The 57,021-nt window shown below is 68.5% G+C and carries 45 protein-coding genes and 2 riboswitches (1 of these 47 only partly in view); of the genes, 21 read left to right on the top strand and 24 right to left on the bottom strand.

What is annotated here, in order from left to right; genetic code table 11:
* Positions 1-302 (top strand): cytochrome c5 family protein (locus JMF86_RS00710; RefSeq protein WP_201316675.1); only part of this gene is annotated, 302 nt, incomplete at its 5' end.
* Between the two features lie 111 nt (positions 303-413).
* Here JMF86_RS00710 and JMF86_RS00705 read toward each other — a convergent pair.
* Positions 414-2,501, bottom strand: a complete 2,088-nt coding sequence (locus JMF86_RS00705; RefSeq protein WP_012327640.1) for a UvrD-helicase domain-containing protein — start codon at positions 2,499-2,501, stop codon at positions 414-416.
* Positions 2,502-2,812: 311 nt separating this feature from the next.
* On the opposite strand from JMF86_RS00705, the gene JMF86_RS00700 reads away from it, so the two are divergent.
* The 8 genes from JMF86_RS00700 (at position 2,813) to JMF86_RS00665 (ending at position 13,277) form a co-directional block, all read left to right on the top strand.
* Complete coding sequence (locus tag JMF86_RS00700; RefSeq protein WP_054928237.1) at positions 2,813-3,520, top strand: SGNH/GDSL hydrolase family protein; 708 nt, start codon at positions 2,813-2,815, stop codon at positions 3,518-3,520.
* A gap of 327 nt (positions 3,521-3,847) precedes the next feature.
* On the top strand, positions 3,848-4,900 hold the full coding sequence (locus JMF86_RS00695; RefSeq protein ID WP_054928236.1) for an oxidoreductase: 1,053 nt from the start codon (positions 3,848-3,850) through the stop codon (positions 4,898-4,900).
* 213 nt (positions 4,901-5,113) lie between these two features.
* A complete protein-coding gene (locus JMF86_RS00690) occupies positions 5,114-5,479 on the top strand; it encodes a hypothetical protein (protein ID WP_012327637.1) in 366 nt (121 codons plus the stop codon).
* 114 nt (positions 5,480-5,593) lie between these two features.
* Positions 5,594-5,697, top strand: a riboswitch (glycine riboswitch).
* Between the two features lie 35 nt (positions 5,698-5,732).
* A riboswitch (glycine riboswitch) is annotated at positions 5,733-5,866 on the top strand.
* Positions 5,867-5,949: 83 nt separating this feature from the next.
* On the top strand, positions 5,950-7,068 hold the full coding sequence (gcvT, locus tag JMF86_RS00685; protein ID WP_054928235.1) for a glycine cleavage system aminomethyltransferase GcvT: 1,119 nt from the start codon (positions 5,950-5,952) through the stop codon (positions 7,066-7,068).
* 126 nt (positions 7,069-7,194) lie between these two features.
* A complete protein-coding gene (gene gcvH, locus JMF86_RS00680) occupies positions 7,195-7,575 on the top strand; it encodes a glycine cleavage system protein GcvH (protein WP_054928234.1) in 381 nt (126 codons plus the stop codon).
* Positions 7,576-7,633: 58 nt separating this feature from the next.
* Positions 7,634-10,561, top strand: coding sequence for an aminomethyl-transferring glycine dehydrogenase (gcvP, locus tag JMF86_RS00675; RefSeq protein ID WP_054928233.1), 2,928 nt, complete (start codon positions 7,634-7,636; stop codon positions 10,559-10,561).
* 154 nt (positions 10,562-10,715) lie between these two features.
* Positions 10,716-11,858 (top strand): alginate lyase family protein, encoded by a 1,143-nt coding sequence (locus JMF86_RS00670; RefSeq protein WP_054928238.1) that lies wholly within the window; start codon positions 10,716-10,718, stop codon positions 11,856-11,858.
* Between the two features lie 30 nt (positions 11,859-11,888).
* Positions 11,889-13,277, top strand: a complete 1,389-nt coding sequence (locus tag JMF86_RS00665; protein WP_011546766.1) for an L-serine ammonia-lyase — start codon at positions 11,889-11,891, stop codon at positions 13,275-13,277.
* A 59-nt stretch (positions 13,278-13,336) separates the two neighbouring features.
* On the opposite strand, the gene JMF86_RS00660 is transcribed toward JMF86_RS00665, so the two are convergent.
* The 3 genes from JMF86_RS00660 to JMF86_RS00650 all read right to left on the bottom strand — a co-directional run bounded on the left by JMF86_RS00660 (position 13,337) and on the right by JMF86_RS00650 (position 14,499).
* Positions 13,337-13,573, bottom strand: coding sequence for an antitoxin (locus tag JMF86_RS00660; protein ID WP_011546767.1), 237 nt, complete (start codon positions 13,571-13,573; stop codon positions 13,337-13,339).
* Positions 13,574-13,756: 183 nt separating this feature from the next.
* Entirely contained in the window at positions 13,757-14,041 is a 285-nt protein-coding gene (locus JMF86_RS00655) for a type II toxin-antitoxin system mRNA interferase toxin, RelE/StbE family (RefSeq protein WP_054928232.1), read from the bottom strand.
* Positions 14,038-14,499, bottom strand: coding sequence for a hypothetical protein (locus JMF86_RS00650; protein ID WP_054928231.1), 462 nt, complete (start codon positions 14,497-14,499; stop codon positions 14,038-14,040). The genes JMF86_RS00655 and JMF86_RS00650 overlap by 4 nt, the downstream gene beginning before the upstream one ends.
* A gap of 275 nt (positions 14,500-14,774) precedes the next feature.
* Between JMF86_RS00650 and JMF86_RS00645 the strand changes: the two genes are divergently transcribed.
* The gene (locus JMF86_RS00645; protein ID WP_054928230.1) at positions 14,775-16,478 is read left to right on the top strand and encodes a thiamine pyrophosphate-binding protein; all 1,704 of its coding nucleotides are present in this window, start codon (positions 14,775-14,777) and stop codon (positions 16,476-16,478) included.
* On the top strand, positions 16,475-17,566 hold the full coding sequence (locus JMF86_RS00640) for a hypothetical protein (protein WP_054928229.1): 1,092 nt from the start codon (positions 16,475-16,477) through the stop codon (positions 17,564-17,566). The genes JMF86_RS00645 and JMF86_RS00640 overlap by 4 nt, the downstream gene beginning before the upstream one ends.
* A gap of 351 nt (positions 17,567-17,917) precedes the next feature.
* On the opposite strand, the gene JMF86_RS00635 is transcribed toward JMF86_RS00640, so the two are convergent.
* The 3 genes from JMF86_RS00635 to JMF86_RS00625 form a co-directional block, all read right to left on the bottom strand.
* Complete coding sequence (locus JMF86_RS00635; protein WP_027807895.1) at positions 17,918-18,934, bottom strand: helix-turn-helix domain-containing protein; 1,017 nt, start codon at positions 18,932-18,934, stop codon at positions 17,918-17,920.
* Positions 18,935-19,150: 216 nt separating this feature from the next.
* Positions 19,151-19,699 (bottom strand): hypothetical protein, encoded by a 549-nt coding sequence (locus JMF86_RS00630; protein WP_054928228.1) that lies wholly within the window; start codon positions 19,697-19,699, stop codon positions 19,151-19,153.
* A gap of 182 nt (positions 19,700-19,881) precedes the next feature.
* Entirely contained in the window at positions 19,882-21,408 is a 1,527-nt protein-coding gene (locus tag JMF86_RS00625; RefSeq protein WP_011694006.1) for an aldehyde dehydrogenase family protein, read from the bottom strand.
* Between the two features lie 331 nt (positions 21,409-21,739).
* Here JMF86_RS00625 and JMF86_RS00620 point away from each other — a divergent pair, with 331 nt between their 5' ends.
* Complete coding sequence (locus tag JMF86_RS00620) at positions 21,740-22,168, top strand: pyridoxamine 5'-phosphate oxidase family protein (protein ID WP_053524477.1); 429 nt, start codon at positions 21,740-21,742, stop codon at positions 22,166-22,168.
* 254 nt (positions 22,169-22,422) lie between these two features.
* On the opposite strand, the gene JMF86_RS00615 is transcribed toward JMF86_RS00620, so the two are convergent.
* Entirely contained in the window at positions 22,423-24,048 is a 1,626-nt protein-coding gene (locus JMF86_RS00615) for an MFS transporter (protein ID WP_054928227.1), read from the bottom strand.
* A 164-nt stretch (positions 24,049-24,212) separates the two neighbouring features.
* Here JMF86_RS00615 and JMF86_RS00610 point away from each other — a divergent pair, with 164 nt between their 5' ends.
* Complete coding sequence (locus tag JMF86_RS00610) at positions 24,213-25,097, top strand: LysR family transcriptional regulator (protein WP_054928220.1); 885 nt, start codon at positions 24,213-24,215, stop codon at positions 25,095-25,097.
* A gap of 221 nt (positions 25,098-25,318) precedes the next feature.
* Here JMF86_RS00610 and JMF86_RS00605 read toward each other — a convergent pair whose 3' ends face one another.
* The 5 genes from JMF86_RS00605 to JMF86_RS00585 all read right to left on the bottom strand — a co-directional run bounded on the left by JMF86_RS00605 (position 25,319) and on the right by JMF86_RS00585 (position 31,166).
* Positions 25,319-25,654: a hypothetical protein gene (locus JMF86_RS00605; protein WP_124624086.1), complete on the bottom strand. Its 336-nt coding sequence runs from the start codon at positions 25,652-25,654 to the stop codon at positions 25,319-25,321.
* A 115-nt stretch (positions 25,655-25,769) separates the two neighbouring features.
* Positions 25,770-26,564 carry an ethanolamine ammonia-lyase subunit EutC gene (eutC, locus tag JMF86_RS00600; protein ID WP_054928219.1) on the bottom strand — a complete coding sequence of 265 codons (795 nt, stop codon included), beginning with the start codon at positions 26,562-26,564 and terminating at the stop codon, positions 25,770-25,772.
* Positions 26,561-27,958 (bottom strand): ethanolamine ammonia-lyase subunit EutB, encoded by a 1,398-nt coding sequence (locus JMF86_RS00595; RefSeq protein WP_201316674.1) that lies wholly within the window; start codon positions 27,956-27,958, stop codon positions 26,561-26,563. The genes eutC and JMF86_RS00595 overlap by 4 nt, the downstream gene beginning before the upstream one ends.
* 100 nt (positions 27,959-28,058) lie before the next feature.
* Positions 28,059-29,471: an ethanolamine permease gene (eat, locus tag JMF86_RS00590; protein ID WP_027812788.1), complete on the bottom strand. Its 1,413-nt coding sequence runs from the start codon at positions 29,469-29,471 to the stop codon at positions 28,059-28,061.
* Positions 29,472-29,702: 231 nt separating this feature from the next.
* The gene (locus tag JMF86_RS00585) at positions 29,703-31,166 is read right to left on the bottom strand and encodes a mechanosensitive ion channel (protein ID WP_011546781.1); all 1,464 of its coding nucleotides are present in this window, start codon (positions 31,164-31,166) and stop codon (positions 29,703-29,705) included.
* A gap of 275 nt (positions 31,167-31,441) precedes the next feature.
* Between JMF86_RS00585 and JMF86_RS00580 the strand changes: the two genes are divergently transcribed.
* Entirely contained in the window at positions 31,442-32,323 is an 882-nt protein-coding gene (locus tag JMF86_RS00580) for a GyrI-like domain-containing protein (protein ID WP_011546782.1), read from the top strand.
* Positions 32,324-32,481: 158 nt separating this feature from the next.
* On the opposite strand, the gene JMF86_RS00575 is transcribed toward JMF86_RS00580, so the two are convergent.
* Both JMF86_RS00575 and JMF86_RS00570 read right to left on the bottom strand, forming a co-directional pair.
* Positions 32,482-32,865 (bottom strand): zinc ribbon domain-containing protein, encoded by a 384-nt coding sequence (locus JMF86_RS00575; protein WP_054928217.1) that lies wholly within the window; start codon positions 32,863-32,865, stop codon positions 32,482-32,484.
* Between the two features lie 10 nt (positions 32,866-32,875).
* Positions 32,876-35,410 (bottom strand): heavy metal translocating P-type ATPase, encoded by a 2,535-nt coding sequence (locus JMF86_RS00570; protein WP_201316673.1) that lies wholly within the window; start codon positions 35,408-35,410, stop codon positions 32,876-32,878.
* A gap of 81 nt (positions 35,411-35,491) precedes the next feature.
* Between JMF86_RS00570 and cadR the strand changes: the two genes are divergently transcribed.
* Both cadR and JMF86_RS00560 read left to right on the top strand, forming a co-directional pair.
* Positions 35,492-35,923, top strand: a complete 432-nt coding sequence (gene cadR, locus JMF86_RS00565; RefSeq protein WP_201316672.1) for a Cd(II)/Pb(II)-responsive transcriptional regulator — start codon at positions 35,492-35,494, stop codon at positions 35,921-35,923.
* A 68-nt stretch (positions 35,924-35,991) separates the two neighbouring features.
* Positions 35,992-36,564 carry a PadR family transcriptional regulator gene (locus JMF86_RS00560; protein ID WP_201316671.1) on the top strand — a complete coding sequence of 191 codons (573 nt, stop codon included), beginning with the start codon at positions 35,992-35,994 and terminating at the stop codon, positions 36,562-36,564.
* A 45-nt stretch (positions 36,565-36,609) separates the two neighbouring features.
* Here JMF86_RS00560 and JMF86_RS00555 read toward each other — a convergent pair whose 3' ends face one another.
* The 4 genes from JMF86_RS00555 to JMF86_RS00540 all read right to left on the bottom strand — a co-directional run bounded on the left by JMF86_RS00555 (position 36,610) and on the right by JMF86_RS00540 (position 40,919).
* On the bottom strand, positions 36,610-38,037 hold the full coding sequence (locus tag JMF86_RS00555; RefSeq protein WP_201316670.1) for an FAD-binding oxidoreductase: 1,428 nt from the start codon (positions 38,035-38,037) through the stop codon (positions 36,610-36,612).
* A 15-nt stretch (positions 38,038-38,052) separates the two neighbouring features.
* The gene (locus tag JMF86_RS00550; RefSeq protein WP_006488477.1) at positions 38,053-38,841 is read right to left on the bottom strand and encodes an ABC transporter substrate-binding protein; all 789 of its coding nucleotides are present in this window, start codon (positions 38,839-38,841) and stop codon (positions 38,053-38,055) included.
* A gap of 48 nt (positions 38,842-38,889) precedes the next feature.
* Positions 38,890-40,044, bottom strand: a complete 1,155-nt coding sequence (locus JMF86_RS00545) for a pyridoxal phosphate-dependent aminotransferase (RefSeq protein ID WP_201316669.1) — start codon at positions 40,042-40,044, stop codon at positions 38,890-38,892.
* 206 nt (positions 40,045-40,250) lie between these two features.
* Positions 40,251-40,919, bottom strand: coding sequence for a TetR/AcrR family transcriptional regulator (locus tag JMF86_RS00540; RefSeq protein ID WP_011546789.1), 669 nt, complete (start codon positions 40,917-40,919; stop codon positions 40,251-40,253).
* A 131-nt stretch (positions 40,920-41,050) separates the two neighbouring features.
* Between JMF86_RS00540 and JMF86_RS00535 the strand changes: the two genes are divergently transcribed.
* From JMF86_RS00535 to JMF86_RS00525, 3 genes are all read left to right on the top strand, one after another.
* Positions 41,051-42,703, top strand: coding sequence for an acyl-CoA dehydrogenase family protein (locus JMF86_RS00535; protein WP_054928214.1), 1,653 nt, complete (start codon positions 41,051-41,053; stop codon positions 42,701-42,703).
* Positions 42,704-42,752: 49 nt separating this feature from the next.
* Positions 42,753-44,261, top strand: coding sequence for a class I adenylate-forming enzyme family protein (locus JMF86_RS00530; RefSeq protein ID WP_054928213.1), 1,509 nt, complete (start codon positions 42,753-42,755; stop codon positions 44,259-44,261).
* Between the two features lie 156 nt (positions 44,262-44,417).
* Complete coding sequence (locus JMF86_RS00525) at positions 44,418-44,891, top strand: hypothetical protein (RefSeq protein WP_226292261.1); 474 nt, start codon at positions 44,418-44,420, stop codon at positions 44,889-44,891.
* A gap of 206 nt (positions 44,892-45,097) precedes the next feature.
* Here the strand turns inward: JMF86_RS00525 and JMF86_RS00520 are convergent, their stop codons facing one another.
* The 4 genes from JMF86_RS00520 to hemE all read right to left on the bottom strand — a co-directional run bounded on the left by JMF86_RS00520 (position 45,098) and on the right by hemE (position 54,488).
* On the bottom strand, positions 45,098-46,237 hold the full coding sequence (locus JMF86_RS00520; RefSeq protein WP_011546793.1) for a branched-chain amino acid ABC transporter substrate-binding protein: 1,140 nt from the start codon (positions 46,235-46,237) through the stop codon (positions 45,098-45,100).
* Between the two features lie 84 nt (positions 46,238-46,321).
* Entirely contained in the window at positions 46,322-50,254 is a 3,933-nt protein-coding gene (putA, locus tag JMF86_RS00515; RefSeq protein ID WP_078040521.1) for a trifunctional transcriptional regulator/proline dehydrogenase/L-glutamate gamma-semialdehyde dehydrogenase, read from the bottom strand.
* Positions 50,255-50,680: 426 nt separating this feature from the next.
* The gene (locus JMF86_RS00510; RefSeq protein WP_054928211.1) at positions 50,681-52,942 is read right to left on the bottom strand and encodes a primosomal protein N'; all 2,262 of its coding nucleotides are present in this window, start codon (positions 52,940-52,942) and stop codon (positions 50,681-50,683) included.
* Positions 52,943-53,393: 451 nt separating this feature from the next.
* Positions 53,394-54,488, bottom strand: a complete 1,095-nt coding sequence (gene hemE, locus JMF86_RS00505) for a uroporphyrinogen decarboxylase (RefSeq protein WP_279608536.1) — start codon at positions 54,486-54,488, stop codon at positions 53,394-53,396.
* Positions 54,489-54,637: 149 nt separating this feature from the next.
* Between hemE and JMF86_RS00500 the strand changes: the two genes are divergently transcribed.
* Both JMF86_RS00500 and JMF86_RS00495 read left to right on the top strand, forming a co-directional pair.
* On the top strand, positions 54,638-55,450 hold the full coding sequence (locus JMF86_RS00500; RefSeq protein WP_054928209.1) for a transporter substrate-binding domain-containing protein: 813 nt from the start codon (positions 54,638-54,640) through the stop codon (positions 55,448-55,450).
* 26 nt (positions 55,451-55,476) lie between these two features.
* On the top strand, positions 55,477-55,854 hold the full coding sequence (locus JMF86_RS00495; protein WP_156349317.1) for a hypothetical protein: 378 nt from the start codon (positions 55,477-55,479) through the stop codon (positions 55,852-55,854).
* A gap of 300 nt (positions 55,855-56,154) precedes the next feature.
* Here the strand turns inward: JMF86_RS00495 and JMF86_RS00490 are convergent, their stop codons facing one another.
* Positions 56,155-57,021: the 3' portion of an AMP-binding protein gene (locus JMF86_RS00490; protein WP_078040517.1), read on the bottom strand. It continues 861 nt past the right edge of the window; only the last 867 of its 1,728 coding nucleotides appear in the window; the start codon falls outside the window, past its right edge; it ends in the stop codon at positions 56,155-56,157.

Here is a 57,021-nt window from a genome sequence, read left to right as displayed (position 1 = left end):
CGATCGCCGCGATCCCGAAGGCCGGCGAAAAGCCCGCGGCCGCCCCGGCCGGCGCCGACGCGGCAACGGCCGGCAAGGCGCTGTACGCGTCGACCTGCCAGGCCTGCCACGCGGCCGGCGTGCTGGGCGCGCCGAAGTTCGGCAGCAAGGAAGACTGGGCGCCGCGCCTGAAGGACTCGATGGATACGGTCTACAACTACGCGCTGCACGGCAAGGGCGCGATGCCGCCGAAGGGCGGGTCGAACGCGTCCGATGCCGACGTGAAGGCGGCCGTCGACTACATGGTCAACGCGGCGAAGTAACGACTCACCCTGCCATCCGTAAAAAACCCCCGCGACGCACACGCATCGCGGGGGTTTCGTTTTTGTGTCGCCGGTTGGCCGCGCCAGCGTGCGCGCGGCGGCGGCGCCGCGTCACTTCTGCAGCAATGCCTTCAGGCTCGCGAGCCGGTCCTTCGGCGACATCGGCGCTTCTTCCGGCGTCGGCGGCGGCGCTTCGTCGAGCCCCATCTCCGGGATGAAGCGCGACGGTTCGCACACGACCGTCTCGCGCGCCCGCTTGCGCTTCTTGCACCAGTTCAGGTGCAGGCTGCGCTGCGCGCGCGTGATCGCGACGTACATCAGCCGGCGCTCCTCCTCGATCCGCTCGTTGTCGATCGGGCCGTCGTCCTCGCTGCCGCCGCGGTGCGGCATGATGCCTTCCTCGACGCCGACCAGGAACACGTGCGGATACTCGAGCCCCTTCGACGCATGGACGGTCGACAGCCGCACGGCGTCCGGGTCCTCGTCCTTGCCCTCGAGCATCGACATCAGCGCGACGGTCTGGATCAGGCCGAGCAGGTTCTTGCCCGTATCGGCGAGGCCGTCCGCGTTGTGGAAACCTTCGGCCTCGCCGTCGACGGCGTCCGTCTCGGGCTTCGTGCCCTTGCGCTTCAGCCATTCGAGGAATTCGAGCACGTTCTGCCACTTCGACTGCGCCTGCCGCTCGTCGAACGCGTCGTACAGGTACGCCTCGTAGTGGATCGCCTCCATCATGTCGTCGAGCACGACGGTCGCGGGTTCCTTGTCCGCGCGCTCGGTCAGGCGCTGGATGAAGTCGCAGAACATCCGCAACGGCTCGACCTGGCGCGCCGACAGCCGCGCCTCGATCCCGCCCATGTAGACGGCCTCGAACAGCGACACCTTCGCCTGCCCCGCGAACGAGCCGAGCGCTTCCAGCGTCGTGTTGCCGATGCCGCGGCGCGGCGTCGTGACCGCACGGATGAACGCGGGATCGTCGTCGGCGTTCGCGATCAGCCGCAGGTACGCGCACAGATCCTTGATCTCGGCCTTGTCGAAGAACGACTGGCCGCCCGACAGCACGTACGGAATCCGCTCGCGCCGCAGCACCTGCTCGAAGATGCGCGCCTGGAAGTTGCCGCGATACAGGATCGCGTAGTCGCGGAACTGCGCGCGCCGCTCGAACTTGTGCGCGGACAGCCGGAACACGACCGATTCAGCCTCGTGTTCCTCGTCGTTGCACGCCGTGACGGTGATCGAATCGCCCATCCCGTGCTCGGACCACAGCTTCTTCTCGAACAGCTTCGGGTTGTTCGCGATCACGTTGTTCGCGGCGGTCAGGATTCGTACCGTCGACCGGTAGTTCTGCTCGAGCTTGATCACGTGCAGCTTCGGAAAATCCTTGCCGAGCTGCGCGAGGTTCTCCAGCGTCGCGCCGCGCCAGCCGTAGATCGCCTGGTCGTCGTCGCCGACCGCCGTAAACGCGGCGCGCGGGCCCGCGAGCTGCTTCAGCAGCTCGTACTGGCACGCATTGGTGTCCTGGTACTCGTCGATCAGCAGGTAGCGCAACTTGTTCTGCCAGCGGTCGCGCACCTGCTCGTTCTTCGCGAACAGCTCGGCCGGCAGGCGGATCAGGTCGTCGAAGTCGACCGCCTGGTACGCGTGCAGCGTCGCCACGTAGTTGCGGTAGACCAGCGCGGCCTGGTGCTCGTCCTCGTTGGCGGCGATCGCCATCGCCTCGTCGGGCATGATCAGGCCGTTCTTCCACAGCGAGATAATGCTCTGGATCTTGCGGATCAGCCCTTTGTCGGTGGTGCCGAGCTGCTCCTGGATCATCCCGAAGCAGTCGTCCGAATCCATGATCGAGAACTGCGGCTTCAGGCCGACGTGCTCGGCCTCCTGGCGCAGGATCTGCACGCCCAGCGAGTGGAACGTGCAGACGGTGAGCTGGTTGACGGGCACCTTGCGGCCTTCCTTGCCCGGCGTGGTGAGCGTCTTGCCTTCCAGCAGCTTCGACACGCGCTCGCGCATTTCGGCGGCCGCCTTGTTCGTGAACGTGACGGCGGCGATATGGCGCGGCTCGAAGCCCTTCGCTTCGATCAGGTGCGCGATCTTCTGCGTGATCACGCGTGTCTTGCCGCTGCCCGCGCCGGCGAGCACGAGACAGGGACCGTCGAGATAGCGCACCGCTTCGTTCTGAGCGGGATTGAGGCCTGCGGACATGATGGCGGATGGTGTTGCTGGTTGACGGCGGACGCCGGGAGGATGCCGTGCGCGGCAGGCTGGCGAAGCAGGCGGACACGCGGGGCAGGACGCGCATGTTAACACGTCGGCGGCGCGTATTTCGGGCACGCCGCCGGACGGGGGCGCGCGGGCTTGCCGGGCGGGCGCCCCCTGTCCGTTCGGCGTGGTCGTGGCTGTCCGCTCGGCCAATCTGGCCCTGTTCGCGCTGCGATCGGACACAATATGCACTCCCCGACGCCACCCGCGCCGCCCTCGCTTCAATGCGTTTCAACCACCGCAGGATCGACCTCATGGGATACCCGTTCGCCACCGCTGCCCTCGGCCCGCTGCTGTTCGCACAAGGGCGCTACGTGCGCCGCGTCACGCCGCGGCTGCCCGAGGCGGCCGGCCCGCGCGACGGCGTGGCCGGCGACGGCCCACCGCTGCGCGTGCTGGTGGTCGGCGATTCGGCCGCCGCGGGCGTCGGGGTCGCGACGCAGCACGATGCGCTCGCCGGGCAACTGGCGAACGCGCTGGCGGCCACGCACCGCGTGCGCTGGAAACTGCTCGCACGCACCGGCCTGACCACGCGGGAGCTGGTCGACTGGCTCGCCGCGGAGCCGGCCGAGCCGTTCGACGTGGCCGTGACGTCGCTCGGCGTCAACGACGTGACGGGAGGCGTGTCGCCCGCTCGCTGGCTCGCGCAGCAGGCCGAGCTGGTGCGGCTGCTCGCCGAGCGTTTCCAGGTCGGGCACGCGATCCTGTCGGCGGTGCCGCCGATGGAGCGCTTCCCGGCGCTGCCGCAGCCGCTCGCGTGGTATCTGGGGCGGCGCGCGAAGCGGCTCAACGCGGCGCTCACCGGCTGGGCCGGCGCGCAACCGCACTGCACGTTCCTGCGGGTCGACCTGCCGCTCGAACGCCATTTGATGGCCGCCGACGGCTTCCATCCCGGCGCAGCCGCGTGCGCGGTGTGGGCCGCGCAGGTCGCGGCCGCCGTGAGGCAGCGGCCGGGCGGATGATGGGGCGCGTTCGGGGGCTGACTGCCGCCACGGCTTGCCGGGGGTTGGGAGCCGGGAGCCGCGAGCCGGGAGCCGGGAGCCGGGAGCCGGGAGCCGCGAGCCGCGAGCCGCGAGCCGCGAGCCGCGAGCCGCAAACCAGCCAACCATACCGCGGCACGGCGCACGACCCCGCGCAAAATGCCAGCCTTCCCCGCGCAAGCGCCGCCTCGCTTCGTGCATTTCGCCCGACGCGTCTGTGCAAGCAGCGGCGCCATGCCAAAATAGCCGGTCGTCCTCGCGCCGCTCCGGCGCGCCATCCTTTAGTTTCCTTCGCAGCCAGGAATTGCCATGTCGTCATTGCTCAGGATTGGTTTGATGGGTTTCGGTTTCGCCGGCGCGACGTTCCACGCGCCGGTGATCGCCACGAGCGGCCGCACCGAAGTCGCCGCGATCGCGACGGGTCAGCCCGATCGCGCGCAGGCCGCGTATCCGGGCGCGCGCGTCGTCCCTGATCTCGACACGCTGCTCGGCCTCGATGACATCGAATGCGTGGTGATCGCCACGCCGAACGACACCCATTTCACGCTCGCGCGTCAGGTGCTCGAAGCCGGCCGCCACGTGGTCGTCGACAAGCCCGTCACGCTCACCGCCGACGAGGCGCTCGCCCTCGCGCGGCTCGCGAACGCGCGCAGCCGGCTGTTCGCGCCGTTCCACAACCGCCGCTGGGACGGCGATTTCCTCACCGTGCGCCGGATCGTCGAATCGGGCGAGTTGGGCCGCCTCACCTACTTCGCGTCGCACTTCGACCGCTTCCGGCCGACGCCGCGCACGCGCTGGCGCGAGGAGCCGGCCCGCGGCGGCGGCCTGCTGCTCGACCTCGGCCCGCACCTGATCGACCAGGCGCTCGCGCTGTTCGGCACGCCGGAAACGGTGAGCGCCACCGTCAAGACGCGCCGCGACAACGGCACGGCGCCCGATTTCGTGCACCTGCTGCTCGGCTATCCGGACAAGGACGTCGCGCTGCACGCGAGCGCGCTGTCGGCGATCGAGCCCGCGCGCTTCACGCTGCACGGCACGCGCGGCAGCTACCAGAAGTTCGGGCTCGACACGCAGGAAGACCAGCTCAAGGCCGGCCTCACCGCGGACGACGTCGAATTCGGCGGCGGCAATCCGCCCGGCCTGCTGCGCGTGCTCGACGGCGACGTCGAGCTCGAGCGGCCGGTGCCGACGCTCGACGGCCAGTACGCGGAGTTCTACCGCGCGCTCGCCGCGTCGATCCGTGATGGCGCGCCGTTTCCCGTCACCGCGCAGGACGCGGTCGACGTGATGACGATCATCGAGCTCGCCGCGCAGAGCGAACACGACGGCCGCCGGGTGCCGTTCGTGCGCCGCACGGTCTGACGACCGCCGGCCGGGTCGGTGCCGACCCGGCCACCCTCCGCGCCACGCCGCCAGGCATCGGCACCGGCGGCGCTTGTGTCTACCGCCACGCCGCCCCGCGGCCACGGCCCCGAACATTCCGTTACAAATGGTGCGGGAACGAAAGTCAGCGGTCGTCCGGTCTGACGCGTTTCTCAAAAAGTCGATTCGACACTTATCCGTCAGGAGAATGTGATGCAACGGTTGATTCGCGCAGCGGCATGCTGCGTCCTGGTTTCCTCGCTCGCGGCCTGTATCGTGCAGCCGCAGCGGCCGGCCCGGCAGGCGCCTCCGCCGTCGCGACCGAACCCGCAGGTCGTCGCGAACGACCGCATGCAGGAGGTCCAGGGCCGGATCGACAACCTGCATCGCCGCATCGACGCCCGTGTGAACGGCGGCTACTACCCGCCGCCCTACGGTGCGCAGCTGCACCACCGTCTCGACGTGATCCGCCAGGAAGCGAACGACATGTCGGCCCAGCACAACGGCGGCCTGTCCGGCGACGAGCAGCGTGTGCTGAATCAGGAACTCGACACGGCCGCGCGCGCGATCGGCGAGTAACGCGCCGACGCCCGCCGGTGCGGAGAAAAGCGGCGGCGCCGGCCGCCGCCGCTTGTCGCGAAGCGACATTCTTTTGCTCAAATTGACAAGGCCCACCCGCTCGCGTACAGTCGCCCGCACGCGTCGGGAGAGCGTGTGACCGGGTCGTTCCGACACCGGTTGCGCCGCCGAAGGGGCACACCCGCAAACTCTCAGGCAAAAGGACCGACCGCGTCGGGGAATCGCGTCCGCGCATTGCGCGGACACCTTACTCTCCCCGCACTCTGGAGAGCGGCAGTAGCCCGCAGCGCATTGGCTGTGCGGGCAAGCTGCCCACCGAAGGGGCGCGCGTTCGCCGGGCTTTGCCCGCAGCGCAATCTCTCAGGTATCGAGGACAGAGGGGCATGTACCGGATCGCTCGAGGCTATCAGCCGCGGCGGTCGGCACATGGCCGTTCTGATCCGCGCGCAAGCGCCTTGCCTGAGGCCTCGATGACTGCACTGAATCACACCCCGCTCAACGCCGCGCACCGCGCGCTCAATGCCCGCATGGTCGACTTCGGCGGCTGGGACATGCCCGTCAACTACGGCTCGCAGATCGAAGAACACGCTGCCGTGCGCACCGACGCCGGCATGTTCGACGTGTCGCACATGTGCGTCGTCGATTTCACCGGCAGCCGCGTGCGCGCGTTCTTCGAGCATGCGATCGCGAACCACGTCGGCAAGCTCAAGACGCCCGGCAAGGCGCTCTACTCGTGCCTGCTCAACCCGCAGGGCGGCGTCATCGACGATCTGATCGTCTACTACTTCACCGAAGAATTCTTCCGCGTGGTCGTCAACGCCGGCACCGCCGAGAAAGACATCGCGTGGTTCAACCAGCTGAACGAGCAAGGCGGCTACGGCCTGACCATCGCGCCGCGCCGCGACTTCGCGATCGTCGCCGTCCAGGGCCCGAACGCCCGCGAAAAGGTCTGGGCGACGGTGCCGTCCGCCCGCGCCGCCACCAGCGAGCTCAAGCCGTTCAACGCCGCGCAGGTCGCCGGCACGCCGTTCGGCGATCTCACCATCGCACGCACCGGCTACACCGGCGAAGACGGCTTCGAAGTGATCGTCCCGGCCGTGCACGTCGAAGTGCTGTGGAATGCGCTGCAGCAACACGGCGTGCGTCCGTGCGGGCTCGGCGCGCGCGACACGCTGCGCCTCGAGGCCGGCATGAACCTGTACGGCCAGGACATGGACGACACCGTCTCCCCGCTCGACGCGGGCCTCGCCTGGACGGTCGACCTCACCGCGCCGCGCGACTTCGTCGGCCGCGCCGCACTCGAAGCCAACGGCACGCGCGCCGCATTCGTCGGCCTGATCCTGCAGAAGGAAAACGGCAAGGCGGGCGGCGTGCTGCGCGCGCACCAGAAGGTCGTCACGCCGCACGGCGAAGGCGAGATCACGAGCGGCACGTTCTCGCCGTCGATGCAGGAATCGATCGCGTTCGCGCGCGTGCCGGCGGCCGTCCAGGTCGGCGACATCGTCCAGGTGCAAATTCGAGACAAGAATCTTCCCGCGCGCGTGGTAAAACTGCCGTTCGTGCGCAACGGCAAGGTCCTCGCTGCGTAACGACCGAGAGGCGGCCGCGGGGCCGCCTTCCGGCAAGCCGGGAGATGGCGCCCGGCGCAACCCTATTCGGCGTGCCATGGCGGCGCGCCAGCAGAACGAACACACCCTTTTATCCAGGAGCATCCGATGAGCAACGTCCCGGCCGATCTGAAATACACCGACGAACATGAGTGGATCCGCACCGAGGCGGACGGCACGCTGACGGTCGGCATCACCGATCACGCACAGAGCACGCTCGGCGACATCGTCTTCCTCGAGCTGCCCGAAGTCGGCAAGTCGGTGAACGCGGGCGACGCCGTCGGCGTCGTCGAATCGGTGAAGGCGGCATCCGACATCTACTCGCCGGTGTCCGGCGAGATCGTCGCCGTCAACGAAGCAGCCACTGACTCGCCGGAAGACGTGAACGGCGACGCATACGGCGTGTGGCTCTTCAAGATCAAGCTCGCGGCCGGCGCATCGACCGACAAGCTGATCGACGCCGACGCCTACAGCAAGCTGATCGACTAATTTCCCTACCCGAACCGCGCGGCGCCGGCCTCGGCGCGCGCGGGACCAGAGTCACGCCATGAAGCTCGAACACCCGGACCGCCTGATGAACCGCACGCCCCTCTCGCTCGCCGCGCTCGAAACGCATGACGCGTTCGCCGAACGCCACATCGGCCCCGACGCCGCCAGCCAGCAGGCCATGCTCGACACGCTCGGCTTCGCGTCGCGCGCCGCCCTGATCGACGCCGTGATCCCGGCCTCGATCCGCCGCGCCGAAACGCTGCCGCTCGGCCCGTTCGCGCAGCCGAAGAGCGAGGCCGAAGCCCTCGCCGCGCTGCGTGCGCTCGCGGACAAGAACCAGGTGTTCCGCTCGTATATCGGCCAGGGTTATCACGACACGCATACGCCGGCCGTGATCCTGCGCAACGTGCTCGAAAACCCGGCGTGGTACACGGCCTACACGCCGTACCAGCCCGAAATTTCCCAGGGCCGCCTCGAGGCGCTCCTGAACTTCCAGCAGATGGTGGCCGACCTCACGGGCCTCGCGATCTCGAACGCCTCGCTGCTGGATGAAGCGACGGCCGCGGCCGAAGCGATGACGCTGCTGCAACGCACCGGCAAGCCGAAGTCGAACGTGTTCTACGTGGCCGACGACGTGCTGCCGCAAACGCTCGAAGTGATCCGCACGCGCGCGCTGCCGATCGGCATCGAGGTCAAGACGGGCCCGGCCGCCGACGCGGCGCAGGCGAACGCGTTCGGCGTGCTGCTGCAGTACCCGGGCGTGAACGGCGACGTGCGCGACTACCGCGCGCTCACCGACGCGATCCACGCGGCCGGCGGCCACGTGGTCGTCGCGGCCGACCTGCTCGCGCTCACCGTGCTGACGCCGCCCGGCGAATGGGGCGCGGACGTCGCGATCGGCAACACGCAGCGCTTCGGCGTGCCGATGGGCTTCGGCGGCCCGCACGCCGCCTACCTGGCCGTGCGTGACGAATTCAAGCGCCAGATGCCGGGCCGCCTCGTCGGCGTGACGGTCGACGCGCAGGGCAAGCCCGCGCTGCGCCTCGCGCTGCAGACGCGCGAACAGCACATCCGCCGCGAGAAGGCCACGTCGAACGTGTGTACCGCGCAGGCGCTGCTCGCGATCATGGCCAGCATGTACGCGGTCTACCACGGCCCGCACGGCCTGAAGACGATCGCGCTGCGCGTGAACCGCATCGCGGCGCTGCTCGCGGCCGGCGTGAAACAGCTCGGCTTCGTGACCGTCAACGACACGTTCTTCGACACGCTGACGATCGACACCGGCGCGCGCACCGCGCAGGTCCACCAATTCGCGAAGGCGAAGCGCATCAACCTGCGCCGCGTGAGCGACACGCAAGTCGGCGTATCGGTCGACGAAACGACGACGCGCGACGACCTCGCCGATCTGCTCGACGTGTTCGCGCAAGCCGCGGGCGGCACCGCGCCGGCCGTCGATGCGCTGGACGCGGGTCTCGCCGGCGTCGCCGCGCTGCCGGCCGGCCTCGAGCGCACGAGCGCATACCTGACGCACCACGTGTTCAACCGTCACCATTCCGAAACCGAAATGCTGCGCTACCTGCGCAGCCTGTCGGACAAGGATCTCGCGCTCGACCGCTCGATGATCCCGCTCGGCTCGTGCACGATGAAGCTCAACGCGACGTCGGAAATGCTGCCCGTCACGTGGCCCGAGTTCGGCGGCATCCATCCGTTCGCGCCGGCCGAGCAGACCGTCGGCTACCGCGAGATGATCGATCAGCTCGAGGAAATGCTCGTCGCGGCCACCGGCTACGCGGCCGTGTCGCTGCAGCCGAACGCGGGCTCGCAGGGCGAGTACGCGGGCCTGTTGATCATCCACGCGTACCACGCATCGCGCGGCGAAGGCCATCGCGACGTGTGCCTGATCCCGGCATCCGCGCACGGCACGAACCCGGCATCCGCGCACATGGCCGGCATGAAGGTCGTGGTCGTCGCCTGCGACGCGCAGGGCAACGTCGACATCGCCGACCTGAAGGCGAAGGCCGAGCAGCATTCGGCGAACCTCGCGGCGATCATGATCACGTATCCGTCGACGCACGGCGTGTTCGAGCAGAACGTCCGCGAGATCTGCGAGATCGTCCATGCGCACGGCGGCCAGGTGTACGTCGACGGCGCGAACATGAACGCGATGGTCGGCCTGACCGCGCCGGGCCAGTTCGGCGGCGACGTGTCGCACCTGAACCTGCACAAGACCTTCTGCATCCCGCACGGCGGCGGCGGCCCGGGCGTCGGCCCGGTCGCGGTCGGCGCGCACCTCGCGAAGTTCCTGCCGAACCAGCGCTCGACCGGCTACGCCCGCGCGGAAGACGGCATCGGCGCGGTATCGGCCGCGCCGTACGGCTCCGCGTCGATCCTGCCGATCTCGTGGATGTACATCGCGATGATGGGTGCGAAGAACCTGACCGCCGCGACCGAAACCGCGATCCTCAACGCGAACTACATCGCGAAGCGCCTCGCGCCGCACTACCCGGTGCTGTATTCGGGCCCGGGCGGGCTGGTCGCGCACGAGTGCATTCTCGACCTGCGTCCGATCAAGGAAACGAGCGGCATCAGCGTCGACGACGTCGCGAAGCGCCTGATGGACTACGGCTTCCACGCGCCGACGATGAGCTTCCCGGTGCCGGGCACGCTGATGGTCGAGCCGACCGAATCGGAATCGCAGGAAGAACTCGACCGCTTCATCGCCGCGATGATCGCGATCCGCGAGGAAATCCGCGCGGTCGAGGAAGGCCGCGCCGATCGCGAGGACAACCCGCTGCGTCACGCGCCGCACACGGCGGCCGTCGTCACCGCGAACGAATGGCCGCACGCGTACTCGCGCGAGCAGGCCGCGTACCCGGTCGCGTCGCTCGGCACGAACAAGTACTGGCCGCCGGTCGGCCGTGCGGACAACGCGTACGGCGACCGCAACCTGTTCTGCTCGTGCGTGCCGATGTCGGACTACGCATAACGCCCGTCTCGCACCGGAGCGTCCGACCGTGAACCCACCGCACGCAGCCACCGGTTGCGTGCGGTTTTTACGTTCGCCGCCCGGCCAACCGTTTCACGCTCGCCCGCCAATCCGGCTAACATCACACGCGATCCAGCCAATGAAGGAGTTCCGCATGGTGCGTCCGATGTTTCCGGGCCATGGTGCAACAGCGAGGCGGCCGCGCACCCGCGCGGGCCGCTACGTGCCGATGCTCGTCGCAGCGCTGTCGCTGGCCGCCGCCGGCCTCGGCGTGTCCGGCAGTGCGCGCGCGGCGATGAATTTCTGCGCGGCTCCGGCGCTGCAGGCGAGCGAGACGACGCAGGCCGAGCCGGGCGTGCAGGCGCTGATCCGCAGCGTCGACGCGCGCATCGGTGAGCAGCCGAAGGCGATGGCGCGCGTGCACACCGAGGGCACGCTGCCGCACGAAGGCATCTATGACCAGAGTGCGGCCGCGCTCAAGGACATGGACCTGATGCGCGATGCGGCGCTCGCGTGGCGCGTGACGAACGCGCCGCGCTACCTGCAGCTCGTCGACCGCTTCCTGTCCGCGTGGGTCTCGACCTACCAGCCGAGCTTCAACCCGATCGACGAGACGCGCTTCGAGAGCCTGATCGTCGCGTACGACATGACCGCGAGCGCGCTGCCGGTGAAAACGCGCAACGCGACGGCCGCGTTCATCGCGAAGCTCGGCGCCGGCTATGTCGCGCAGGTCGACGCGCAGAAGCGCCCGCTCACCGGCACCTGGCGCAACAACTGGCAGAGCCACCGGATCAAGCTGATCGCGCTGTCCGCGTTCACGCTCGGCGACCGCAAGATGATGAACGCCGCGCAGCGGCTGTTCGTCGAGCATCTCGCTGACAACATCGGCCCGGACGGCAAGACCTGGGATTTCGAGGAACGCGATGCGCTGCATTACGCGGTCTACGATCTGCAGCCGCTGGTGACGGCCGCGCTCGCCGCGCGCCGCTTCAACCGCAACTGGCTGCGCGAGCGCGGCGCGAACGGCGCGACGCTCGCGGCCGCGCTCGACTGGCTCGTGCCGTATGCGCTCGGCGAGAAGACGCACGAGGAATTCGTGAATTCGCCGGTGCCGTTCGACGCGAAGCGCCGCGAGGCCGGCTTGCCCGGCTACACGGGGCAGTGGGACCCGAAAAACGCCACCGAACTCTTTCATCTGGCCGCGCGGCTCGACGGGCGTTATGCCCGCGTCGCGCAGCAGCTTTCCCTAACGCCGCCCGCATGGCTCGCCGCGTGCCTGCCATTGCAGGCGCGCTAGCATCATTCTTATCGCAAGGCAGGTATCGAAATGGCAGTCAGCGTGTTTGACCTTTTCAAGATCGGCATCGGTCCGTCCAGTTCGCACACGGTCGGACCGATGCGCGCGGCGCTGATGTTCGTCCAGGGCCTCGAGCGCGACGGGTTGCTCGACGCGACGGCCCACGTGAAGGTCGAGCTGTACGGCTCGCTCGGCGCCACCGGCAAGGGCCACGGCACCGACCGCGGCGTGATGCTCGGCCTGCTCGGCGACGCGCCCGACACCGTCGATCCCGACACGATCGACGCGCGGCTGGAGGACATCCGCAAGACGAAGCAGCTCGCGCTGCTCGGCACGCATCCGGTGCCGTTCGTGCTGAAGGAGAACATCGCGTTCTACCGCCAGGCGCTGCCCGAACATCCGAACGGGATGAAGCTGCGCGCGAGCGACGCGAACGGCGCGGTGCTGGTCGAGCGCACTTATCTGTCGGTCGGCGGCGGCTTCGTCGTGACGGCCGGCGCGCCGAACACCAAGGTGCTGAGCGCGGCCGAGCAGATGACGCATCCGTTCCGCACCGGCGCGGAGCTGCTCGCGCTGACCGCGTCGACCGGCAAGTCGATCGCGCAGCTGATGTGGGAAAACGAACGCGCGTGGCACACCGAGGAGGAAACGCGCGACGGGTTGCTGAAGATCTGGGCCGTGATGCAGTCGTGCGTGTCGCGCGGCTGCGGGATCGGCAACCCGGAAGCCGAAGGCAACCTGCCCGGCCCGTTCCAGGTCAAGCGCCGCGCGCCGCAGCTGTACCGCACGCTGACGGGCAGCCCGGAGCGCGCGCTGCAGGACCCGCTGTCGATGATCGACTGGATCAACCTGTACGCGATCGCCGTCAACGAGGAAAACGCGGCCGGCGGCCGCGTCGTCACCGCGCCGACCAACGGCGCGGCAGGCATCATCCCGGCGGTGCTGCATTACTACACGCGCTTCACGCCCGGCGCGAACGAACAGGGCGTGATCGACTTCCTTCTGACGGCCGCCGCGATCGGCATTCTGTACAAGCTCAACGCGTCGATCTCGGGCGCGGAAGTCGGCTGCCAGGGTGAAGTGGGCGTCGCGTGCTCGATGGCGGCCGGCGCGCTCGCGGCCGTGCTCGGCGGCACGCCGCAGCAGGTCGAGAACGCGGCCGAGATCGGAATGGAACACAACCTCGGCCTGACCTGCGACCCGGTGGGCGGGATGGTGCAGATCCCGTGCATCGAGCGCAACGCGATGGCATCGGTGAAGGCCGTCAACGCGGCGCGCATGGCGCTGCGCGGCGACGGCTCGCACTACGTGTCGCTCGACTCCGTGATCAAGACGATGCGCGAGACCGGCGCCGACATGAAGACCAAGTACAAGGAAACGTCGCGCGGCGGGCTGGCGGTGAATATCGTCGAGTGCTGATGCGGGACCCGGCGGTCATGGAGGACGCGCCGCGTCTCGCATGACCGTCGGGTGCACAATCACCCGTCCGTGCGTTCGGCCTGCTCCTGGTCGCCATGCCCTTCGGCCATGAAATTCGGCCCGAATTGAGCGAACTTCTCGAGCACGTGGGTCAAAGGCCGTCGCACCGGCCGAATACGGATCTCGTCGCCGACGCGCTTGATTTCCAGCTCGATATCGCTGCGTTCATAGGCGAGGTCGGCAGGAATTTGCACGACCTGCGCGCTGCCATTCCAAAATACCCTTGTGGTGCGCATGTCGTTCTCCCACGTCTGGATGTACCGGAGATATACGTAAATCATGCAGTCGATGATGCGCGTCCTGGCGCGCGCATGGTCATCCACCCGGCATCAGTTCGAAAACACACGCGGCCCCGGCAGTCTTTTCCGTTCCGGACTTGGCCCGCCACACCCGGTGAATCAGCCGGCGCAAATATCGCATCACGGCCATTGCCGTCGCGCATGCAGCACGCGGAGAATCTCCACGATGTCCTTGGCCGGCCGGAGGCGATACACAAGCACATAGTTCGGCGCGACCACCAGCTCACGCGTGCCGGCCACCCGCCCTTGCCGATACAACTCGGCATGGGCCGGTAGCGCCGCCGCCCTTTCTTCCAGCAGTTCGTCGAGTTCGAGCGCGGCCAGCGGGTCGTCCTCGGCGAGGTATTCCATGATCGCGGCGCGATCCTCGTACGCCTTCGGATTCCAGTGCAACGCGAGGGTCAAGAAGCATCCCCGCGCTTGCCTACAAGCCGCTCACGCAACGCCGCACGGCGCGACGCGAAGTTGGCGCTGACTTCGGCGTCCGGAATCGATGCACGCGGGTCGTCCAGCGCCTGCTGCACCTGCTCGCGAAACCAGCGATCGTGCGCCGCCGCCTCGTGTGCCGCCTTCAACGCCGCCGCGCGATCGGGCCGAGTCGCCCGGCCGGCCGCGTCCGGGTCGAATGCCGACGCATCCACATCGAACCGGTTGATGCCGATGTCGCGCAGAAAGCCGACCAGCGTTTCAAAACGGCGAAACACCCGCACGTCGCCGCGCTTGGCCGACAGGAAGCGCTCGTGCGCGCCGCAACGGGCCGACAGCGCCCAGCCGTTGCCGCAACCGACCACGCGGACCGCACGGACCGCGCCGGCTTCGACCAGCTCCGTCAGCGTCTTTTGATCAATCGTTTCGGTCGTCATGATTCTCGCCCCCTTTCTCCACTCATTCGCTGAAATTTTACTATTAAGTGATATCCCAATTTATTGTTATTTGGGTGCCCGCTTTCGAATCGAGACAAGCGTCAGCCCGCCATCCATAGCGCTCACTTTCCGCCGTCGTGGAAGCGCGCACAAGCTGGCCGGATGGCCAATCGAAGCACGCACGCGCTCGCCGCCCCCTCAGCGTTCCGACACTTTTCAGCGCCCGGCCAACCGGCGTAAGCTGTACGTCCCGCTACCCAGGGAGACGGCAGCCCATGTCGCATTCCAAGGATCTCGAGCCGCACGCCACCACCGGTGCGCGACTGCTCGTCGATGCGTTGCTCGCCAATCACGTCGAACGTGTGTTCTGCGTGCCGGGCGAGAGCTTCCTCGCCGTGCTCGATGCGCTGGCGGACGACACCGCCCGCATCCAGACGGTCGTCTGCCGCCACGAGGCGGCCGCCGCGAACATGGCCGAAGCGGTCGGCAAGCTGACCGGCCGCCCCGGCATCGCGTTCGTCACGCGCGGACCCGGCGCGACCCATGCGTCGATCGGCGTGCACACCGCGTTCCAGGATTCGACGCCGATGATCCTGTTCGTCGGCCAATGCGCACGCGAACACCTCGACCGCGAAGCCTTCCAGGAAATCGACTACCGCCGGATGTTCGGCCAGATGGCCAAATGGGTCGCGCAGATCGACGACCCGCGCCGCATCCCCGAATACCTGAGCCATGCGTTTCACGTCGCGACGTCCGGCCGGCCCGGCCCGGTCGTGCTCGCGCTGCCGGAGGACGTGCTGTCCGACGCGTGCGCGCCGCAGCCGGTCGTGCCGGCCGCGAAACGCATCGCGGCCGCGCCGTCGCCCGCGCAGATCGACGAGCTGCGCGAGCGGCTCGCGCGCGCGGAACGGCCGTTCGCAATCGTCGGCGGCAGCGGCTGGACGCCGGACGCCTGCGCGAACCTGCGCACCTTCGTCGAACGCTGGCAATTGCCGGTCGCGTGCGCGTTCCGCTTCCAGGACACGATCGACAACGCGCACCCGAACTACGCGGGCGACGTCGGGCTCGGGATCAACCCCGCGCTCGCGAAACGCATCCGCGACGCCGACCTGCTGCTCGTGATCGGGCCCCGCCTCGGCGAAGCGACGACCGGCGGCTACACGCTGCTCGATATCCCGAAAACGCGCCAGACGCTGATCCATGTACATCAGGGCGCTGACGAACTCGGCCGCGTGTACGCGGCCGACCTGCCGATCGTGTCGGGCATGCCCGAGATCGCCGCGCCGCTGGCCGCGCTCGAACCGCCCGAGCGGCCTGCGTGGGCCGGCGCGGCCGCCGACGCGCACCGCGCGTACCGCGAATGGCATGCGCCGCTGCCGATGCCCGGCGACGTGCAGCTCGGCGACGTGATGGTGCAGTTGCGCGAGCGCCTGCCGCACGACGCGATCCTGACCAACGGCGCGGGCAACTACGCGATCTGGCTGCATCGCCACTTCGCGTACCGGCACTTCCGTTCGCAGCTTGCGCCGACGAGCGGCGCGATGGGCTACGGGCTGCCGGCCGCGCTCGCCGCGAAGTCGCTGTATCCGCAGCGCGCGGTTGTCGCGCTCGCGGGCGACGGCTGCTTCATGATGGCCGGCAACGAGCTTGCGACCGCGATGCAATACGGGCTGAACATCGTCGCGATCGTCGTCAACAACGGCCATTTCGGCACGATCCGCATGCATCAGGAGCGCAACTACCCGGGCCGCGTGCACGGCACGGGGCTCACGAATCCCGATTTCGCCGCGTATGCACGTGCGTTCGGCGCGCATGGCGAGACGGTCGAGCGCACTGCCGATTTCGCGCCGGCGCTCGAACGCGCGCTGACCTGCGGATTGCCCGCGGTGATCGAGATCCGCATCCCGCAGGACGCCAGCACGCCGGCCGCGACGCTCGAACAGATCCGCGAGCAGGGCCGCCGCGCGCGCGGCGCATGACGGTGGCCAGGCATATCGCGCCGCCCGTCGCCGCGCTGTCGCACGACGACGCGCTGGCGTACCCCGGCACGCTGCTCGCGCCCGACGGCACGCTCGTCGCGCCGTACGACCTCGAGCATGGCGAGCGGGCCGAAGGCCATGCGGCGGCCGCGCCCGCGCTCGGCATGCTGCATGCCGCGCACCGGCCGTTCCGGCTCGATTACAGTGAGGCGCGGCACGTACACGTGATCAACGGGATGGGGGTCACGCTCGGCGATTCGGTGATCGGACTGACGGCCCTCGCCGCGCTGCGAGCGGCCCATGCGGACGTACGCTTCACGCTGTACCGGCCGGCGCGCGCGCCGCGCTATGTCGACGCGCTGTATGCGCTCGCGACCGACGTGGTCGCGCCGTCGCGCGCGCTGCCGTGCCCCGCCGACGCGCTACCCGCCGATGCGCACTGCATCGACGTCGGCAATCACCTGTACTGGCCGGCGTTCGCGCGGCTGCCGATGATCGATTTCTTCCTCGACGCGCTCGGCGTCGATCCGGCCGCCGTGCCGGCCGCCGCGAAGCGCAATCGCTGGCTCGCGCGGCTGCCGCTGCCCGCACTGCCGGCTGAATGGCAGCGGCCGTACGTGCTGTTCTGCCCGAATGCGAGCACCGCGGTGCGCAGCGTGCCGCCCGCGTTGTGCGTCGCGTTCGTGGAACGGCTCGCGCAGCGTTACGGGCTGCCGGTCGTCGGCTTCGGTCCGCTCGCGCATCCGGCTTACGTGGACGTGAGCCGCGACGCGACCGACACCGCACGCTTCATCGCGTGGATCAAGGGCGCGAGCGTGCTGTTCGCACCGGACACGGCGGCCCTGCATCTCGCCGACGGTTTCGACGTGCCGACGCTCGCGTGCTTCACGACGATCGGGCCGGCGCTGCGCGTGCGCGACTATCCGCATTGCGTGCCGGTCGCGCTCGACGTGCCGGCCGAATTGCACGGGCTGCATCGCAGCGAGCGACCGGATGATCTGGCGGCGGTCGAAGCCGCTTACCGCGCCATCGACTGGGACGCGCTGGCGTGGCCCGCACCGCGCGACGTGACTGCACCGGCAATCTGAGCGAAGCCAGCGCCGCAGCGAGCGGAACGATCAAGCCGGCAGCGGCACGCGCACAGCGCCAGCCCCGGCGCGATCGTCGCGTCGGCTTACCTCGGCAAGCTACCGCCAGCCCCTGAGCAATGCCGCCGCAGCGGCGAGCGGAACGACCGAACCGGCAGCCGTACACGCACGGCATGAGCACCGAGCGGAGGCCGCTTCGACGCCCCGACTGACCCCGCCGAGCTCGCCTAGCCACCTGGGCGAAACCGGCGCGACGGCGAGCGGAAGGGTCGAACCGTCAGCCGCGCGCCCCCCGGCGCCGGCACCACCGCAAACGCCGCTCCACCCGCCCGGCTTACCCCGCCAAGCCCCTCACGCGCGATCGCGCAGCGTCTCCGACGGCCGCTTGCCGAACAGACGCCGGTAATCCGTCGCGAACTGGCTCAGATGCCAGAAGCCCCACGCCTCCGCGACGTCCTGCACCGAACCGGCCGCACGCCCGCACAGGTCGCGCCGCGCGCCGTTCAGCCGCAGCGTGCGCAGGTAGGTCGCGGGCGCCATCCCGAGCACGTCCTGGAAACAGTACTGCAGCGTGCGCCGACTCACGTGCAACTGCTCGCACAGCTCGGGCACGCCGACCGGGCGCGTGCGGTGCGCGAGCACGTAGTCGCGCGCCTGGTCGACGATCCAGCGGCGCGTCGACGGCGCGGCGCCGCTGCCGTCGTCGGCCGGTTGCGCGCACGCATCGAACAGCGCGGCCAGCACTTCGGCCTGCAGGTCGTCGCGCTGCGCATCGGGCAACGGGCCGGCCATCGCCACCGCACCGTCGAGCCGGCGCCCGAGCAGCGCGCACAGGCGCGCGAGCCGCGCGTCGCCGACCTGCATCACGCGCTGGGTGAACAGCCGCTCGTCGAGCGCGCGCCGTTCGACTTCCTCCGCATAGCGGCGCAGCACGTCGCCGCGCACGACGACGCCGTAGATCGAGAACTGCGCGGGCGTCACGAGTTCGAACTCGACGTTGCCGGGCCGGAACGCGAGCGCGCCGGGGCCGATGCGGCACGCATCGACACGCGCAGAACCGTCGCACACGAGCGGGATGCCGAACCAGTACGCATCGCCGCGCACCTCGCACGCCTGGCGCAGCAGGTGGCTGGTCGATTCGCGAAACAGCTTCATCGTGTCGAGCGGCAGCTCGGTCAGCGTGCCGACGAAGCGGCCGGCCGCGAGCTGGTCGTAGGTCTGCCGCCAGCCGATCAGGTTGCGCGCCTGCTCGTCCGCATCGTGCGCGACGCTGACGACGGCCTGCCCGGCGAACGCGTCGTCGCCCTGCGCGCTGCGCCGCGTGTCTTCGGCGGTCGGCTCCGCCGTACACGCCACATGTTGATTCATCGTGTCCTCCCTCACCTGCGCGGAACCGTGCGTATCCATCACGCAAGTCCCGTGCCGAACCTCATGGCCCGGCGAGCAGCCCGCCATTGCACGCTGTCCGGCCGATGCGCGCCATGCGGGCGCACCCGAAGGCGGCATGCCGCGCACGCCGCCGGTGCGATCCGCGCGGCGACCGCGCATGCGCGCCGCCGCCCGGGCGCAGTCACCGGCTACCGCCTACCGGGCCGGCTTCAGCCGCACGACCCGCGTCCCGCAATTGCCGTATGCCTGCACGATCGTCAGCTCGACGATCGCGCTGCCCACCGCCCACGGCGCCGCGTCCGCTTCCGGCAGATCGGTGCGCAGCGTGGCGCGACCGTTGATCCGGTAGCGCAGGCCGCGCACGAAATCGACGAACAGCAATCCGACCCCGCTGCCGTCGCAGGCGGCCGCGTCGATCCGGCCGCCGTCGCCGTCATGCGCGGCGGGCAGCGCGAACCGCAGCGTCTTCGTATCGATCACGCGCACCACCGGCAGCAGATCGCCGTTCGCGTCGCGCCGGCTCTGCACGATGTCGCAGGTCATCGAGGCACCGCCGCCGCATGCCGCGCCGACGAACATGAACGGTTGCGATTCGACGAACTGCCGTACGCCGAGGCTCAGCCGCGTCGTCACGGCATCGCTCATCCGCTCGGCTTCGTCGGCGACGCCGAAGCGGTGTTGCGCGTCGAGTTCGCCCGGATGGAAGACCGGGTGGCGGGGAAATGATCGGGGCAGTTCTGCCATGCTGGTTGTCGTCGTCGCACGCATCGGCGCACCGTGCCGCCGCGCATGCGCGACGGCCGGCAGCGTTGCCGGCGCCGGCCGCCCAACGAAGCGCAACCGGCGCCGACTGTCGAAATAAGGAAATCGAACCGCGCGACGTGCCGGCCCCAACCGGCCCCGACACGTCGCGCCGGCTTCGGCAATCAGAAGAACCCGAGCGCCTCGGCCTGGTAGCTGACCAGCAGGCACTTCGTCTGCTGATAGTTCGACAGCGCCATCTTGTGCGTCTCGCGGCCGATCCCCGACTGCTTGTAGCCGCCGAACGCCGCATGCGCGGGGTACAGGTGGTAGCAGTTGGTCCACACGCGGCCGGCCTCGACCTCGCGGCCCATCCGGTACGCACGCGTGCCGTTGCGGGTCCACACGCCGGCGCCGAGCCCGTAGAACGTGTCGTTCGCGAGTTCGATCGCTTCCTGCTCGTCCTTGAACGTCATCACCGACGCGACCGGCCCGAAGATTTCCTCCTGGAACACGCGCATCTTGTTGTTGCCGAGCAGCATCGTCGGCTTCACGTAGTAGCCCGTGCCGAGATCGGCGGCCGGCGCCGCGCGCTCGCCGCCCGTCAGGCATTGCGCGCCTTCGCCGCGGCCGATGTCGATGTACGACAGGATCTTGTCGAGCTGCTGCTGCGACGCCTGCGCGCCGATCATCGTCTGCAGGTCGAGCGGGTGGCCGGACTTGATGCGCTCGACGCGCGCGACGGCCTTCTCGATGAAGCGTTCGTAGATCGATTCCTGGATCAGGATGCGCGACGGGCACGTGCACACTTCGCCCTGGTTCAGCGCGAACATCGCGAGCCCTTCGAGCGCCTTGTCGAGGAACGCGTCGTCCTGGTCGAGCACGTCGGCGAAGAAGATGTTCGGGCTCTTGCCGCCCAGTTCGACCGTCGACGGGATCAAGCTGTCGGCCGCCGCACGCAGGATGTGCTTGCCGACCGGCGTCGAGCCCGTGAACGCGATCTTCGCGATCCGCTTGCTGGTCGCGAGCGCTTCGCCCGCTTCCTTGCCGAAGCCGTTCACGATGTTGATCGTGCCGGCCGGGAACAGGTCGCCGATCAGCTCCATCAGCACGAGCACCGACGCGGGCGTCTGCTCGGCCGGCTTCATCACCACGCAGCAGCCGGCCGCGAGCGCCGGCGCGAGCTTCCACGCGGCCATCAGCAGCGGAAAGTTCCACGGGATGATCTGGCCGACCACACCGAGCGGCTCGTGGAAGTGATACGCGACGGTGTTGTCGTCGATTTCGGAGATGCCGCCTTCCTGTGCACGGATGCAGCCCGCGAAGTAGCGGAAGTGGTCGATCGCGAGCGGCAGGTCGGCCGCCATCGTCTCGCGCAGCGGCTTGCCGTTGTCGATCGTCTCGGCCACGGCCAGCAGCTTCAGGTTCTTTTCCATCCGGTCGGCGGCGGCGAGCAGCAGGTTCGCACGCTCGGCCACGGACGTCTTGCCCCACTGGCGGCGCACGGCATGCGCGGCGTCGAGCGCCAGTTCGATGTCGTCGGCGCCGGAGCGCGGGATGCGGCAGAACGGCTGGCCGTTGATCGGCGACACGTTCTCGAAATACTCGCCCTTCACCGGCGGAACCCACTTGCCGCCGATGTAGTTGTCGTATTGCTGACGGTACGGGTATTCGACGTCGAGGCCCAGTTGTTTCAGGTCAAACGGGTTCATACATGTCTCCTGTTCATCGTGCTTGTGTGAGTACAGCGCCGGTTGGAATGCGCTGGTCCCGTTTACGCAACATGCGTGCCAAACAGGACGAGAGGGAACGAGAGCACGTCGAGCGCGGCCCGCGCACGCTCGCACCGTGCGGTGTTCACGCACGCAACACGGCGGGTGTACCGATTCTGAACACCGCGATTGCGCAGCGACGGGGCCGGTGTTCGGAATTTCCACAGTGCGCGGCGGTGTGCAGCCCGCGGACGCGCGCCGCGCCGCGTGGCATGTCGCTTGCGTGCGGATCACCGATCCACACGCCACGGCGCACGCGCCGACCGACACCATGAACGATCGCGGCCCCCTGACCGACGACGCCATCGCCTTCATCCGCGAGCAGGCTTTCCTGATCGTCGCGACCGCCGACGCGGCCGGCAACGCCGACTGTTCGTACCGCGGCCGTCAGCCGCGCGCCGACGGCTCGTTCACGCCGCTCGTCGATATCCCGGACCGCCGCACGCTGGTGCTGCCCGACTTCGCGGGCAACCACCTGCTCAACACGATCGGCAACCTGCTCGTGAATCCGGCCATCGCGCTGCTGTTCGTCGATTTCGTGCGGCAGACGACCTGGCTCGTGCAGGGTCGCGCGACGCTCGACGAGGATGCGCAAGGGCGCGCGCATCTGTGGCCGGACGCGCTGCGCTATCTGGTGATCGAGGTGGAACGCGCAGAGGCGCGCGCGGATGCGGGGTTGCCGCCGCTCGTGCTGGCGTGACGCGCGGCGGATGAGGCTTTAACGAGCGGACGAGGTGGGCACGGCCGCTGCATTGACCAAAAGACCGAAGCACCCGGGGAACCGGGAACCAAGAACCGAAACATCGAAGCACCGGGCACCGGGCACCGGGCACCGGGCACCGGGCACCGGGCACCGGGCACCGGGCACCGGGCACCGGGCACCGAGCACCGAGCACCGAGCACCGAGCACCGAGCACCGAAACATCGAAACACCCGCGCGCCACGGTGCAACGCTCAACGCCCTTGCGTCTCCACACACGCCGGCTCACCTCGACTGCGCGCCGCCGACGCATCGGCCTGCGCGTGGCCATCCGCCTCGTCGCCCGTTTCGTCGGCCGCCGGCCGCCCGCCGAGAAACCCGAACACCACCACCGCGCACAGCACCGTGACGACGGCCAGCCCGATCAGCAGCCGGTCGAACGCATGCGTGTAGCTCGCGATCAGCGCCGCACGTCCGACGCCCGGCAACGCGGCAGCCGCACCCGCGAGATCGCCGGTCGCGAGCCGCGCGGCCGCACGCAGCGTTGCGTCGGGCGTGGCCGCGGCACCGGCCGCGTGCGCGAGCCCCGCCTGCGCGAGCGCGGCCAGCACCGCACCGACGATCGCCAGCGCAATCCCCTCGCCGGCGACGCGCGTCGTACTGAAAATGCCCGTCGCCATCCCCGCGCGCTCCTTCGGCACGACGCTCACCGACAGCCCGTCCATCAGCCCCCACGGCATGCCGGCACCGACGCCGATCGCGAGCATCGGCGCGATCGCCGCCGGCCCCGCGCCGCCGCGCAGCGCGATGCCGAGCCACACGAGCCCGGCCGCCGCGACGAGCAGCCCGAGCCCGGAAATCACGCCGGCCGACAGCCAGCGCGTGAGCGTCGCCGCGACGAGCGGCACGACCAGCATCGGCGCGGAGATCGCGAGCATCAGCCAGCCGGCGTCGATCTCGCTGAAGCCGTCGATGCCGATGAAGCGCAGCGGCAGCACGACGAGCAGCACGATGTAGCAGCAACAGGTCGACACCGGCAGCACCTGCACGCCGACGAAGCGCGCGATGCGGAACAGCGACAGGTCGAGCATCGGCCGCGCGACGCGTGTCTCGATCGTCACGAATGCGCACGCGCCGAGCGCCGCGCCGGCCAGCAGCGCGATCACGAGCGGGCTCGACCAGCCGCGCGCGGGCGCCTCGATCACGCCGAACGTGAACAGCGACAGCGCGGCCGTGAACGCCGCCGTGCCGGGCCAGTCGAGCCCGGTCGCGTGCGGGTCGCGCGACTCGTGCATGCGCGGCAGCCCGAACGCGAGCGACAGCACGCCGGCCACCGCGCTCGTCACGAAGATCGCGCGCCAGCCGTAATGCCCGATCAGCCCGCCGGCGATCACGGGCCCGAACGCGAGCCCGATGCCGAACGTCGTGCCGAGCAGGCTGAATGCACGCGTGCGCGCCGCGCCGTCGAATTCCTGCGCGAGCGCGGCCGTGCCGCCGGCCAGCGCCGCGGCCGCCGCGAGCCCTTGCGCGGCGCGCAGCAGATCGACGGCGAGCATCGACGGCGCGAACGCGAGCGCGATCGACATCAGCGTGAAGCCGCCGACGCCGATCGCGAACAGGCGCTTGCGGCCGAACTGGTCGGCCAGCGCACCCGACGCCATCAGGAAGCTGCCGAACGCGAGCATGAACGCGTTGGTGATCCAGTTCATCGCGACCGGGCTGCCGTGCAGGTCGCGGCCGATCGCCGGCGTCGCGACCGCGCCGCCCGAAAACGACAGCGGCAGCGCGACGGCGGCCATGCAGACGGCGGCCAGCACCCATGCGCGCCGGCGCGCCGCGTGGGCCACGTGGGCCGGGGCGGCTGAAACAGGGTGATCCATCATCGCTCCTCGAAAAAGCCGGCGCGGATGCGCCATCAGAGCGACAGAAGATAAATCCGATTCAATCCGCGAAAAACCACGCGAAGCTCCGCATATAACGGATTAAAATTCCGCAATACACCTGCCTGCGTGCGTCACCGCGCGTCCTTCGATTCGATGGAAAGATGGAAAACCTCACCGGCATCGTCGCGTTCGTCCGCACCGCCGAAGCGCTGAGCTTCGTCGCGGCCGGCCGCGCGCTCGGCATCTCGGCGTCGGCGGTCGGCAAGACGATCGCGAAACTGGAACAGTCGCTCGGCGTGCGGCTGTTCAACCGCACGACGCGGCGCGTGACGCTCACCGACGAGGGGCGGCATTTCTACGAGCGCTGCCAGCGCATCCTCGAGGATTTCCGCGACGCGGAGGCGACCGTGACGGCGTCCGCGCAGCGCCCGCGCGGCAAGCTGCGCGTGAGCCTGCCGGTGATCGGCTACCGCTTCCTGCTGCCGGTGCTGCCCGAATTCCGGCAGCGCTATCCGGACGTCGAGCTCGATCTCGATTTCAACGACCGGATGGTCGACGTCGTCGAAGGCGGCTTCGACGCGGTGATCCGCAGCGGCCCGCTGTCCGATTCGAGCCTGATGTCGCGGCGGCTCGGCCCGTTCGCGTTCGTGCTGTGCGCGACGCCCGCCTATCTCGCGCAGGCCGGCACGCCGCGCACGCCGCGCGAGCTCGAAGCGCACGACTGCGTACGCTACTGCTTCCCGACCACCGGCAAGCTGCAGGACTGGGCGCTCGCGGCCGACGACGGCACGCCGCTCACGCTGCGCACCGCGATGACCTGCAACAACATGGAAGCGCTGCGCGGCGCCGTGCTCGCGGGGCTCGGCATCGGCTACATGCCCGACTTCCTCGCGCGCGACGCGCTCGAATACGGCACGCTCGTCACCGTGCTCGACGACTACCGGATCGCGCCGGGGCAGTTCTCGATCGTGTGGCCGTCGAGCCGGCAGTTGTCGCCGAAGCTGCGCGTGTTCGTCGATTTCCTATGCGAGCGGCTGTTCAAATAGCAACAAGCTGGAGAGGTATTCCGAAAAGCATGGCGTCCCGGACGTTTGGTACAAGAACGCTCAGACCGTCGAAGCTGCTTCCCTCGACGTTTGATCAGCTGTTCGCCCCAAATCAGACTCACGCCTATTCGACTCGCAGGTCCGATACCTTCGATGCTTGGCTTTAGGGAAACGGATAGAGAGGCGCCGCTGATCGCGGATGCACGACACCGACATGCAAATCAGATATCCCGAAGCTCGCGCGCCTCATCTTCTTTACGCAGCATCCGCGAGTGCTTCTGCGATACCGACAACATGCCTGCCACAACAACAGCGATTGCAAAAGTCACAACCATTCGCGTCGGCATTGTTCCCAAATTGCCTGTCGGCAGTACGGCGTCCCAGAATTGAGCCGTGGGAATCTTTGCGGCTAGCGTCGCAAGCCCAGGCACGATAGGAGAAGCGCTGGTCGTTTGAATCATTGATGCGGAAGAAATCGGAATGAGTAGCCCAACAAGAGCCGCAAATCCGGCAGTCTTCCAAATCAGCAACTTCCTCACACGTTCCGGGCGTTTCATCTGCGCAGTCCAAGTTGTTGTTCTCGGACGCTATATCGACACTATTTATCTGATCTTTAACGCTTGTTCACCGCAGAAGCTTCCAGCGTCATTTTTCCGACCAGTAGCCACCTCGTCACGCCGCGCCGATCCGCTCCGCTTCCGCCGCCGGCAGCAGCGCGTCGCTGTCGTCCTTCAGCCCGACGCCCGTCAACTGGAGCCTGCGCGCATGCGTCATCAGGTAATGCAGCTTGTGCGCGGCGGCGGCGTGCGGCAGCCCTTCGGGCCGCACGTTCGAGATGCAGTTGCGCAGCGCGTCGTGACAGCCGACCTTCGGCGCCCACGTCAGGTACACGCCGAGGCTGTCCGGCGAACTGAGGCCGGGCCGTTCGCCGATCAGCATCGCGACCACCTTCGCGCGCAGCAGCTCGCCGATCTCGTCGCCGAGCGCGACGCGCGCCTGCGTCGCGACCACCACCGGGCCGATCCGCCAGCCGTCCGCGTCGAGCCGCGGCCGCACGGCCTGCAACAGCGGCAGCGCCTGCTTCGCGGCCGCGAACGCCGACAGCCCGTCGCCGACCACGAACACGACATCGGGCGCGTCGTCGAGCGCCGCCCCGTAGCCGGCCAGCAGGCCGCGGCTGTCGTCCGACAGCTTGCGGCCGAGATCGGGCCGGCGCAGGTAGTGGTCGCGGTCGGGCGCGGCGCTCTGCACCCGCAGCGTCGGCAGCAGGCCGGCCGCCTCGATCTCGCGCCGCAGCGCATCCGCGTCGAGCGGCTGGTGCACCGCGTCGCGCGCCTGCGCATGCGACAGGTTGAAGGCCAGGAGCGGCGCGGTCGGCAGGCTGTTGCCCGCGCGGCCGAGCGCGATCCGCGCGTTCGTGAACGACTTCAGCTGCGCCCAAGGGTTCTTTTCGACGGCGTCGCTCATGCGGAAATCCCCATCCAGTCGTTCGCGCCCGCGAGCAGCGGCACGCGTGCCGTCGCCGCGCGCAGCGCGCCGTGCGCATCGGCGATTTCCATCGTCTCCAGCCATTCCTCGAACTCGGGCGCGCGGCGCAGGCCGAGCACCTCGCGCACGTAGAGCTGGTCGTGGAACGACGTGCTCTGGTAGTTCAGCATCACGTCGTCGGCGCCCGGAATTCCCATGATGAAGTTGATGCCGGCCGCCCCCAGCAGCGTCAGCAGCGTGTCCATGTCGTCCTGGTCGGCTTCCGCGTGGTTCGTGTAGCAGATGTCGCAGCCCATCGGCACGCCGAGCAGCTTGCCGCAGAAGTGATCCTCGAGCCCGGCGCGGATGATCTGCTTGCCGTCGTACAGGTATTCGGGCCCGATGAAGCCGACCACCGTGTTCACGAGGAACGGTTCGAACTTGCGCGCGACCGCATACGCGCGCACTTCGCAGGTCTGCTGGTCGACGCCGAAATGCGCGTTCGCCGACAGCGCGCTGCCCTGCCCCGTCTCGAAATACATCAGGTTGTTGCCGACCGTGCCGCGCTTCAGCGCCAGCGCGGCCTCGCGCGCCTCGCCGAGCAGCGCGAGCGAGATCCCGAAGCTGGCATTGGCCTTCTCGGTGCCCGCGATCGACTGGAACACGAGATCGACCGGCGCGCCCTTCTCGATCGCCGCGATCGTGTTGGTCACGTGGGTGAGCACGCACGACTGGGTCGGCACGCCGTAGCGTTCGCGAAAGCCGTCGATCATCGCGAGCAGCTTCACGATCGCCGCGAGGCTGTCGGTGGCCGGATTGATGCCGATCATCGCGTCGCCGCAGCCGTACATCAGCCCGTCGAGCATCGACGCGGCGATGCCCTTCACGTCGTCGGTCGGATGGTTCGGCTGCAGCCGCACCGACATCCGGCCGGCCAGCCCGACCGTGTTGCGAAAGCGCGTGACGACGCGGCGCTTTCTCGCGGCCGCGATCAGGTCCTGGTTGCGCATCAGCTTCGACACGGCCGCGACCATCTCGGGCGTGAGACCGGGCGCGATCCGTTCGAGCGCCGCGCCGTCGGCCGCGGGCGACAGCAGCCAGTTGCGGAAATCGCCGACGGTGAGGTGCGAGATCTCCGCGAACGCCTGCGCGTCATGATCGTCGATGATGAGGCGCGTGACCTCGTCGTCTTCATACGGGATCACCGCTTCGCTCAGGAACGCCTTCAGCGGCACGCCCGCGAGCGCGATCTTCGCGGCGACGCGCTCCTCCTCGCTCGCCGCCGCGACGCCGGCGAGCTGGTCGCCGGAACGCAGCGGGCTCGCCTTGGCGAGCAGCGTCTTCAGGTCCGCGAAGCGGTACGTGCGCGGACCGATCGTCTCCGTATAGGACATCGTTCGAATCTCCTTGCCAAAAGCCGACGGCGCGCCCGTTCGACGGGGCGCGCCGGTTGCCGTCAGGAACGGCCTTTCACGTTCACCGTCGTCACGGCGCTCACTCCTCCAGCAGCGCGTCGCCGGGCGCGCTCGCACGCTGGGAGCGGGTCGCGAGGAAGTACGCGTAACCGACCGCGAGGAAGCCGACGAACACCAGCGCGACCAGCCCGTTGAAATACACCATCGTACCGAGGCAGACGAGCGCCGCCAGGATCGCGAATGCCGGGAAGATCGGGTACAGCGGCGCGCGGAACGGCCGCTCCAGGTTCGGCTGCGAGCGGCGCAGCTTGAACAGCGCCGCCATGCTCACGATATACATCACAATTGCGCCGAACACCGACATCGTCACGATATTCGCGGTGAGCGTCTGGCCGCCGAACTGGATCAGCTCGTCGCTGTAGATCGCGGCAATCCCGACCACGCCGCCCGCGAGGATCGCGCGATGCGGCGTCTTGAAGCGCGGATGCACCTTCCCGAGCCACTCCGGCAGGTAGCCTTCGCGGGCCAGCGCGAAGATCTGGCGCGAATAGCCGAGGATGATCCCGTGGAACGACGCGACGAGGCCGAACAGCCCGAGCCACACGAGCATGTGCATCCAGCCGCTGTTCGCGCCGACGATGTACTTCATCGCCTGCGGCAGCGGGTCGTTGATGTTCGCGAGCTTGGTCCAGTCGCCCGCGCCGCCGGCGAACACCATCACGCCGATCGCGAGCGCCACGAGGGTCAGGATGCCGGCCACGTACGCGATCGGAATCGAGCGCTTCGGATTCTTCGCTTCCTCGGCGGCCATCGCGACGCCTTCGATCGCGAGGAAGAACCAGATCGCGAACGGAATCGCCGCGAACATCCCGTGGAATGCGCCCACGCTGAAGTGATCGGCGCCCGACCAGCCGCCCTTCGTGAAATTGCTCCACGCGAAACCCGGCGACACGACGCCCATGAACACCAGCAGCTCGAAGATCGCGAGCAGCGTGACGACGAGCTCGAAGGTCGCCGCGATCTGCACGCCGACGATGTTCAGCGCCATGAACACGAGATACGCGCCCATCGCCGCGTGTTTCGGTTCGAGCCCCGGAAACTGCACATGCAGGTACGCGCCGATCGCGAGCGCGATCGCGGGCGGCGCGAACACGAACTCGACCAGCGTCGCGGCGCCGGCCAGATAGCCGCCGGTCGGGCCGAATGCGCGGCGCGCATAGGCGAACGGGCCGCCCGCGTGCGGGATCGACGTCGTCAGCTCGGTGAAACTGAAGATGAAGGTGGTGTACATCGCCGCGACGAACAGCGCGGTGATCACGAAACCCAGCGTGCCCGCGCTCGCCCAGCCGTAGCTCCAGCCGAAGTATTCGCCGGAAATCACGAGGCCGACCGCGATGCCCCACAGTTGCCAGGTCCCTAGCGTCTGCTGCAGCGCGGGCTGGCCGGAGGACTTGGCGCCGGCGGCGGGCCGGCCATTCGACTCTGCTTTCATCGGACTCTCCTCAAAGGCGCCGGGCCTGCGGGCCCGCGCGACTGAGAATCGATGCTAGAGAGTCATTAAACGACGTGTTATCGAAATTCGGCAAAGATCGCGGCTGACATTTCGCTTGCGGAAACGCTTTCGGAAACGCTTGCGGTACCGCTCGCGGCAACGCCCGCCGCGCCCGTTGCCACGCCGGTCCGGCCCGCGCGATGCGGGCCGGATCGGCCGTGCCGACGGGCCTTACTGGCCGCCGCCGCGCTGGTTGAACCAGCGGTCGAGCAGCTTGCCGGCCGCTTCCCGGCCGCCGAGGCCGAACGACAGCGCAACGGCCACCGCGATCGCGCCGAGCACGAGGCCGAACGCGAGCTGCACGATTTCGTTCGCGATGCCCATCGCGCGCAGCCCCATCGCGAACACGAGGCCGAGGATCGCGAACTGGGCGATCCGCGCGAACAGCACGCTGTGCTCGCGGTCGGCCTGCTCGATCACGCGGCGCGCGAGGCCCGCGAGCCACACGCCGATCACGAGGATCACGCCGCCCATCAGCACGTGGCCGCCGAATTCGATGAACAGCGTGACGACGTCGCGCACCTGCGTGAAGCCGAGCCGGTTCGCGGCTTCGACCGACGCGAATAGCATCGCGAAGAACACGATCAGTCGCGCGACCAGCACCGACGGCTGCAGGATGCCCGAGAACACGCGCTCGACGCCGAGCACGGCCGGCAGCCCGTCGACGCCGGCGGCTTCCAGCAGCTTCTGCGCGAGCGACGCGACGAAGCGCGCGAAGTAGAACGTGACCAGCACGATCACGATCGCCGCGACGATGTCGGGCACCGCGCCGAGGAACTGGTTCAGCATGTTGGTCGCGGGAATCGAGATCGCGTCGATCTTCAGCGCGTCGAGCGCGGAGATCAGCGTCGGCACGAACACGAACACGTAGACGATGGTGCCGACCAGGCTCGACACGCGCACGGGCGTCGGGCTGTCGATCCCTTGCGTGAGGCGGTCGGCGCCGGCGGCGACCAGCAGGTTCGTCACCAGGCCGCGCAGCACGCGCGCGACGACCCAGCCGACGAAGCCGATCACCGCGGCCGCGAAGATGTTCGGCACGATCGCGAGCAGCTTGTCGACCATCCCCTGCACCGGCGACAGCAGGCCCGACAGCGCGAACGAGCCGAGGATCGCCGGCAGGAACATCAGGATCACGAGCCAGAACAGCACGTCGCCGAGATAGCCGCTCATCGGCTGCATGCCGGCGCTTTCGGACAACGTGGCGTCGACCTTGCTCGCCTTCAGCGCGCGGTTCGCGAGGCTGCGCAGCAGCGACGCGATCAGCCACGCGATCAGCGTCAGCGCCGCGCCGCCGATCAGGTTCGGCAGGTAGTTGACGATGTGCGTGACGAGCAGCGAGAACGGATTGGAGACCGCGTACAGGTTGAGCACGTTGAAGATGCCCACCGCGGTGACGAGCAGCACGAGCCAGAACAGGCCGCTGGCGATGATGCGTTCGACGCAGGCGCCCTGGCCGGTGCTGTCGGTGATCCGCTGATCGACCTTCAGCGCGTTGAGCAGCCGGAGCGCACCGGCCCGCACCGCGACGGCGATCAGCCAGCCGATCACCAGGATGCCGATCGCGCCGGCGATCTTGGGCAGGTATCCGCCTAGCGTGGCCTGCAGCGACGTGATGAAGCTGGAAGCATCCATTTCTTCTTCTCCCGAAAACGTGGTGTGGCGATTGAACATCGACGAACGACCTGCGTAATTCGAAAAGCGTGCTGCTCCGTCCGGGCAACTTACCCGAGAAAAATGACGCGTTCACCCGATTTCACCGTCTTTAACTTTAGTCATAGATCCCGGAGGGGCAAGACCCCATTTCGTTGAACTCAAAAAGGGCCGCATCGACGGGTGTCCGGCATTTCCGCAAGATTTGTCCATTCTGCCCGTGCTACCGTGGCGTCGGTTCCAGCCCGGACACGCCGATGACTCCAGCCGAAACGAAAACCGACCCGCCCGCGTGGGTGCGCTACGCGGCAAGCGTGGCGCGGGTCCACGCGTACATCAGCGCGCATCTCGACGGCCCGCTCGACCTGAACCGGCTCGCCGAAGTCGCGTGCCTGTCGCCGTATCACTGGCAGCGCGTCTACCGCGCGCTGTACGGCGAGTCGATCGTGCTGACCGTGCGGCGGATGCGGATCGTGCGGGCGTCCGAGGATCTGGTCTGCACCGCGCGGCCGCTCGATGAAATCGCGCGGCGCGCGGGCTACGGGTCGACGCACGCATTCGCGCGGGCGTTTCGCGACGCGTACGGCGTGCTGCCCGCGCAGCACCGGCGCACCGGCACCCACCGGCCGATTTATCCACTACAGCGAGGAGAGGCAGACATGTTCAAGCACGAGGTCGAGATCCGGCGCCTGCCGGAACTGCGCGGCTACGCGGTAACGCACACCGGTGCGTACATGAAGGTGGGGGACGCGTTCGGGCGGATCGGCGCGTGGGTGGGGCAGCACGGGCTGATCGGGCCGGGCGCGAAGATGATCGGGATTTTCTACGACGATCCGGACACGACGCCCGAAGCGCAGTTGCGCGCGAAAGCGTGCTTCATGCCGGCCGACGGCGCGCCGGACGTCGCACCCGTGCCGCCGGTCGAGCGGGTGACGATCGCCGGCGGCGAATACGCGGTGCTGCTGCATACGGGGCCGTATGCGGACCTGAAAACGGCCTACCAGTGGCTGTACGGCGACTGGCTGCGCCACTCGGGCCGCGAAGCCGCCGACGCGCCGCCGTTCGAGCTATACCTCAATACGCCGATGGATACGGCGCCGGCCGACCTGCGCACCGAAATTCACCTGCCGCTGCGCTGAGCGACGGGTGTGCCGTGGCGCCGTGCATCTGGACGGACCGCGACGATATTGCTGGTGCGAGGATGCACGAGACGACATCGGGCATGCCGGTGCGCCGGCCTTGAACGCAGCGCGCCGGCTCGTGCGTATGCGTAGCCGGCGCGAATTCGCGGAGATCCTCAAGCAGCCTGCGTCCCGCAGCCGGGACAGAACCGCGCGTCGGCCGCCAGCGCCGCATGGCAGCGGCTGCACGCCTTGCCGCGTTGCGCCGCGCCGCACTGCGCGCAGAAGCGTGCATCCGCTGCGTTGAGCGCGCCGCAGCCCGCGCACGCGAGCTGGCTCAGCGGCACGTTGCCGCGCTGGCCGCCTTGCCCGCCACCGGCGTCGGCCGGCGCCTGCCAGCCCCAGCCGTGGCGATCGCGCCCGCGCGCATCGTGGCCGCCCAGGCGCGACCCGCCGTGATGCCCGCCACCGTGGCCGCCATGGCCCCCGTTTCCGCTATTGCCGTGCCCGCTGCCGTGGCCGCCGCCATGGCCGCCGAGTATCCGTTTCAGAAAGCTCATCGTCCGCTCCTCAACGCTTGGCCGGTGCGCCGCCAAACGCCCCGGAGGACGACAGCAGCCGCAAGCCGTTGGCCACGACGATCAGGCTCGCGCCCGCGTCGGCGAAGACGGCCATCCACATCGTCCCGAGCCCCGCGACCGTGAGGCCGAGGAACACGACCTTCACGCCGAGCGCGAAGCCGATGTTCTGCACCAGCACGCGGTGCGTCGCGCGCGACAGCCGCACGAATGCGGGAATCTTGCGCAGGTCGTCGTCCATCAGCGCGACGTCGGCCGTCTCGATCGCCGTGTCGGTGCCCATCGCGCCCATCGCGAAGCCGATGTCGGCGCGCGCGAGCGCCGGCGCATCGTTGATCCCGTCGCCGACCATCCCGACCGCGCCCGCGCCGCCCGCCGCCAGTTCCTCGACCGCCGCGAGCTTGTCTTCCGGCAACTGGTTGCCGCGCGCGTCGTCGATGCCCGCCTGCCTGGCGATCGCCAGCGCGGTATGCGGGTTGTCGCCCGTCAGCATCGCGGTGCGGATGCCGAGCGCGTGCAGATCCGCGATCGCGTCGCGGCTCGTGTCCTTGATCGTGTCGGCCACCGCGAAGATGCCGAGCACGCGCGTGGCGTCGACCAGCACGACGACGCTCTTGCCCTGCCGCTCCAGCGCGTCGAGCTTCGCCTCGAGAGCCGTCGAGCAGCGCTCGAGTTCCTCGACGAGGCGGTGATTGCCGAGCCAGTAGCGCGTGCCGTCGATCGTGCCGCGCACGCCGCGCCCGACGATCGCTTCGAAGTCCTGCACGTCGGCGAAGGCCGCCGTGCCGGCGGCGCGGGCCGCGGCGGCAATCGCCTGCGACACCGGGTGATCGGAGCGCGCCGCGAGGCTCGCGCCGAGGTGCCGCACGCGCGCCGCGTCGGCATCGTCCGCATGCACGTCGAAGTCGGTCTGCACCGGCTTGCCGTGCGTGATCGTGCCGGTCTTGTCGAGCGCGAGCCACGCGAGCTTGCGCCCTTCTTCCAGATAGACGCCGCCCTTCACGAGAATCCCGCGCCGCGCCGCGGCCGCGAGCCCCGACACGATCGTCACCGGCGTCGAGATCACCAGCGCGCACGGGCAAGCGATCACGAGCAGCACGAGCGCGCGGTAGATCCAGTCGTGCCATGCGCCGCCCATCACGAGCGGCGGCACCACCGCGACCAGCAGCGCGACCGCGAATACGATCGGCGTGTAGACGCGCGCGAACTGGTCGACGAAGCGCTGCGTCGGCGCCTTCGCGCCCTGCGCTTCCTCGACCGCGTGAATGATCCGCGCGAGCGTCGAGTTGGCCGCGACGGCCGTCACGCGGTAGTCGAACGAACCCGATTCGTTGATCGTGCCCGCGTACACCGCGTCGCCGCTCGCCTTTTCGACGGGCAGGCTCTCGCCGGTGATCGGCGCCTGGTTGACCGTCGAGCGGCCGGCGACGACTTCGCCGTCCAGCCCGATCCGCTCGCCCGGCTTCACGCGCACGACCGCGCCGAGCGCGACCTGCGCGGCCTCGATCGTGCGCCACGCGCCGTCGGCCTGCTGCACGGTCGCGGTATCCGGCGCGAGCTGCATCAGCCCCTGGATCGCATTGCGCGCGCGGTCGAGCGACTTCGCCTCGATCAGCTCGGCAATCGTGAACAGCACCATCACCATCGCGGCTTCCGGCCACTGACCGATCGCCATCGCGCCCGTCACCGCGATGCTCATCAGCGCGTTGATGTTCAGGTTGCCGTTGCGGATCGCGATCCAGCCCTTCTTGTACGTGGTCAACCCGCACGCGAGCACCGCGGCGAGCGCGAGCGCGGCCGACAGCCACACCGGCAGCCCGGCCCAGGTCGCACCTTCGGACGCGATCGCGGCGACGCCGGCGAGCGCCAGCGGCCACCACGGCTTCGCGGGCGGCGGCGCGATGGGCGCTCCCGGTGCATCGGCCGACGCGGCTTCCGGCGTCATCCCGAGCGAGCGGATCGCACTTTCGAGCGCCGGCTGCGCGCCGGGCACGTGCTCGACGGTCAGCATCCGCTGCATCAGGTTGAATTCGAGCGCCGACACTTCGCCCATCCCGCCGAGCTTCTTGCGGATCAGCGTTTCCTCGGTCGGGCAGTCCATCTGCATGATGCGGAACGCGGAGCGCACGTGGCCCGACGCGGTTGCCTGCGCGACCGGCAGCGGCGCGAGCGTCAGCGCTGCCGGCGCGCAGCAGTCGCCGGCCGCGTGGTCGTGGTCGTGGTCGTGGTCGTGGTCGTGGTCGTGGTCGTGACCGGCATGGTCATGCGCGGCGTGGTCGTGCGAACACGTTGCACCGTGCACATGCTGGTCGTCGCCCGCATGGCCGTGATCGTGGTCATGACCCGCCTCGCCGTGCGCGGCGTGATCGTGCCCGTGATCGTGGTCATGGCCGTGCGCGTGCTCGCCGGCCACCGACGCCGCGTCGGCAACGGTCGCCGTCTGCGTGTCGCGCGCATCGGCGCAGCACGCATCGGCGCCGCCGGCATGACGGTGTCGTGGGTCGTGGGGACGCTTGGCGTCGGTCATGACAACCTCCTTTGTGGCTTGACGGTGTAGAGTTAACACCCTGAAGCCACTACAAGGTCAACCCTTACACGGGAGAAAGGCATGAAGATTGGCGAACTGGCCAAAGCGGCCCGCTGCACGCCCGAGACGATCCGTTTCTACGAGAAAGAGGGTCTGATGCCGGATGCGGAGCGCACCGATTCGAACTACCGCAACTACACCGACGTGCACGTCGAGCGGCTGCGCTTCATCCGCAACTGCCGCGCGCTCGACATGGCGCACGACGAAATCCGCGCGCTGCTGCGGCTCACCGACACGCCGGCCGACCGCTGCGATTCGATCAATTCGCTGCTCGACGATCACATCGGACACGTCGACGCGCGCCTCGCGGAACTCACGCATCTGCGCGACCAGCTCACCGAATTGCGCCGCCAGTGCGTCGGCGAGCATTCGGTCGAGGATTGCGGCATCGTGCATGGCCTTGCGACGATGGAAACCGTCGCGCCGGCCACGAAGCGCTCGCACCTCGGCTGAAACCCTTGCCAAACAAGATAATCAGATTGAGAATAGTTATATTCTTACTAGATATAATTTAACTATTCATGTCTATGAGTCGCCCGTCTCCGCTCGCGCTGGCCGTCCTCGCGACGCTCACCGAAACGCCGATGCATCCGTACGGAATGCTGCAGCAACTGAAGGCCCGCGGCTACGACGAAGTCGTCAATGTGCGGCAGCGCACGAGCCTGTACCAGACGATCGATCGGCTGCTGCGCGACGGGCTGATCGCCGTGCACGACACCGAACGCGACGGCGCGTTTCCGGAGCGCACGGTGTATGCGCTGACGGAAGCCGGGCACACGGCCGGGCAGGCATGGCTGCATGCGCTGCTCGCGGAGCCCGCCCGTGAATTTCCGGCGTTCGGCGCCGGCCTCGCGTTCCTGCCGCTGCTCGATGCGGAAGATGCGCGTCACCAGCTCGAGCTGCGCATCGCGCGGCTCGACGCCGAACGCGAGCGGCTGGAAGCGCTGCGCGCCACCGCACAGGCCGAGCAGGTGCCGCGCCTGTTCCTGCTGCAGAACGAGCATGCGCTCGTGCTGCTCAATGCGGAGCTGAACTGGGCGCGCAGCGTCGTCGAACACCTGAAGATCGGCGCGCTGCGCTGGGTGGACGGCTGACGCGCGGCGCCGGCCGATGCCCGGCGGCAGCGGCCGTCGGCCGCATCAAAGTACCTTGCCGGGATTCAGGATGCCGCGCGGGTCCAGCGCGGCCTTCAGGCGCCGCATCAGCCCGATTTCCGCGGCGCTGCGCGTGTGCGCCAGATAAGGACGCTTGAGCACGCCGATCCCGTGCTCGGCCGACACCGAGCCGCCCATGTCGCGCACCACCGCATACACGCAGTGATCGAGCGCATCGGCATCCGCGTCGGTCATCGCGGCCAGCGACACGCCGATATGCACGTTGCCGTCGCCGACATGGCCGAAGAACAGGCACGTGAGCGCCGGCCAGCGCGCCCGCAACGCCGCCTCGCAGCGTTCGGCGAACGCGCCGAGTTCGCCCGTCGGCAGACTCACGTCGAAGTTGACGAGATGGGGCAGCGCATCGATCGCGAGACCTTCACGCAACGCCCACAAATCGCGCGCCTGCCGCTCGGAGGTCGCGAGTACCGCATCGTCGACGAGCCCGGCATCGAATCCCGCGGCCAGCCCCGTTTCGAGCGCCTGGTGCGCATCGCCGCCCGGCGCGCTCGTCGCGCATTCGATCAACACCACGAAACCGCCGTCGCCGACGAACGGCGCCGATACCCCGGGCGTATGCCGCGCGACGTAGTCGTAGAACGACGGCCACATCGCCTCGAAGCTGACGACTTCCGGCAGCGTGCGCACGCGATTCCACAGCGCGACCACCGCGTCGTAGTCGCGCACGCGGCAGAGCGCCGTGGCCGGCGCCGCGAGCAACGGATGCAGCCGCAGCACCGCGCGCGTGACGACGCCGAGCGTCCCTTCGCTGCCGATGAACAACTGCTTCAGGTCGTAGCCCGCGTTGTTCTTCAGCATCCGGTTCATCGACGACACGATCGTGCCGTCCGCGAGCACCGCCTCCAGCCCGAGCACCTGCTCGCGCATCATCCCGTAGCGGATCGCGCGCGTACCGCCCGCATTGGTCGCGAGCATGCCGCCGATCTGGCACGAGCCGCGCGCGCCTAGATCGACGCCGAACGTGAAGCCCGCCGCTTCGGCGGCTTCCTGCACCGTCTGCAGCGGCGTGCCCGCGCGCACGGTGATCGTGCCGGCCGCCGCGTCGAGCGTTTCGATGCCCGCGAAGCGCTCCATCGACAGCACGACCTCGCCGCCCAGCGCGACCGCCCCGCGCGCGAGCCCGGTCAGCCCGCCTTGCGGCACGACCGGCTGGCCGAGCCGCGAGCACAGCGCGAGCGTGCGCGACACGTCGTCGACGCTGCACGGGCGCACCAGCGCGCGCGGCCGCACGCCGGCCGGCTCGTTGTACGCGGTGAAGTAACGCGGATCGATATCGGCCGCGCGCGTGACGAGTGCGTCGCCCAGTTCGGCGGCGAGCACGGCATCGACGGCCTCGTCCGGCAGCGGCCTGCCGTCCGGTGCGCTGCCCGCGGTCCGGTTCGAGGTCGGCATCGTGCGCGGCCCCGCTTACTTCGTCGAGATGTCGATATCGCCGAAATACTTCAACCCGAGCGACTTCACCGTGCCGTCCGCCTTCAGCTTGTCGATCGCCGCGTCGAGCTTCGCCTTCAGCGCGTCGTCGCCCTTGCGCAGGCCGAACGCGATGCCGCTGCCGAGGATCTTGTCGTCGTGCACCGGCTGGCCGACGAACGAGAAGCCCTTGCCGTCCGGGCGCGACAGGAAGCCGCGCTGGCCCGACGGCGCGAGCACGAGCGTCGCGTCGAGGCGGCCCGCGACCAGATCCGCATACGCCTGGTTCTGGTCCTGGTACGCGACGATCGCGACGCCGGCCGGCTCCCAGTGCGCCTTCGCGAAGGTTTCCTGGATCGACGCCTGCAGCACGCCCACGCGCTTGCCCTTCAGCGATTCGGGCGTCGGCAGCAGCCCGCTGCCGGTGCGCGCGATCAGCTGGGTCGGCACGCGATAGATGATCGTGGTGAAGTCGATCGCCTGGCGCCGTTGCTCGGTCGCGTTCATCGCCGAGTTGATCGCGTCGAACTTGCGGCCCTTCAGCGCCGGAATCAGCCCGTCGAACGACGTCTCGACCCATTTGCACGACAGCTTCGCCGTCTGGCAGACGGCATTGCCGACGTCGATGTCGAAGCCCTGCAGGTCGCCGTTCGGCGCCTTCGATTCGAACGGCGGGTATTGCGCTTCGAGGCCGAAGCGCAGCGTCGGCGCATCGGCGAGCGCCGCGCCGGAGCCGATGGCGCACGCGAGTGCGAACGCGAGTTTCAAGGTAGCCGTGTGTTTCATCGTGATCTCCTGGGTCTGGTCGATGCGACGTCTCCGTCGCCGGTTGTCCTACAGCGAACGCAGCCGCCGCGCGCCTTCGACCAGCGTCGCGTCGTCCTTCGAAAAACTGAGCCGGATCACGCCGGCGTCGGTGCCCTCGGTATAGAACGCCGACAGCGGAATCGTCGCGACACGCGCATCGCGGATCAGGCGCAGCACGAAATCGCTGTCGCTTTCGTCCGAGAAGTGGCGAAAGCGCGCGAGCATGAAGAACGAGCCTTCGCTCGGCAGCAGCTCGAAACGCGAATCGGCCAGCTCGCGCGCGAGCAGGTCGCGCTTGGCCTGGTAGAACGCCGACAGGCCGAGATAGCTGTCCGGCCGCGCGAGGATCTCCGCGAACGCGACCTGCATTGGCGTGTCGGCCGAGAACACCATGAACTGGTGCACCTTGCGGATCTCGTCCATCAGTTCGGCCGGTGCGAGGCAATGGCCGACGCGCCAGCCGGTCACGTGGAACGACTTGCCGAACGACGACACGATCACGCTGCGCTCGGCCAGCTCGCGGTGGCGCGCGACGCTCTGGTGCTGCGCGCCGTCGAACACGACGTGCTCGTACACTTCGTCGGACAGCACCACGATGCCTGTGTCGCGCGTGAGCTGCGCGAGCCGCGCCAGATCGTCGGCGGAGAACACCGTCGCGGTCGGGTTGTGCGGCGTGTTGACGATGATCATCCGCGTGCGCGGCGTGATGGCCGCGGCCACCTCGTCCCAGTTCACGCGGAAATGCTCGGGCGACAGCTTGATGGCGACCGGCGTCGCGCCCTGCAACCGCACGATCGGCGCATAGCTGTCGAACGACGGCTCGAAATAGATCACCTCGTCGCCGGGATGCACGAGCGCGCTGATCGCCGCGTAAAGCCCTTCGCTCGCGCTCGCGATCACCGTGATCTCGGTCGCCGGGTCGTAGCGCGCGCCGTACAGCGCCTCGGTCTTCTCGGCGAGCCGCTCGCGCAGCGCGATCACGCCGGCCATCGGCGCGTACTGGTTGTGACCGTCGCGCATCGCGCGCGCGACGCCTTCGACGAGCGCCGGATCGGGCGCGAAATTCGGCGCGCCCTGCGACAGGTTCAGCGCGTCGTGTTGAGCAGCCAGTTGGCCGATCACCGTGAAGATCGTCGTCCCGACGTCGGGCAGTTTCGAACGGGGCGCGGTGGCGCTTCGCATGACTCCTCCTCCTGATGTCCTTCGGGCGGGCCGCGCCGTGCGCGGCCTGCATCTGCCGCATGATTTAGCCCGAGCCAATATCGGCGGACAATCGAAAGTTCGTCATGGCGGCCATGCATTTTTCTCATGGCTCGCCCGGAGAAGGGCCTGGCGGCAAGGCCGGCCTGCGCGCCTGATATGCGAATCAGGCATTTCCCCGAGGAAAGCTACGCGTCCGCCGCCGCGAGGTACGCGAGCAGCACGGCCCGCAGCTCACGGCGCTGCGCGGCGAAATCGAGCGCCGGCCCGAGCGTCAGCAGCGCCTGCGACAGGCCGCCATAGCAGATCGTGTGGGCCATCCGCGCGAGCCCGTCGAGCCTTGCGGCCGGCGGCGGGTCGGCCGCTTGGGCCAGCGCGTCGCGCCACAGCGCGACATAGGCGTCGTAATGCCGGCGATAGGCGGCGAGCGGCGACACCTGCCGCTCCAGTGCGAGCAGCGCGCCCCACAGCGCCGCGTCGGCGGCGATCGTATCGACCTGGAGGTCGACCAGCGCGACGGCGAGTTCGGCCCGCGGCGCACCGCGCAACCGCTGCACTGTGTCGCGCAGCCGGTCGGCCAGCGCCAGCACGCGGCGGTGGATGCAGAGCGCCGCGAGGCTCTGCTTGTCGCCGAAATACTCGTAGAAGGTGCCGATGCTGACGCCCGCGACGGCCGCGATCTCGCGGATCGTCGCCTTCGCGTAGCCGCGTTCGAGCAAAAGCTGAACGAACGCCTGTTGCAGCGCGTCGGAACTCGCCTGCGCACGCGACTGGCGCGGCCGGCGGCGCAACGCGGGCGCGGGTTGCGCCGCCGGTGAGCCGGGCGGCGCCGGAACCTGAACATGTCGCGGCGGCATATTTGCTACTCTGAATTCAGCAGGGAATACGTTTTACCGGAAGCCGGCATCCGCGGCAAAGCGCCCTCCGCGCGGCATGATGCCGGCTGACCGCGAAGCATGAGACCGGAGACAAACCGGAGACAACCGCGATGACCGACTCGACTCACGCCGTCACGAACCAGTTCGACGAACTCGTCGACTATAACCTCTTCGCGACGGATCTCGCGCTGCGCGACGCGCTCGCCCGGGCCGGCGCCGACTGGGCCGTGCCACAGCTCGACGCGTACGGCGCGCGGCTCGGCAGCGCCGACACCGCGCAACTCGCCGACGAAGCGAACCAGCACACGCCGGAACTGCACGCGTTCGACCGGCGCGGCCGGCGCATCGACCGCGTCGACTTCCATCCCGCCTGGCACACGCTGCTTGGCCAGTATCGTCACGAAGGCTTCGTGTCGCTCGCGTTCCGCGAGTCGCGCCGCGGCCGCTGGGCCGCGACGGCCGCCGGCTTCTACCTGCATGGCCAGATCGAGGCCGGCACGCTGTGCCCGGCCACGATGACGCAGGCCGCGATCCCCGTGCTTCAGAAGGAGCCCGCGCTGTGGGACCTGCTGCGCGACAAGCTCTACAGCGACGACTACGATCCGCGCGACGTGCCGGTCGCCGACAAGCGCGCGATCTGGTTCGGCATGGGCATGACCGAGAAACAGGGCGGCTCCGACGTGCGTGCGAACACGACGCTCGCCACGCCGGTCGGCGCGGGCGGGCGCGGCGGCGAATACCGGCTGCGCGGCCACAAGTGGTTCTTCTCCGCGCCGATGTGCGACGCGCACCTGGTCGTCGCGCGCACCGAGGCCGGCAGCCCGTCGTGCTTCTACGTGCCGCGCTGGCGGCCGGACGGCACGAAGAACGCGGTCGAGATCCAGCGGCTGAAGAACAAGGTCGGCAACCGCAGCAACTCGAGCAGCGAGATCGAGCTGAACGACGCGTGGGGCATCATGCTCGGCGACGAAGGCCGCGGCATTCCCACCATCATCGAGATGGCTACCTACACGCGGCTGAACTGCGTGCTCGGCAGTGCGGCGATGCTGCGCCAGGGCGTCGTGCAGGCGATCGCATACACGCGCCAGCGCCATGCGTTCGGCCGTGCGCTCGCCGAGCAGCCGCTGATGCGCACCGTGCTCGCCGATCTCGCGCTGGAGAGCGAAGCGGCGCTGTCGCTCGCGATGCGGCTCGCCGATGCGTTCGAACGCGACGACTCGCCGCGCGAACGCGCATGGAAACGGATCGTCACGCCCGCCGCGAAATTCTGGGTCTGCAAGCGCGCGGTCGAGCTGACCGGCGAGGTGATGGAAGTGTTCGGCGGCAACGGTTACGTCGACGACGGCCCGATCGCGCGCCTGTTCCGCGAGGCGCCCGTCAACTCGATCTGGGAAGGCTCGGGCAACGTGATGTGCCTCGACGTGCTGCGTGCCGTATCGCGCGAGCCCGACGCGGCCGCCGCGCTATTCGACGAACTGGCCGACCTCGGCGCGGGCGAACCGCGCATTCGTGCCGCGCTCGACGGATTGCGCGCGATGCTCGCCGCCCCGGCCGACACGCTCGAAGCGTCGGGCCGCGTGTTCGCGCAACGGCTCGCGGTCGTCGCGCAGGCGTGCCTGCTGCGCCGCGATGCGCCGGCGGTCGTCGCCGACGCGTTCGTCGCGACGCGGCTCGGCGCCTCCGACTGGGGCCGCATCGCGGGCGGCTTCGATCCGCACGCGATCGACGTCGCCGCGCTGCTGCAGCGCGCGTACCCGGCCTGACGCCGGCCCGTTCACCCAAATCGCATTCGTTCGCCCGCCCGGAGCCTCGATGAACCTCGTCGCCGCCCTCGACCGCGCCGCCCGTGCGACGCCCGACAAGCCGTTCCTCGTCAGCGAATCCGCGACGATCACGTATGCGGCCGCGCGCGAGCGTTCGCACCGCGCGGCGGCCGTGCTGAGCGCGCTCGGCGTCGCGGCCGGCGACCGTGTCGCCGCGATGTGCTTCAACACGCCGGCTTTCGTCGATCTGATGTTCGGCGCATGGCGGCTCGGCGCGGCGTTCGTGCCGATCAACCACAAGCTGCAGGCGCCGGAAGTCGACTACGTGCTCGAACACAGCGGCAGCACCGCGCTGCTGTTCGACGTGGCGCTCGCGCCGGTGGTCGAGCGGATCGTGCATCCGGCGCGGCGGCTCGTGACCGAGGGCGAACTCGACGGCGTGCCGAATTTCGACGCGATGTGCGCGACGATGGACGGCCTCCCGGGCATCGAGCCGGCCGACGACGACGTCGCGCAAATCCTCTACACGTCCGGCACGACCGGCCGCCCGAAGGGTTGCGTGCACAGTCATCGCACGGTGACGCTCGCGGCGATGCAGGCGGCGCTCGCGACGGGGATCGGCCGCAACGAGCGCACGCTGATGGCGATGCCGATCTGGCATTCGTCGCCGCTGAACAACTGGTTCGGCGGCACGCTGGTCGCGGGCGGCACCGTCGTGCTGCTGCGCGAATACCATCCGCTGCGCTTCCTGCAGACCGTCGAGCGCGAACGCGTGACGCTGTATTTCGGTGCGCCGGTGTCGTATACGCTGCCGCTCGACACGATCGACGGCTTCGCGGCATTCGACCTGTCGAGCGTGCGCGCGTGGCTGTACGGCGGCGGCCCGATCGGCGCCACGCAGGCCGAACGGCTCGCGCAAGCGTATCGCAGCCACGCGTTCTTCCAGGTGTACGGGATGACGGAAACCGGCCCGGCCGGCACGACGCTGTATCCGGACGAGCAGATCGCGAAGGCCGGCTCGATCGGCCGCCAGGGCGGCCCGGGCGTCGACCTGCGGGTCGTGCGGATGGACGGCGTCGATGCGCAGCCGGGCGAGACCGGCGAGATCTGGCTGAAGACCGATTGCATGATGCTCGGCTATCTCGACGACGCGGCCGCGACGCGCGCCGCGTTCGCGCCGGACGGCTGGTATCGCACCGGCGACATCGCGCGGATCGATCAGGACGGCTACCTGTTCATCGTCGACCGGCTGAAGGACATGATCGTCACCGGCGGCGAGAACGTCTATTCGAAGGAGGTGGAGGACGTGCTCGGCGCGCACCCGGACATCGCCGAGGCGGCCGTCGTCGGCGTGCCGCATCCGGACTGGGGCGAAACGGTCGTCGCACACGTCGTGCTGCGGGCGAACGCGGCGCGCGATGCGGATGCGCTGCGCACGTTCTGCGGCGAGCGACTCGCCGCGTACAAGATTCCGCGCGAGTTCACGTTCGCGCAGGCGTTGCCGCGCACGCCGACCGGTAAGTTGCAGAAGTTTCTGCTGCGGGTGCGGGGGGACTGAGTATCCGGGATTGAGTCAGCGCACGTGTAACTCGCGCACTCGTACCCTCCTTGAACAATAAATTACGGATAACGAATCATACTTGTCCGATTGATCAACGGTTCTTATCTGGAATAGCGTCTCGGGGCAGGACATTCCGTTTACCGAGACACGGCCGTGGTTGAGCAACGTCGACCAGCAATCAACAATGCCGACAGCATTGCAGGACACGTAATTTACATGCCTAAATTTATTGTTAGCCTATACCTGATCACATCTAGTCCGGTATTCGCATGCATCGCCAGCGAGAACTTCGACATCTACTTTTCGAGAGATAGCTCGCACATCTCGAACGCCGAAATCGTCCGCATTGCAAAATGGACAATCGACCAAAAACTCAATTACGCGAATCACCTGACCAAGGAAACAACGCTGATCAGCGGCCATGCCGAGGAAAGTGAACCGGAAGCACTGGCCCTTGCGCAATCAAGATTGCAAACCGCGTATGCGCTGTTGGAGCAACTCGGTTTTTTACGCGGCACCATCAAGAAGAGCGTCCGCGTCTATTCGCATGGCGACGTCGACAATGGGCGGCGTGTGGAAATTTCCTTCCTGCCCGATTGCCCTAACAAGTGCTGCGACGGCAAGTAACGTCATCCGGCCGCCATCACGGTGATGCGGTATCGACGTCCGCATGCGGCGCCCCTGTTGCACCACTGCCAGCAAGATTCCTATGTCCTGTCGGCCGTGTCCCACCAAAGAAAAAGCCACCGGACCCGTCGGTCCGGTGGCTTTTTACATGAGGCGCGGGGCGACGCGTTACACCGCCGCCCGCGCGTCACATCACATCATGCTGCTTACTTGCCGCCGATGCTCTTCAGCGGCTTCCAGTCGCCCTTCTCGACCTTGTACATCGTGATGCCGCCGTTCTTCAGGTCGCCCTTCGCGTCGTACGCGACGTGCGTCGACGTCACACCGGCCATGTCGGTCTTCGCGAGCACCGGCAGGTACTTCGCCGGATCGGTCGAATCGGCCTTCTTCATCGCGTTCAGCATCGCCATCGCGCCGTCGTACGCGTACGGCGAGTACGTCTGCACGTCTTCGCCGAAACGCTTCTTGTACTTGTCGGCGTAAGCCTTGCCGCCCGGCATTTCTTCCAGCGGCAGGCCGGCCAGCGATGCGATCGTGCCTTCGGCCGCGTTGCCCGCGATCTTCAGGAACGTCGGCGTCTTCACCATTTCGCCGCTCATCAGCGGGGCGGTGATGCCGAGCGTCTTCATCTGCTTGACCATCGGCGCTGCCTGCGAATCCGCGCCGCCGTAGTAGACGAGGTCCGGCTTCGCTGCCTTCAGCTTCGTGAGAATCGCCTTGAAGTCGACGGCCTTGTCGTTCGTGAATTCGCGGTCGACGATCGTCGCGCCGCCGGCCTTCGCGGCCTTCTCGAACTGGTCGGCGAGACCCTGGCCGTAGGCCGTGCGGTCGTCGACGATCGCGATCTTCTTCATGCCGAGATCCTTCGACGCGAACGTGCCGGCCACCGAGCCCTGCTGCGTGTCGGACGTCATCATGCGGAAGGTCGTCTTGTAACCCTGCTGCGTGTATTCCGGCGCCGTCGCCATCGCGATTTCCGGAATGCCCGCGTTCGCGTAGATGCGCGAAGCCGGAATCGTCGTGCCCGAGTTGAAGTGGCCGAGCATGCCCTTGATGCCGTCGTCGACCAGCTTCTGCGCAACCGTCGTACCCGTGCGCGGGTCAGCCTGGTCGTCCTGCGTGTCGAGCACGAACTTCACGGCCTTGCCGCCGATCTTCGGGTTCGTCGCGTTGAAGTCTTCCAGCGCGAGCACGATCCCGTTCTGCATATCCTTGCCGTAGTGCGCCTGCGCGCCCGTCATCGGCCCTGCGTAACCAATCTTCACGTCATCCGCATGAGCCGTCCCCGCCAGCGACATGACCGCGACGAACGTCGCGCCTGCCACCTTTTTCATCGTGTGTTGCATAGCATCTCCTTGGTACCAGGGTAAATGAAGCGGCTTCGGGATCGCCTGGCCGCTTCCTTTGTTTGATCCGAACGGCAAGGATGATCAGCCGATCGTCATCAAATTCGCATTGCCGCCCGCCGCGGCCGTATTCACGCTCACCGAGCGTTCCGTCAGCAGCCGCTCGAGCGCGTAGTCTTCCGCATCGCCGTTCTCGAACGCGCCCGCCGACACGCCCTGCACCGACACGATCGGGCCCGGCCGCTGCGCGACGTCCTTCACGAGCGTCTGCAGTTCGTCGCTGTCGCCTTCGAACAGCACCGCGTCGAACGGCGCGTCGGCCTGCTTGCGCACGGCCGCGTGCGCCTTCAGCGACGGCGGCAGCGCGGCGACCAGCGCCTCGCCCGCCGCGCCGGCGAACAACGCACGGTTGCCCGTCGCCAGCACCGCCGCGAACTGCGCACGCGCGCCGCCCGGCGTCGCCGCGACACACAGCACCGTGCCGCGCGGGCCGAGTGTATACGTGTTTCGCTCGCCCGTCGGGCCGCTCAGCACCGCGGTCGCGCCGGCCGGCACCTGCGCGAGGTAGCCGTCGCAACGCGCGGCCAGCGCCGGCTCGCGCTGCTCGATCAGCCAGTCGCGCAGCATCGTGAGCGCCGCCGCCGGGTTGCCGCGCGCATCGCTTTCGGTCGCGCCGTCCGCCACCAGCGACTGCGCGAGCGCGCGCGGCAGGCCCGACGGACGCGTCGCGAGCAGGCGCTGCAGGTACAGCGCGCCGCCGGCCTTCGGGCCCGTGCCCGACAGCCCTTCGCCGCCGAACGGCTGCACGCCGACCACCGCGCCGATCACGTTGCGGTTCACGTAGATGTTGCCCACGTGCGCATTCGAGATCACGTGCGCGATCGTCTCGTCGATCCGCGTGTGAATGCCGAGCGTCAGCCCGTAGCCGGTCGCGCGGATCTGCTCGAGCAGCTTGTCGAGCTGGCTGCGGCGGTAGCGCACCACGTGCAGCACGGGGCCGAACACTTCACGCTTCAGCTCGTCGATGCTGCCGATCTCGATCAGCGTCGGCGGCACGAACGTGCCGTGCGCGCACGCGTCGGGCATCGGCAGTTGCGTGACCGCGTGGCCCTTGTCCTTCATCGCCGCGACGTGCGTGTCGATCGTCTGCTTCGCCTCGGCGTCGATCACCGGGCCGACGTCGGTCGACAGCCGGTCCGGGTTGCCGAGCGCCAGCTCGTGCATCGCGCCCTTGAGCATCGTCAGCGTGCGGTCCGCGACGTCGTCCTGCAGACACAGAACGCGCAGCGCCGAACACCGTTGACCAGCCGAGTCGAACGACGACTGCATCACGTCCGCGACGACCTGCTCCGCGAGCGCCGACGAGTCGACGATCATCGCGTTCTGGCCGCCCGTTTCGGCGATCAGCGGAATCGGCTTGCCGTCCGGGTCGAGGCGCGCGGCAAGCGTCTTGTTGATCAGGCGCGCGACTTCGGTCGAGCCGGTGAACATCACCGCACGCGTGCGCGGATCGGCGACCAGCGCCGCGCCGACGGTCTCGCCGGTGCCCGGCAGCAGTTGCACCGCGCCGGCCGGCACGCCGGCCTCGCGCAAGAGGCGCACCGCTTGCGCGGCGATCAGCGGCGTCTGTTCGGCCGGCTTCGCGAGCACCGTGTTGCCGGCGGCGAGCGCCGCGGCCACCTGGCCCATGAAGATCGCGAGCGGGAAGTTCCACGGGCTGATACAGACCACGGGGCCGAGCGGGCGGTGCGTGTCGTTCGAGAATTCGCCGCGGATCTGCGCCGCGTAATAGCGCAGGAAGTCAACCGCTTCGCGGATTTCGGCGATCGCGTTCGGCAGCGACTTGCCGGCTTCGCGCACGATCAGGCCCATCAGCGTGTGCATCTGCGCTTCGAGGAGGTCAGCGGCGCGCACCAGGCAATCGGCGCGTGCGTCGACCGGCGTCGCCTGCCAGATCGGCGCGGCGGCCACCGCGTGCGCGAGCGCCGCGCTCACGTGCTCGGACGTCGCTTCGCTGACCGTGCCGACCACGTCGCGCTGGTCGGCCGGGTTACGCACGTCGCGCGCCGGGGCGTCGGCGAGCGCGTCGTCGGCGAGCATCGGCGCCGCGCGCCATGGATGGTGCGCACTCGCGAGCAGCGCGGACGACAGCGACGCGAGACGGTGTTCGTTCGACAGGTCGAGGCCCATCGAGTTGGGGCGCTCGTCGCCGTACAGGTTGCGCGGCAGCGGAATCTTCGCGTGCGGCGCGCCGAGCGGGACGACCTTCGACGCTTCGTCGACCGGATCGGCGACCAGATCCTTCACCGGCACGGTTTTATCCGCAATGCGGTTCACGAACGACGTGTTCGCGCCGTTTTCCAGCAAACGGCGCACGAGATACGCGAGCAGCGTCTCGTGCGTGCCGACCGGCGCGTACACGCGGCACGGACGATTCAGCTTGTCGCGGCCCGTGACTTCCTCGTACAGCGGCTCGCCCATCCCGTGCAGGCACTGGAATTCGTACTGGCCCGGGTAGTAGTTCTGGCCGGCCAGGTGATAGATCGCGGCCAGCGTGTGCGCGTTGTGCGTCGCGAATTGCGGGTAGACGGCGTCCGGCGCTCCGAGCAGCTTCTTCGCGCACGCGAGGTACGACACGTCGGTGTAGATCTTGCGCGTGTAGACCGGATAGCCTTCGAGGCCGTCGACCTGCGCCCGCTTGATCTCGCTGTCCCAGTACGCGCCCTTCACGAGGCGGATCATCAGGCGGTGACGGCTGCGGCGCGCGAGATCGATCAGGTAGTCGATCACGAATGGGCAGCGCTTCTGGTAGCCCTGCACGACGAAGCCGATGCCGTTCCAGCCCGCGAGCTCCGGATCGAAGCACAGGGCCTCGAGCAGGTCGAGCGACAGTTCGAGACGGTCGGCCTCTTCCGCGTCGATGTTCAGGCCGATGTCGTAGCGGCGCGCGAGCAGCGCGAGTGCGCGCACGCGCGGCAGCAGCTCGCTCATCGTGCGGTCCTGCTGCGAACGCGAGTAGCGCGCATGCAGCGCCGACAGCTTGATCGAGATGCCCGGGCCTTCGTAGATGCCGCGGCCGCCGGCCGCCTTGCCGATCGCGTGGATCGCCTGTTCGTACGACGCGTAGTAGCGCTGTGCGTCCTCTTCGGTCGTCGCCGCTTCGCCGAGCATGTCGTACGAGTAGCGGAAGCCGCGCGCTTCGTACTTGCGGCTGTTCGCGAGCGCTTCGGAAATCGTTTCGCCGGTGACGAACTGCTCGCCCATCAGGCGCATCGCCATGTCGACGCCCTTGCGGATCAGCGGCTCGCCGCCGCGGCCGATCAGGCGCGTGAGCGCCGACGACAGGCCCGCTTCGCTGTTGGTCGTCACGAGCTTGCCGGTGATCATCAGCCCCCAGGTCGCCGCGTTCACGAACAGCGACGGCGCGTGGCCGACGTGCGAGCGCCAGTCGCCCTTGCTGATCTTGTCGCGGATCAGCGCATCGCGCGTCGCGCGATCGGGAATGCGCAGCAGCGCTTCGGCGAGGCACATCAGCGCGACGCCTTCCTGGCTCGACAGCGAGAACTCGTGGATCAGCCCCTCGACGCCGCCGCCCGAGCTCTTCTCGCGCAGCGCCTCGACCAGCTTCGTCGCGAGCGCCTGCACGTCCGCCTGCAGGTTCGCGGGCAGGCGCGCCTGGCCGAGCAGGAACGGCACGCACTCCGGCTCCGGACGGCGGTACGCAGCCGTGATCGCCGCGCGCAGCACCGATTGCGGCTGCACGTTCTGCGCGAACTCGAGGAACGGATGCGGCGAGTTGTCGTCGTCGCCGTCCGTGGCCTGACCATCGGCGAGCTCCGTCACGCCGCTGTGGCCCGACAGCTCGGGCGGCAGCTGGCCGTGCTCGATCCGCTCGAGATACGCGAAGATCGCCTGCTTGATCAGCCAGTGGGGAGTGCGCTCAAGACGCGCCGCCGCGTCTTTCAGGCGCGAGCGGAGAAGGTCGTCGACTTTGACGCCGAGAGTCGTGCTTGCCATGGTGGGTTCGTGCGCCGGTGCGAGCCCGGCAATGTGGTGTAAGAGGATGCGCGAAATCCTACGGCACGCAATAAAAAGGTGCAACCAAATTGAGAGATAGGTTGCACCCATAAGTTAGTCAATATAATCAGCCACTTATGTGGTTGCAACCTAGGGGTTGCCCGTGGTCCGAGGATCGGTGTTTTCCCTGATCGAGACGATTCGACACGCGTGTGCAACCTTTCGCCTGCGCGGACGCGGCCGGAAACGGGTTGCACTGGGGTGGGACGCGGCGCGGTGCCGGTGTCGGGTAGGCGACGGAGGGGATTGGGCACTGGCGCCCAGGTGTTCGGGTCGGGCAATGCGGCGGACGAGGGTTCGGGTACCCGGCGGCAGCCCGGGTGCCGGATATCCCGCAACGCCGCGCGACGGCCGCGCCGGCGCCGCTCAGATATCCAGCGGATCGACCTCGACGCTCCACCGCAGCACGCCCTTCAGCGCGCGCAGTTCCGGCTGCCATGCGCGCAGCGCGTGCTGCAGCGCCGCCCGCGACGCGCTTTCGAGCAGCAGCTGCGCACGGTGGACATTCGCGACCTTGACGATCGTCATCGGCACCGCGTCGTACACGGTCACGCGATCGGCGCCCGGCAGCCCGGGCAACGCGGCCGCGGCCTGCAGCAGGAACGCGAGCGCCGCGTCGAGCGTGCGCCCTTCGGCGCGCAGCAGCGCCTGGTAGACGAACGGCGGCAGGTGCGCGTCGCGGCGCTCGGCGAGCGTCGAATTCGCGAAGCCCACGTAGTCCTGCCGCCCGAGCGCGTGATACAGCGCGTGACGCGGGTAGCGCGTCTGCACCATCACCTCGCCCGGCAGTCCGGCGCGCCCCGCGCGGCCGCTCACCTGCATCAGCTGCGCGAACAGCCTCTCGCTCGCGCGGAAGTCGTGCGAGAACAGCGCGGTATCGGCATTGAGCACGCCGACGAGCGACACACGCTGGAAGTCGTGCCCTTTCGCGATCATCTGCGTGCCGATCAGGATGTCGACTTCGCCCGCGTGCACGTCGGAAAAAAGCGCCTGTGCGCTGCCCTTGCGGCGCGTGCTGTCGGCATCGATCCGCAGAATCCGCGCGCCCGGCACGGCCTCGGCGAGCGCCTCCTCGATGCGCTGCGTGCCGCGCCCGAGCGGCGCGATGTCGACGTTTCCGCACTCGGGGCACGAACGCGGAATGCGCGCTTCCCAGCCGCAGTGATGGCAGCGCAGCGCATGCTCGGGCTTGTGCAGCACGACGTACGCGCTGCAACGCGGGCAGCCGGCCACCCAGCCGCATGCGTCGCACGCGAGCTGGGGCGCGTAACCGCGCCGGTTCAGGAACACGAGACTCTGTTCGCCGCGTTCGAGCCGCGCCTTCAGCGCCGCGACGAGCGGCCCCGACAGCCCGCCCATCGACGCGCGACCGCGCCGCCGTTCCTCTTCGAGATCGATCAGCCGCACGGTCGGCAGCGTCGCGTCGGCCACCGCGCGACGCGACAGCGTGAGCCGCGTGTAGCGCCCCTGCTCGGCCTGCCACCAGCTTTCGAGCGACGGCGTGGCCGAGCCGAGCACGACGGTGATGCCGAGCTGCTTCGCGCGCCACACGGCCAGGTCGCGGGCCGAATAGCGCAGCCCTTCCTGCTGCTTGTACGCGGGCTCGTGCTCCTCGTCGACGACGATCAGCGCGAGCGTCGGCATCGACGCGAGCACCGCGAGGCGCGTGCCGAGCACGATTCGCGCGCGGCCCGTGTGCGCGGCGAGCCAGTTGCGCGCCCGTTCGCCTTCGGCGAGCCCGCTGTGCAGCGTGACGATCGCGTCGTCGGCGAGCGCGCCCGCGAAGCGCGCGCGAAACGCGGCCTCGAACTGCGGCGTCAGGTTGATTTCGGGCACGAGCACGAGCGCCTGCGCGTCCGGCCGCGCGTCGAGCAGCGACGCAAGCGCATGCAGATAGACCTCGGTCTTGCCACTGCCCGTCACGCCGTGCAGCAGGAACGGCGCGAAGCCTTGCGCCGCGCGAATCGCGTCGAGCGCCTCGGCCTGCTGGTCCGTCAACGCCGGCGGCACAGCGCGTCCACTGCTTGTCGACAGGTTATCCACAGGGTTGGCCACAGACGCATCGGCCCAGCCGATCTCCTCCACGTCCACCCAGCCGCGCGCCGCCCAGTCGTCGAGCGTCGCGGCCGCCTTCGGATGCAGCGCGCGCGCGTCCGGCAGCGTTAGCGAGCCGGTATCGACCAGCGCCTGCGCGAGCCGGCGCAGCGCAGCGCCGCGCGCGGGCAACGCATCGGGCAGCGCCGCGCGGCCGGCTTCGGTCGGCCGGTAGCGCACTTCCGGCGCGAGCAGCCGCCCCCAGCGCCCGGCGTCCCGCAGCGCCTGCGGCAGCGCCGGCAACGCGACTTCGCCGCGCCCGCGCTGATAATAGTCAGCGGCGAACGACACGAGCGCGAGCCAGTCCGCCGACAGCGGCGGCAGTTCCGCACAGATCGCGTCGACCGCACGCAGCCGCGACGGCGGGACATCGGTGTGAGTGGTGACTTCGCAAACGAGCCCCACGGCCTGCCGCTTGCCGAACGGCACCTGCACGAGCGTGCCGGGCACGGGCGCCGGCTGCACGTCGCAGCGGTAGTCGAACAGGGTCGCGAGCGGATGGTCGAGCGCCACGCGCAGGTAGGTACCGCTCATCCACACGCTCCGGCAACAGCGGCACGCAGGCGACGGACGGCCAGCATCCGCGGCCGCATCGTGACGGCGAACTTAAAGTAAAACTTCAGATTCGGCGCTAAGTTTTGGATTCGCATTAGGAATCGCCGTATACCCTGCCCAGCCTGTGGATAACTTTGTTGAGAACTCGCCCCTCAACGGCCGCAACGCGCGCGGGGCCGCGCTTTCCGCTGTTTTTCGCCGCTTGCCGAGGGGTCCCGCGAAGCCTTATTCCATAAGGCTGCTATTCAAATTACCGAACCATAGCGAGACAAATTGACCGATACGGGGCTCTACCGCGCTGCAACGTGGAAAATGTGTATAAGTCAAGTCTTGACAAGCACCGAATCGGCAACGGGAGCGGGGTTGCGTCCTGTTTAGTTTCAGAAACGAAACATCGTCATGCCGCAGCGCAGCATGACGGCGCTTGCGTTCAGCCCGCCGCTCCGCTACGGATCGCGCGGCTGTGGGTATGTACTTCGTCGACGAGTTCGGCGACGTGGTCGGGCGACGTGAATTGCGAGATGCCGTGCCCGAGGTTGAACACGTGGCCCGGATGGTTGCCGTAGCTGTCGAGCACCGCGCGCGCCTGTTCGCGCACCGCGGCCGGCGGTGCGAACAGGATCGTCGGGTCGAGATTGCCCTGCAGCGCCACGCGCCCCGCGACGCGCTCGCGCGCGGCGCCGAGGTTGACCGTCCAGTCGAGCCCGACCGCATCGACGCCGGTCGCCGCGATCTCCTCGAGCCACAGCCCGCCGCCCTTCGTGAACGTGATCACCGGCACGCGCTCGCCGTCGTGCTCGCGCTTGAGCTGCGACACCACGCGGCGGATGTAGTCGAGCGAGAAGCGCTGGTACGCGCCGTCGGCCAGCGCGCCGCCCCACGTATCGAAGATCATCACGGCCTGCGCGCCCGCTTCGATCTGCGCGTTCAGGTACGCGGCCACCGCCTGTGCGTTCACGTCGAGAATTCGGTGCATCAGGTCGGGGCGCGAATACGCCATCGACTTCACCGTGCGGAAATCGTCCGAGCCGCCGCCTTCGACCATGTAGCACGCGAGCGTCCACGGGCTGCCCGAGAAGCCGATCAGCGGCACGCGCTGCCGGCCCTGGCTGTCGGTGAGCGCGCGGCGGATCTCGCGCACGGCGCCCGTCACGTAGCCGAGCGTCTCGTCGATGTCCGGCACCGCGAGCTTCGCGACGTCGGCCTCGGTGCGCACCGGATGCGCGAACTTCGGCCCTTCGCCGACCTGGAAGTCGAGGCCGAGCCCCATCGCGTCGGGAATCGTCAGGATGTCCGAGAACAGGATCGCGGCGTCAAGCGGAAAGCGCTCGAGCGGCTGCAACGTCACTTCGGTCGCGTAGTCGGGATTCTTCGCGAGGCCGAGGAAGCTGCCGGCGCGCGCGCGCGTCGCGTTGTATTCGGGCAGGTAGCGGCCGGCCTGGCGCATCAGCCAGATCGGCGTGTAGTCGGTCGGCTCGCGCAGAAGCGCACGCAGGAAGGTGTCGTTGAGCAGGTTATGGGCCACGGTAGGAGCGACGATGCGAAGGCAAAGCGGCATTTTACCGGACAGCCGCGATCGGGCTGCGCATGCCGATGCGATGGCGGCCATATGACGCGCGCGATGGCTCCGTTATGATCGGACGCTCATATCCAACCGAACGAAGGAGGAGACCGATGAAGACATTCGCCACGCTTGCCACGCTCGCTGCCGCCGCCGCGTTTTGCTGCGCCGCCGCGCACGCGCAGGGCACGACCACGGGGGCGCCCGCGAGCGCTGCTGCCGCCGGCTCGCGGCTCGACGACGTGCTCGCGCGCGGCGCGCTGCGCGTGTGCACGACGGGCGACTACAAGCCGTATTCGTACTATCGCGCGGATGGCCGCTTCGAGGGCATCGACATCGACATGGCGGAATCGCTCGCGAAATCGCTCGGCGTGAAGACCGACTACGTGAAGACGAGCTGGTCGAACCTCACCAACGACTTCGTCGCGAAATGCGACATCGCGGTAGGCGGCGTATCGACGACGCTCGAGCGCCAGAAGCGCGTGTTCTTCACGCAGCCGTACGTCGTCGACGGCAAGACGCCGATCGTACGCTGCGCGGATGCCGACAAGTACCAGACCGTCGCGCAGATCGACCGGCCCGAGACGCGCGTGATCGTGAATCCGGGCGGCACCAACGAGCGCTTCGCGAAGCAGTTCTTCACGCACGCGAACCTGACCGTCTTCCCGGACAACGTGACGATCTTCAAGCAGATCCTCGCGGGCAAGGCCGACGTGATGGTGACGGATGCGTCCGAGACGCTGCTGCAGCAAAAGCTGAATCCGGGCCTCTGCTCGGTGCATCCGGACAAGCCGTTCCAGTTCGGAGAGAAGGCGTACATGGTGCCGCGCGGCGATGTCGCGTTCCAGCAGTACGTCGACCAGTGGCTGCATCTCGCGCTGTCCACCGGTGAATATCAGGCGATTTCGGACAAGTGGCTGAAGTAAGCTGACCCGCGCCGCGGCGGCCGATCATGGGCACCGACCCCGCGGCCGCCGCGCGCGCCGTTACACATTGCCGTCGCTGCGCCGGACCTTCCAGCGGCGCAAAACCCGACGAATTGGCCGAATGGCCGACTTCCCCGCATTCCGATCACGTTTCAAAATCTTTCCGACGAATGAATCGTCATGCGCGGTATCGATCGCGCCGTGCACTTTCTCGCGTGAAAATCGGCAATTCATCGCGCCCGATACGCATGAAAAACGCATCGTGCGCATACCTTGAAAACGCGGCGGAAAATATGGGTAAAAATGACCTTTTTCAGGCCCCCGAAAACAGCAAAAAATCCCGGAAAGCCTTATCTGGCGGGCGTTACAACCTGAAACACTTTGTTACCGCGACGGGTCATTAATTCGCCCACAATGGCCTCAACGGTTTCAACACGGATGCGGTCTCGTGTGCCAAGTGTGAGCGGACGCGAAGCGCTGCGAGCCAGTCGGTCACGTACCGAAGCCCTTCCGAGGGGCATCCCTGTTGGAGTCGTTTCCGGCCCCCCGCCGGATTCGGTTTCATCTTTGGTCTCCTCGCGCTAACCCCGTAGCGTGTGGTTTTTAGCGGGCTAATAAGCCCGCTTTTTTTCGTCCATCGAAAACGTAGCGACCCGCAGGCCGCCACGTTTTTCCGGCATTTTCGCGCACCGCACCGTCCCGCTTCACGCAGTCTTCTGCACGTCGAGCTTCAGCTCCTCGATCATCCGCTCGCGCATCACGAACTTCTGCACCTTGCCCGTCACCGTCATCGGCAGCTCGTCGACGAAGCGGATATAGCGCGGAATCTTGTAGTGTGCGATCTGCCCGGTGCAGAACGCGCGCACGTCGTCCTCGGTCATCTGCTCGTCCGCGCGCAGCACGATCCACGCGCACAGCTCCTCGCCGTACTTCGCATCGGGCACGCCGAATACCTGCGCGCTCTGGATCTTCGGATGGCGGAACAGGAATTCCTCGATCTCGCGCGGATAGACGTTCTCGCCGCCGCGAATCACCATGTCCTTCAGGCGGCCGACGATGTTGCAGTAGCCGTCCGCGTCGAGCGTCGCGAGGTCGCCCGTATGCATCCAGCCGTCGACCAGCACCTCGCGCGTCTTCGCGTCGTCGTCCCAGTAGCCGAGCATCACCGAATAGCCCTTCGTGCACAGCTCGCCCGTCGCGCCGACCGGCACGATGTCGCCGCTCGGATCGACGATCTTCACTTCGAGATGCGGCTGGATACGGCCGACCGTCGTCGTGCGCTTTTCCAGCGGATCGTCGGTCGAGCTCTGGAACGACACGGGGCTCGTCTCCGTCATCCCGTACGCGATCGTGATTTCGGAAAGATGCATCTGCGACACGACGCGCTTCATCGTCTCGATCGGGCACGGCGAGCCGGCCATGATCCCGGTGCGCAGCGTCGACAGGTCGAATGTCGGGAATGCCGGATGATCGAGCTCGGCGATGAACATCGTCGGCACGCCATGCAGCGCGGTGCAGCGCTCCTCGGCCACCGCCGCGAGCGTCGCCACCGGGTCGAACGCTTCGCCGGG

It is taken from the genome of Burkholderia sp. E168m15 (assembly GCF_016586105.1).
GTDB lineage: Bacteria > Pseudomonadota > Gammaproteobacteria > Burkholderiales > Burkholderiaceae > Burkholderia > Burkholderia orbicola.
This window is presented reverse-complemented; position numbering and strand designations above follow the sequence as displayed.

Bases quoted from the DNA above. Each gene is read 5' to 3' on its own strand.
- JMF86_RS00580 (WP_011546782.1), top strand. From the start codon at position 31,442: ATGACTCCAGCCGAAACGAAAACCGACCCGCCCGCGTGGGTGCGCTAC.
- JMF86_RS00615 (WP_054928227.1), bottom strand. From the start codon at position 24,048: ATGGATCACCCTGTTTCAGCCGCCCCGGCCCACGTGGCCCACGCGGCG.
- JMF86_RS00500 (WP_054928209.1), top strand. From the start codon at position 54,638: ATGAAGACATTCGCCACGCTTGCCACGCTCGCTGCCGCCGCCGCGTTT.
- JMF86_RS00495 (WP_156349317.1), top strand. From the start codon at position 55,477: ATGGGCACCGACCCCGCGGCCGCCGCGCGCGCCGTTACACATTGCCGT.
- JMF86_RS00660 (WP_011546767.1), bottom strand. From the start codon at position 13,573: ATGCGCACCACAAGGGTATTTTGGAATGGCAGCGCGCAGGTCGTGCAA.
- cadR (WP_201316672.1), top strand. From the start codon at position 35,492: ATGAAGATTGGCGAACTGGCCAAAGCGGCCCGCTGCACGCCCGAGACG.
- JMF86_RS00570 (WP_201316673.1), bottom strand. From the start codon at position 35,410: ATGACCGACGCCAAGCGTCCCCACGACCCACGACACCGTCATGCCGGC.
- JMF86_RS00530 (WP_054928213.1), top strand. From the start codon at position 42,753: ATGAACCTCGTCGCCGCCCTCGACCGCGCCGCCCGTGCGACGCCCGAC.
- gcvP (WP_054928233.1), top strand. From the start codon at position 7,634: ATGAAGCTCGAACACCCGGACCGCCTGATGAACCGCACGCCCCTCTCG.
- JMF86_RS00640 (WP_054928229.1), top strand. From the start codon at position 16,475: ATGACGGTGGCCAGGCATATCGCGCCGCCCGTCGCCGCGCTGTCGCAC.
- JMF86_RS00560 (WP_201316671.1), top strand. From the start codon at position 35,992: ATGTCTATGAGTCGCCCGTCTCCGCTCGCGCTGGCCGTCCTCGCGACG.
- JMF86_RS00645 (WP_054928230.1), top strand. From the start codon at position 14,775: ATGTCGCATTCCAAGGATCTCGAGCCGCACGCCACCACCGGTGCGCGA.
- JMF86_RS00555 (WP_201316670.1), bottom strand. From the start codon at position 38,037: ATGCCGACCTCGAACCGGACCGCGGGCAGCGCACCGGACGGCAGGCCG.
- JMF86_RS00705 (WP_012327640.1), bottom strand. From the start codon at position 2,501: ATGTCCGCAGGCCTCAATCCCGCTCAGAACGAAGCGGTGCGCTATCTC.
- JMF86_RS00630 (WP_054928228.1), bottom strand. From the start codon at position 19,699: ATGGCAGAACTGCCCCGATCATTTCCCCGCCACCCGGTCTTCCATCCG.
- JMF86_RS00545 (WP_201316669.1), bottom strand. From the start codon at position 40,044: ATGCGAAGCGCCACCGCGCCCCGTTCGAAACTGCCCGACGTCGGGACG.
- JMF86_RS00690 (WP_012327637.1), top strand. From the start codon at position 5,114: ATGCAACGGTTGATTCGCGCAGCGGCATGCTGCGTCCTGGTTTCCTCG.
- JMF86_RS00535 (WP_054928214.1), top strand. From the start codon at position 41,051: ATGACCGACTCGACTCACGCCGTCACGAACCAGTTCGACGAACTCGTC.
- JMF86_RS00620 (WP_053524477.1), top strand. From the start codon at position 21,740: ATGAACGATCGCGGCCCCCTGACCGACGACGCCATCGCCTTCATCCGC.
- eutC (WP_054928219.1), bottom strand. From the start codon at position 26,564: ATGAGCGACGCCGTCGAAAAGAACCCTTGGGCGCAGCTGAAGTCGTTC.
- putA (WP_078040521.1), bottom strand. From the start codon at position 50,254: ATGGCAAGCACGACTCTCGGCGTCAAAGTCGACGACCTTCTCCGCTCG.
- JMF86_RS00510 (WP_054928211.1), bottom strand. From the start codon at position 52,942: ATGAGCGGTACCTACCTGCGCGTGGCGCTCGACCATCCGCTCGCGACC.
- JMF86_RS00540 (WP_011546789.1), bottom strand. From the start codon at position 40,919: ATGCCGCCGCGACATGTTCAGGTTCCGGCGCCGCCCGGCTCACCGGCG.
- JMF86_RS00625 (WP_011694006.1), bottom strand. From the start codon at position 21,408: ATGAACCCGTTTGACCTGAAACAACTGGGCCTCGACGTCGAATACCCG.
- JMF86_RS00550 (WP_006488477.1), bottom strand. From the start codon at position 38,841: ATGAAACACACGGCTACCTTGAAACTCGCGTTCGCACTCGCGTGCGCC.
- JMF86_RS00695 (WP_054928236.1), top strand. From the start codon at position 3,848: ATGTCGTCATTGCTCAGGATTGGTTTGATGGGTTTCGGTTTCGCCGGC.
- JMF86_RS00665 (WP_011546766.1), top strand. From the start codon at position 11,889: ATGGCAGTCAGCGTGTTTGACCTTTTCAAGATCGGCATCGGTCCGTCC.
- JMF86_RS00700 (WP_054928237.1), top strand. From the start codon at position 2,813: ATGGGATACCCGTTCGCCACCGCTGCCCTCGGCCCGCTGCTGTTCGCA.
- gcvT (WP_054928235.1), top strand. From the start codon at position 5,950: ATGACTGCACTGAATCACACCCCGCTCAACGCCGCGCACCGCGCGCTC.
- JMF86_RS00610 (WP_054928220.1), top strand. From the start codon at position 24,213: ATGGAAAACCTCACCGGCATCGTCGCGTTCGTCCGCACCGCCGAAGCG.
- JMF86_RS00635 (WP_027807895.1), bottom strand. From the start codon at position 18,934: ATGAATCAACATGTGGCGTGTACGGCGGAGCCGACCGCCGAAGACACG.
- JMF86_RS00520 (WP_011546793.1), bottom strand. From the start codon at position 46,237: ATGCAACACACGATGAAAAAGGTGGCAGGCGCGACGTTCGTCGCGGTC.
- JMF86_RS00595 (WP_201316674.1), bottom strand. From the start codon at position 27,958: ATGTCCTATACGGAGACGATCGGTCCGCGCACGTACCGCTTCGCGGAC.
- JMF86_RS00605 (WP_124624086.1), bottom strand. From the start codon at position 25,654: ATGAAACGCCCGGAACGTGTGAGGAAGTTGCTGATTTGGAAGACTGCC.
- gcvH (WP_054928234.1), top strand. From the start codon at position 7,195: ATGAGCAACGTCCCGGCCGATCTGAAATACACCGACGAACATGAGTGG.
- JMF86_RS00585 (WP_011546781.1), bottom strand. From the start codon at position 31,166: ATGGATGCTTCCAGCTTCATCACGTCGCTGCAGGCCACGCTAGGCGGA.
- eat (WP_027812788.1), bottom strand. From the start codon at position 29,471: ATGAAAGCAGAGTCGAATGGCCGGCCCGCCGCCGGCGCCAAGTCCTCC.
- JMF86_RS00650 (WP_054928231.1), bottom strand. From the start codon at position 14,499: ATGACGACCGAAACGATTGATCAAAAGACGCTGACGGAGCTGGTCGAA.
- JMF86_RS00670 (WP_054928238.1), top strand. From the start codon at position 10,716: ATGGTGCGTCCGATGTTTCCGGGCCATGGTGCAACAGCGAGGCGGCCG.
- JMF86_RS00575 (WP_054928217.1), bottom strand. From the start codon at position 32,865: ATGAGCTTTCTGAAACGGATACTCGGCGGCCATGGCGGCGGCCACGGC.